The organism is Caulobacter sp. BK020, assembly GCF_004342605.1.
Lineage (GTDB): Bacteria > Pseudomonadota > Alphaproteobacteria > Caulobacterales > Caulobacteraceae > Caulobacter.
In genome coordinates this window covers 1-45,416 of sequence record NZ_SLZL01000028.1, presented here as the reverse complement: position 1 = coordinate 45,416, position 45,416 = coordinate 1, and the positions used below count along the sequence as shown (strand labels likewise).

Sequence of the window (45,416 nt, the reverse complement as noted above, 5' to 3'; positions counted from 1 at the left end):
TCTGCTCTTCCGTGAACCGTGATCGCTTCATTCGTCCGTCCTTTGATCGGGGCGGACTCTAGTTATTTCTGGAGGAGTTTCAGGGGGTCACGTCACCACGAACTCGTCGACCGTATCCCAGGGCGAGGTCGAGAAGGCAACGTGACCGTAGGTCAGGCAGGTGCCGACAGCGTGGGGGCGGCGCTTCCAGTCGAACTCCATGTTCAGGCGGCGACTGATCGCCTTGGTGACGAGGTCGGCGTCAAACTCGACCATGTCTCGCATGCCCGTGAAAATCTCTAACTGGATGACGTGGTCGGGAGCGCGATCGAAAAAACGTTGAACGACATGCTCGTTTCGCAAACGGACGCTGTCCATGTGCGAGGCCGTGTAAATCCCGCCCTTGGCAAGCACGATGTTGTAGTCGTCGCCATGATGGCTGTTTCCCTCGACAAGCGTGGCTTGGCCTCGCGTCCGCCAGCCAACTTCGTAAGAGCCGTCTCTCTCAACCCATACCCCACTTTTACTGAGGCCAGCCGAAGCCCGCTACCGCCCTGCCAACTGGCCCCGATCTGCTCTGCTGCCGCCTCACTAGAAGTTGCCACTCTCAACCCATACCCGACTTTTACTGAGGTGCGGTCGAGGTGCGCCCAGAATGCAGTTCCGGGGGCTACCCCTAGCCGGCAGACCGGCCCCAACCCAAGGGGTGGCTTTGGGCAGGATTCCGAAACCTCTTCCGACAGTTTAGTGCGATGCTCCGCGATCCGGTCACCATCCTTAGTCCTGCCGAAAGCTAGACCGGATCGAAAGGCGGACGAAAATCCCGATAGGGACCGGTAGAGCGATGGTCCGGCCGTAAAATTCGGCCAGTTAAACACATGATTTAAAAGGGTATTCTGAGCGTGTCGTCTCTTTCGTAATGAGGGGGTCACAGGTTCGAGTCCTGTAAGCGGCACCACCTTCCCAAGGCGCCTGGTGGGTCCCGATATCGGCTTCAAGGGGCGGAGGGGAGAGCCGCTTTCACGCTAGGCGCCAAGTCGCCCTAGGCCGGCAGCGCCGCCGCGGGAATTGCGATTGCGCCCATCCGCCCCGCGGGGCTATGCGAGGCGAATGAAGACGTTCGTCGTCAGTCGTTCCTGGCATCCCAGGTCCGTGAAATGATCGGGAGGAATCATTCCGGAATGAAGGGCATTGCTTGGGTAAACAACAATTCTGCCGCGGCGCCCGGTGATTTCGGCGGTCATTTCATATTCGTCATTTGATCCGCATATATAACTTTCGCGGGCCCCAAGATGCGCTATCGATGCCAAATAATATTGGAGCTTATCTTCGGTTATGCGCTCCAATCCGGTGGCGCGATGGCGGTAGAGGGCGGTGCCCATGGTAGGGGTCAGGTAGTGCAAAATGGCGATCATCTGGCCACTGGTGTCGTCGAAATGCGGGTGGCTCTGATACCTCGTGAGGTTTTCGGGGCGTGTCGTGACCTTTGACAGAGACGCCGATGTGGCCCCCAAAATGTCCGCGTCGAACGCATCGCTGATAATGGGCGCCAAGGTGTTCAGCATGGGACCGATGTAATCAGCCATCAGGCTGTCGCCCGGTGTAATGAAATGGCGCTCACCTGGGTATGGCCCTGGAGCTTGCGGGTAGGGAGACAGAGCGCGTGCGCGACCGACAATCGCGTCAAGGTCGGCGACATAATTGTCGACAATCAGGACCGGCACCTTTTCGTGTCCGACATGGAGCAGGTGTGGTTCGATTATCGTCCGCCTTTTTGAGCCTGTCCGCCCAGCCGTTCGCCGTCGGCCTCCAGATCAGTCCGCCGTCCCACAAGGACGGAGCCAAAACTATCCCGGACCGCCTATGGCCGTCGAGATGCAAAGTCAACCACCGGCCAGTGCTGTCGGCCTAACTGCAACTCGTCTCCGTTTGGCGGCAACAGGTGAGCGGAAACAATCAGGGCTTCCGGACGTGTTGTTGTCTGATGGATACTGCTGTCTGATCGACGCCGTCGGACCACCGTCAGTCCCAGCCCTTGATCTTCTTCTTCCTGCCCAGGGCGAACAGGCCGGGATAGGGGCCCTTGCCGGTGCGGTAGAGGCACCAGTCGTCGTCCTTCTTGCAGTCGCCGTCGAAGGCCGCCTTCTTGTCGGGGTCGATCGCCGCGTAAAGCGCCGGACCGTTCTTGTGCCTGGCCCCCAGGGCCTCGGCGCAGACGTCGCGTTCGGCCTTGGTCAGCTTGACGATATCGGCCTCCGTGCAGCCGCTCTGGCGCGCGGCCTGACGCAAGGCCTCGCCGCCGCCGGTCAGGGTTCCCCGGGCGGTGAAGCCGGGCGGGGCGACGATGCTCCCCGGCGCGCTGGGGGCGGCGGGCAAGGGCGAAGGCGCGATGGGCGATACGGACGGCGGGACGGGGCGCGGCGTCGGGACGTGCAGCGGCGCGGACGAGGCGGCGGGTCGCGTCGGTCGTGTCGCCGCATGGGGCCGGTCGGGCGTGAGGAGTTCGACCACCACGCTGCGCGGTTCGACCACGACGGGCGGCGCCGGCACGGCCTTGAGCAGCGCCCATCCCAGCAGGCCATGAAAGGCCAGCGAGGCCGCGCCGATCACCAGGCGACGTCGCGGTCGCCGGCCGGACGGCCTTGTCGCGGGCATGGCGGTCTCCCTGACGTCCCTCGGGATGAGCCCGGGCGACGAGGTCGATCCAGCCGGGTCGGTGGCGGGGCGCGTCAAGGATAGGCTCGATCTCACCCGATCAAGCCCTAGCGGCCCGGTGCGGCGGGACCATGGCCGCGAGAAGTCGAGCTTGAAACGAATGCGTCTCGGACGGCGCTCGTTCGCGGATGCTTGCTAGCTGTGCAGCTCTCAGGCGAAGGCGAACACCGGAGAATCCGTGACCAGATAGTGCGGGGACGGCGGCTGGGCGAGGCCGCCCGTGACCGACCGCACCGTCTTGAAGCGCGTCAGATCGACGTAGGCTTGCCGGCCGTCGAGACACCAGAAGACCTGACCGCGCCGGCCGTCGACCGAGGCGAACTCGACGCCGCGCAGGTCGTCCTGCGACCAGAGGGACGAGATCTGACCGCCCTCCAGCAGTCCGGCGAGATAGGTCAGGGCCTGACCGGCCGGCAGGACCCTGGCCTTGTTGGAGAAATCGATCAGCCGGAGGGCCGAGAAGGGCTTGTCCACCGCGTAGAAGTACTGGCGCGCCAGGCCGCAGGCGAACGACACCAGGTAGGAGCGCGCGATGTATGACGCCGCCTGGTCCTGCGCCATGACCGCGCCCGCGGCGGCGACCTTGGCGCCCGTCGCGGCGTCGGCGAAGCCGCCGGCTTGCGGCGCGTTCTTGATCCCGCCCCAGCCAAACTCGGTGGACCATAGGGGAAGGTCGAAGCCGGCGTCGTCGGCGACCCCGCGCAGGAGCTCGGCCAGGACGCCGATCTGCTCGGGCTGGCGCGGCATGACGTAGGTGTGAGCCGACACCACGTCGATCGCGTCGGCCCCGCCGGCGGCCTTCAACGCCCGCAGGTAGCGGCGCAGATAGTCTCCGCGGTCGCCGAAGGATTGCGGCGCCGCGCCCACCAGGACGACGCCGGGCCGGACGGCGCGCGCCGCGCGGGCCTGGGCGATGCTGATCTGCGCCAGTTGCTCGACGGTGCCGCTATAGAACTGGGCGCGCTTGTCAGGCTCGTTCCAGTGTTCCAGCCCGGTGATTTGCGGGTATCGGCGCAGGAGCGCGGTGACGAAATCGGCCGCGTCCTGGCTGTTGTTCGGCGCGTTCGGGTTCCACGAATCGTTGCCGCCGCGGCGGGGCGTCGAGGCCCAGTCCGGGGCCTGGCCCAGGCAGAACAGGATGTCGTCGAAGCCCTTGGTCCAGACCGCCATCTCGGCGTCCAGCCGCGACCAGTCAAAGTCGCCCTTGCCGCGTCCCTCGATACGCCGCCAGGTGGCCCCGGTGTCCCAGACCCGCACCGACCGGCAGCCGAAGGTGTTGAGCGGGGTGTTCCTGCCGGGGCCATTTCCCTGGTCCCACCCCGCGACCCCGACCAGATGCAGGCCGAACGCCTCGCGCGACACGGGATGCAGGGGCTGCCCCATTCGCGGCTGCACTGTCTGGCCCGCGGACGGGCTCAGGCTGACCAGTAGGCCCCCGCTGGCCGCCGCGCCGCGTTGCAGCATCCAGCGGCGCGACGGATTGTCGACGAGCGTAGACATGTTCTTCCACCGCTCCTGGTTCCCGGCCGTGATCGAACGCCTCGCGGCGCGGCTGGTTGTCGCTCAGAACACGTTGGCGCGCCAGCCTGCGCGCGGCAGCTTGGCGCCTTCGCATGAGCCGGTCTGGGATTGCGGGAAAGTTGGGCAGGACCGAGGCGGCGGCGCCTTTGGGTCGTTGCCGATGTCGTGAAAACACGAACCGACGTTCACGGCCAAGGGCGGCTTCGGCGGGATCCCGACGGCCAAATACGATCAGCGGCGGGCAGGCGGCGCACGGAAGGCGGTGGCGACTTTCGCGGCCGGGGGGCGGATTTCGGCTGGACCAGCCTCGACGAGACCGGGGCGTCCTTGCGCGGACGGGGCCAAGCCGGCGTGAGTTTCGGTTTGGCGAACCAAGCCGATCAGCCGCTCGCGGTGGCGATTAGGCGAGCAGTCGGACACCCGCGACAAGGCCGGCCCAGGCGGCGACGTTCAGCAAGACGAAGCCAATCCGAATCCAGTTCACCCGGACTTTCGGGGGCGGCGACATCGCGACCAGGTCATGGCCCGAAGTGATAGTCGTCATCTCAGTTATCCGTACTGTGATCTGGCCTGAGACCGATCAGTTTCAGGGCTCTACTGATTTCCCATGTCGAGATTAACGCCTGGACTATATCTAAGGTTTAAAAGTCATTAAGTATATTCTCGGTTCTTTGCGCCAATGTATGGTCTTAGGCGGTGGGCTCGTCGTCTGCGCCTGACGTTTCCAACGAAAGACACCGCCGGGTTGCGCACCCGGCGGTGTCATGGAACTTGCCTGACGGCCGCGCGCGCGGCTGGAACATCGCGCGGAAAATGGACGCCGGTTTTTCGTAAAAGATATGCTAAAACAAAAGCTTAAAGCAAATTGTGCGGTTCCTGATATCGCGCGATTTGCTCTAGGCTCGGCTACAGGATGAAGTCGGTGCTGTGCAGCGACGTCACCGAAAGCTGGATGGAGAAGTCCGTGAGACCGTCGCCGTCGACATCGGCCTGAACGATGACGCCGCCCGAGACCGACGCGTAGCGGAGTTCACCGGCGACGTGATGGAAGGTCTCTTGGCCGATATAGGTGAAGGGGTCGTCCACGCCGCCGGCCACCGCATCGATGGCCGACAGGTCCATGCGATCGCCCTGGCTCGTCGAGAAGTCGGTGATCCGGTCGGCGTCGCCGGCGTTGTACGGGCCAAAGACGAACAGATCGGCGCCGGCCCCGCCCGCCAGGACGTCGGACGCCGCCCCACCGGCCAGCTTGTCGGCGAAGGCGCTCCCGACCAGGGTGTTGGCGAACTCCGAGCCGGTCGCCGTGACGCCGGCGCTGGCGCCGGTGGCGTCGAGGTTCTCGAAGCCCGAGACGTAGGCCGAGCCGCTGGTGACCTGGTTGGTCGTGAACGTGCCGAGATCGACCGTGGCGCCGACCTTGAGGATCAGCGTGTCCCGCCCGGCGCCGCCGTTGATGACCGAATCGCTGGCGTCGTAGACGACCTTGTCGTCGCCGGCTCCGCCCTGGACCTTGTCCACGCCCGCCCCGCCGTCGAGAATGTCGTTGCCGTTGCCGCCGTCGAGGACGTCGTCGCCCGAGCGACCGCGCAGCGTATCGGCGCCGTCGCCGCCGGACAGGGTGTCGGCGTAGGCGCCGCCGGTCAGGAGGTTGTCGTCGGCAGCGCCGGTGAGCGAGACGGCGCCGGTCGCGGCCGAGGCGTCGACGTCCTCGAAGCCGGTCACGACGGCGCCGCCGACCATCTGGTCGGCCGTGGCCGACAGATCGACCGTGGCGGCGACGTGCAGCACCAGGGTGTCGTGGCCGTCGCCCCCTTGCACCGTCGAGGCTGTCCCGTCGTAGACGACGCTGTCGTCGCCTGAGATGTCGGGCTGCGGCGCGGGCTGTTCCGCGGGTTGCTCCGCGGGGGGTTGGGTGACGGTGGTGGTTACGTTGGATCCCTCCACGTGCATGGTGGTCAAGGCGCCGTCGACGCCCCGGGTCTGGACGTCGAGGTCCAGGTTGTTGATGGTCAGCGATCCGGCCCCGGACACCACTTCGGATCCCAGTTCGACCGAGGCGACATAGTCGCTGGAGGAGACGAGGTTCAGGCCTTTGAGGGTGGAGAGGATCCCGGCGATGTCGATCTGGCCCTTGGGCGTGTCCTGGTCGAGGACGACGGCGGTGTAGGTCCAGCTGCCGCTGGTGGAGGCGTAGATCTTGCCGGTGACCGAGCCGCTGGAATAGGTGCCCACCTGCGTGCCGAAGGCGTCGAAGTCGCCCTTGTGCACCCAGACCATGACCTCGGTGGTGACGGTGTCGGAACCGCCGTTGGGGGTGTCGGTCAGCCAGATGTCGAAGGCGACGTTGAAGCCGCCGGTGTTGCCCTTGTAGCTGACGTCGTAATCGGCGGTCAGGGCGGTCAGGCTGCTGACCTGGGCGGGCAGGACGGTGGTGATGTCGCTGGCCTTGTGACCGCCGCTCATCGGGGCCGGGCCGAAGATCACCTCGGGATAGGCGCGGATCGTGTGCGCCGAGTCGGTGGTGACCGGGAACGACCAGTTGAAGGTGGTCTTGGAGGTCATGTCGGCGGCGCTATAGGCGCTGTCGATCGTGTAGTCGGTCCCATAGACCAGGCTGCCGGGGTTCCAGACGTTGTTGAGCACGTACCAGCCGTGGGCGGTGTAGGCCGCCCCGGGACCCGTCAGCTGGGAATAGCCGGCCGGAATGGCGGCGGGATCGGCCTTGAGGCCGAAGTCGTAGGCGGTGAGGCTGGACAGGGCGGTGTCGCGGATCACCAGGCTCTCGCCGTTGGCGAAGCTGAGCTTGACGTCGGCGCCGCTCTGGGTGGCCAGGGTCTGGAGCTGGGCGAAGCTGGTGACGCCGTAGCCGCTCAGCTGGATGACGTCGCTGCCGGGCTTGAAGTTCAGGATGGCGTCGGAGCCGTTGCCGGCCGCCACCTTGAACAGGTCGCCCTGCGCGCCCCCGACCAGGACGTCGTCGCCGCCCAGGCCGTTCAGCGTCGCGCCAACCGTGCCGGCGATGATGATGTTGTTGAGGGCGTTGCCGGTCCCGGCGGTCGAACCCGCGGAGTTCAGCAGGAGATTCTCGACATTGGCCGCCAGGGTCACCGGACCCCAGAACCGGGCGTCGACGGTGTCGATACCCTGGCCGGCGTACTCGACCGCGGTCGAGCCCTTGTCCCACAGGTAATAGGTGTCGTCGCCCGCGCCGCCGATCAGCGTATCGCCGCCCGAGCCTTGGAAGACATCGTTGTTGGCGGTTCCGACTTGAGTTTCCTTGGCCGAGCTATGAGCTGGCCAACTGTTTGGCGCCGCCGAAAGGAAAAGTTCGACGCCCTTGGCTGTGAAGTAGCGAGTCATGTGTCTCTCCGTGGCGAGGAGAGATCAGCATTCATTGGTTAACGAGTGGTACAGTGGTGCTTCTTGGATAATGTAGGCTCAAGTATAAAAATTGGGCATTTTGCCATAACGGCGATTTATAAACATATAGTGCGACAAAACGTCCCATGTTACTTAAAAATGCAATCAATGATGGTGTATTTCGTCGACAAGAATTCCTGAGCGCCTACTCTCTTCTTGTCGCATCATCTGCTTGTGAGCGAAGCCTCCTTGAAGACACCGCAGTCAAGACGCTGTCAGTCGTTACATGCGACGGGAGGTGTCACAGACTAAAGCGCTTGTTTTTTGCGCTGCAGCAAACCTGATCCAATGATCTCCGGCTGCCGAGGATTGGATTTTGAGCCGGTGAACCCGCCGCTCTGCGGCGGACCCTGTCTTAAACGCCAACGTCCGGGCCCCGTCCTGGTGGATCGAGCATCCGCTGGAGGGGATCTTCCTGGAAGCAGGAAAATGTAAAGGTGTTGCAGGGAATAAAGCCCAGGTGGGACGATCTATGAATTCTCAATTGTTATACAATTATACGCCATAAGCATATCTTCAACTAAACGCGATAAAATTCTCGGATCAAGTCGTTGTATCCGGACCATAACGGCGATTTATAAGGCATCTATCCACATGTAGACTTAAATAAAAAGGGCTCGCCTTAATCGACGAGCCCTTTCCAAAGTGCGAAATCGGTAAGTGGGTTAGGCTGCGATCCGTTCCTTAGCGCCAAATCGACTGTAGAAGGTCTCGCCCTTGGCGGCCATGTCGCGCAGCAATTGTGGCGGCGAGAAGCGCGCGCCGTACTTCTGCGCCAAAGCGTCGCAGGCCTTAACAAATTCGGCCGCGCCCACGCCGTCGATCAGGCTGATCGGCCCGCCCGTCCAGGGCGCGAAGCCCCAGCCCAGGATCGCCCCGACGTCGGCCTCGCGCGGATCGGTGATCACGCCCTCCTCGAAGCAGCGGGCGGCTTCCACGGCCTGGCGATAGAGCAGCCGGGTGCGGATCTCCTCGATGCCGACCTTGTCGACCTCGGCGATCCTGACCGGCGCCAGGTCGGACAGGCCCTTCCACAGCACCTTGGGGCCGTTCTCCGGATAGTCGTAGAAGCCCTTGCCGTTCTTGCGGCCATAGCGACCCTCGCCTTCGACCATCTTTTCGATGATCGCGGTGAAAGGGCGCTCCTCGTACTTGTCGCCGAGGTCCTTCTTGGTCTGCTGGGCGATCTTGTAGGAAAGGTCCAGCGCGACGTCGTCGTGCATCTCCAGCGGACCGCGCGGCATGCCGGTGGCCCGGCCGACATTGTCGATGATGGCCGGGGCGTAGCCGTCGGACAGCAGCTCCATGCCCTCCTGCACGAAGGTCCCGAAGCAGCGCGACGTGTAGAAGCCGCGGCTGTCGTTGACGACGATCGGGGTCTTCTTGATCTTCAGGACATAGTCGATCGACTTGGCCAGGGCCTCCTGCGAGGTCTCCTCGCCCATGATGATCTCGACCAGGCCCATCTTGTCGACCGGCGAGAAGAAGTGGATGCCGATGAACGAGGCGGGGCGGACCGAGGCCTTGGCCAGGCCCGTGATCGGCAGGGTCGAGGTGTTGGAGCCGAAGATCGCGGTGTCGGCCAGCTGGGCCTCGGCCTTCCGGGTCACTTCGGCCTTGACGTCGCGGTTCTCGAACACGGCCTCGACGACCAGGTCGCTGCCCTTGACCTGCGCGTAGTCGGCGGTCGGATGGATCAGCGCCAGGATGGCGTCGCCCTTCTCCTGGGTCATCTTCCCGCGCGAGACGGCCTTCTTGACCAGGCCCTCGGCATAGCCCTTGCCCTTGTCGGCGGCTTCCTGGGTCTGGTCGATCAGCACGGTCTCGATGCCGGCCATGGCTTGGACGTAGGCGATGCCCGCGCCCATCATGCCGGCGCCCAGCACGGCCACCTTCTTGACGTCGTAGTGCGGCACGCCAGCGGGGCGGCCCGAGCCCTTGCCCAGCTCCTGCAGGCTGAGGAACAGGGTGCGGATCATGCCCTTGGCCTGGGGCGACATCAGCGTCTTGAGGAAGTAGCGGGTCTCGATGCGGATGGCCGCGTCGAACGGAACCTGCAGACCCTCGTAGACGGCCTTCATGATGTTCAGCTGGGCGGGATAGTTGCCATAGGTCTGCTTGCGCAGCATGGCGTTGCCCATGATAAACACTTGGCTGCCGCTGGCCGTGTAGGGGCCGCCGCCGGGGATCTTGAAGTCCTTCTTGTCCCACGGCGCGACCGGGTCGCCCTTGGTCTTGACCCAGGTCTTGGCCGCCTCGACCACCTGGTCGGCGGGGACCACCTCATGCACGACCTTGAAGCCCAGGGCCTCGGCCGGTTTCATCGACTTGCCTTCCAGCAGGAAGGGGGCCGCGGCCATCACGCCCATCAGGCGGGTCAGGCGCTGGGTGCCGCCGCCGCCGGGCAGCAGGCCGACCTTGGCCTCGGGCAGCGACAGCTGGATTTTCGGATTGTCGGCCACCACGCGGTAGTGGCAGGCCAGGGTCATTTCCAGGCCGCCGCCCATCGCCAGGCCGTTGATCGCGGCGGCGACCGGCTTGCCGCCGGTTTCGAGCGCGCGGAAGGCCTTGTTCAGGGCGAAGCCGGCGTCGAAGGCGGCCTTCAGGTCGCCGGCGAAGCCTTCGGAGCCGCCCAGTTCGCCCAGGTCGGCGCCGGCGCAGAAGCCGGTGGTCTTGCCCGAGGTGATCACCGCGCCCTTGATGGCGGTGTCGGACTTGATGGTTTCCACCACCTCGCCGATCTCGCGGATCACCGAGGCGGTCAGGGTGTTCATCGTGCGGCCGGGCACGTCGAAGGTGACCAGGGCGATGCCGTCGCCGTCGACCTCGATCTTGAAGTTTTCCATGATTCTTTTCCTCTAGGTCCTCCCCCTCTGGGGGAGGGGGACCGCGAAGCGGTGGAGGGGGCCGCAACCCCCTCAGCCGCTCCGCGACAGCTCCCCCAGAGGGGGAGCAGCTGTTGCGGTTAGACGCGTTCGATGACGGTGGCGGTGCCCATGCCGGCGCCGACGCACAGGGTAATCAGGGCGGTTTCCTTGTCCGAGCGTTCCAACTCGTCGACCATGGTCCCCAGGATCATCGCGCCGGTGGCGCCCAGCGGGTGGCCCATGGCGATGGCGCCGCCGTTGACGTTCATCTTGTCGTGCGGGATGTCCAGCGCCTGCATCATGCGCAGGACGACCGCGGCGAAGGCTTCGTTCAGTTCGTAGAGGTCGATGTCCTTGACCTCCATCTTCAGCTTCTTGAGCAGCTTCTCGGTGACCAGCGACGGTCCGGTCAGCATGATCGAGGGCTCGCTGCCGATCGACGCCGCGCCCTTGATCCGGGCGCGGGCTTTGAGGCCCAGGGCCTCGCCCATCTCCTTGGTGCCGATCAGCACGCCGGCGGCGCCGTCGACGATGCCCGAGCTGTTGCCGGCGTGGTGGACGTGGTTGACCCTTTCCACCTGCGGATAGCGCTGGGTGACCACCGCGTCGAAGGCCATGTCGCCCATGCCCTGGAACGACGGGTTCAGCGACGCCAGGGTTTGCATCGTGGTGTTCCCACGCACGGTCTCGTCGTGGTCCAGGATCGTCAGGCCCAGCTGGTCCTTCACGGCGATCACCGAGTTCTTGAAGCGGCCGTCGGCCCACGAGGCGGCGGCGCGCTTCTGGCTCTCGACCGCGTAGGCGTCGACGTCGTCGCGGCTGAAGCCGTACAGCGAGGCGATCAGGTCGGCGCTGACCCCTTGCGGGGCGAAATAGGTCTTGAAGGCCGAGGACGGGTCGGTGGGCCAGGCCCCGCCGTCGCTGCCCATGGGCACGCGGCTCATGCTCTCGACGCCGCCGCCGATGGCCAGCTGGGCTTCGCCGGAAGCGACCTTGGCCGCGGCCATGTTCACCGCTTCCAGGCCCGAGGCGCAGAAGCGGTTGATCTGCACGCCGGCCACGCTCTCGGCGTAGTCGGCGGTCAGCACCGCGGTGCGGGCGATGTCGCTGCCCTGCTCGCCGACCGGGGCGACGCAACCCAGGACGACGTCGTCGACCTTGGAGGTGTCCAGGCCGTTGCGGTCGCGCAGGCTTTCCAGAACCTGGGTCGCCAGCGACAGGGCGGTGATCTCGTGCAGAGACCCGTCCTTCTTGCCCTTGCCGCGCGGCGTGCGCACGGCGTCGAAGATGTAAGCGTCGGCCATTTAATGGCTCCTTCCTGTATAGGCTTGGAGGGTTCGTTAACCAAAAGAGCGTCTGATTCCGGGGGTTTGGAGATCAGGACGATGACGGCAGCCGAGCGCGCGACGGACGTGGCCCACCCGGCGGTGAGCGACTTCATCGCGCGCGGCTATCATGTGTTCGGCGGCGGCGTGGACCCTGCGGCGGCCAGCGCCCTGCTGGCCAAGATCCGCGCGCTGCGGACGTTCGACGCGGACCTCTTCCTGTCGGAAACCGAGTTCGACGCCGATCCGCAATATATCGGCGTCAACCCCGCCCCCGGCCGCAATCTGCTGGAGCGGTTCGAGGGCGACCTGGCCTTCGTCGAGAACGACCCGGCGATCGTCGCGGCTCTCACGGCCTTGCTGGGCGACGGCTACGAGATCCTGCTCAAGAAGCTGATCTGCGGCGTGCCGGCCAGCGTCGTGCCCGACTGGCTGAAGGCCCGCATCGCCGGCAATCCGGTCAACAACCTGGGCGCCTATGTGAAGGCCCCGTTCCGGGACATCACCTATTTCTACGGCATCGACTTCCACCAGGACCTGATCGACTACAAGGACCGGGAAGCCGATTTCATCACCCTGTACGTCTATCTGCACGACGTGGGGACGCACGACGCCCCGCTGTTCCTGCTGGAGGACAGCCACAAGCTGGGCGGGACGCTGTTCCCGCACGACCTGACCAAGAACCCCACGAGCGAAGGGGAAACCGGATGGCTGTACCGCGACGGACGCGGCCACGAGATCCAGACCCGCCAGCACCTGCTGACCGGCAAGACCGGCTACGCGGCCATGTGGCACGCCTGCACCCTGCATGGCACGCAGCCCGACGCCGCCGACAACGAGCGCCTCTCCTTGCGCTACCTGATCGCCCGCAAGCCCGGCGTCGCCGCGCCCGGCATGGACGCCGTCAACGCCACCCTGCTGGGGCCGCTCAGCCTGGAGGCCACGCGCCAGGACCTGGACGCGCGCGGCGCGGCCCAGATCAAGGCCAACAGCGTCAACAAGGCCTAGGGGCCGGATCACTTCCAGCTTCCGATCGGCGACTTGGCGATGGGCGCGCAGGCCAGGCCCCGGGCGGTGGCCTTGGCGCTGTAGGTCACGCGATAGCCGAACTCCGGCGGCGGCAGGGCGCAGGCCTTGAACCCCGGCGTGGTCACCGACAGGGTCCAGTCGGCCACCTTCGAGCGCAGCAGGGTGTTGCACTGGTCGGCATTGGCCTTCAGCGGCAGTTCGAAGTCTCCCGGTGGCTTGGAGCCGGGCCGCTTGGACACCAGCTTGCCGGTGAAGAACAGCGGGCGCGGGCCGGCGGCGCGAACGCAGACGACGGCCGAGCGGCTGTCGGCGGCGACCTGGGCGGGCGGCGAGGCGACGGCGATCAGCATCAGCGGGTCTCCTTGCAGGTCAGCCGGCCAAACAGGCTCTTGCGATAGATGAACCTCACTCGCTGGCCGGGCTGGGGCGGCGCGGTCGACCGGCAGAGGGCGTCGCCATGGCGGTCGGCGGGCAGGTCGCCGGCGGCCGCCGGCTGGCCCGACCAGATCACCATCTGCGGCTTGGCCAAGGCCAGCGTGTCGAAGGTGGCGCAGCCGGTCTGGCCGGCGGCGACGACGGGGAACGGCGTCTCCGCCACGGGTTCGCGATAGGTCAGGCTGGTCCCCGACAACTTGGCCGAGGTGGTCTTGAAGCGGCCGTCGTGCACCAGTCCGTGCGCGGCCGTGTCGGTCGCGTTGGTCAGGCACAGGACGACGGCGGCTTCAAGCAGCATGGCTAGAGCGTCCTCGCGATAGAGTCTTCGAGCCCGCCCATGGTCAGAAGGCCTCCGCCGGCAGGGCCATCAGCGTTTCCGAACCCGTCTTCAGCTTGGCCAGGTGCGCCCCCGCGTCGGGCAGGATGCGCTCGATGAAATACCGGGCCGTGACGACCTTGGTCGTGAAGAAGGGATCCGTCGAGCCGGCGGCGATCTTGGCGTTGGCCGCCTTGACCATCAGCGCCCACATGTAGGCCAGGCCCGTCAGGCCGAAGAGATGCATGTAGTCGGTCGAGGCCGCGCCGGCGTTGTCGGGGTTCTGCAGACCGTTCTGCATCAGCCACATCGTGCCTTCCTGGAGCTGGGCCTTCACCCCGGCGAGGGCCTCGATGAACGGCTTCAGCTCGACGTCGCCGTCGTTCTCGCCGACGAACTGGTCGATCTCCTGGAAGAAGGTCATCACGCCGCGACCGCCCTTGGCCGCCAGCTTGCGGCCGACCAGGTCCAGGGCCTGGACGCCGTTGGTGCCTTCGTAGATCAGGGCGATGCGGACGTCGCGCAGGTACTGGCTGGCCGGGAAGTGCTCGGTGAAGCCGCTGCCGCCGTGCACCTGCATGGCGTCCGAACAGATCTTGAAGCCCTTGTCGGTCAGGTAGCCTTTCAGCACCGGCGTCATCAGGCCCATATAGTCCTCGGCCTTGGCGCGCACGGCCTCGTCGGGGTGGTGGTGGGCCAGGTCGCCGTGCAGGGCGGTCCAGAACAGGAAGGCGCGGCCGCCTTCGATCAGGGCCTTGCTCTCCAGGAGCATGCGGCGCACGTCCGGGTGGACGATGATCGGGTCAGCCGGGCCGTCCGGGTTCTTGGGACCCGTCAGCGAACGGCCCTGCAGGCGGTCCTTGGCGAAGGCGACGGCGGCCTGGTAGGCGGCCTCGGCCTGGGCGATGCCTTGCAGGCCCACGCCCAGCCGGGCTTCGTTCATCATCACGAACATCAGCTTCAGGCCGCTGTTCTCCTCGCCGATCAGCCAGCCCTGGGCGTGGTCATACTGCATCACGCAGGTGGCGTTGCCGTGGATGCCCATCTTCTCTTCAAGGCCGACGCACTTGACGCCCTCGTTGCGCTCGCCGACCGAGCCGTCGGCCTTGGGCAGGAACTTCGGCACGATGAACAGGCTGATGCCCTTCACCCCGGCCGGCGCGCCCTCGATGCGGGCCAGCACCAGGTGGACGATGTTGTCCGACATGTCGTGCTCGCCGGCGCTGATCCAGATCTTCTGGCCGGTGATGCGATAGCTGCCGTCGGCCTGCGGAACCGCCTTGGTGCGCAGCAGGCCCAGGTCCGTGCCGCAATGCGGCTCGGTCAGGTTCATGGTGCCCGTCCACTCGCCCGAGATCATCTTGGGCAGGTAGGTCTGTTTCTGCTCGTCCGTGCCGCCGGTGTGGATGGCCGAATAGGCCCCGTGGGCCAGGCCCGGATACATCGAGAAGGCCATGTTGGCCGAGCTCGACATCTCGCTGAACGACAGGTTGACGACGTGGGGCAGGCCCTGACCGCCATAGGTGGGATCCGAGCCCAGGCCCGTCCAGCCGCCTTCGCACAGCTGCCTGTAGGCGTCCTTGAAGCCGTCCGGCGTCTTGACCGTGAAGTCCTGGTTCCAGACGCAGCCTTGCTTGTCGCCGACGTGGTTCAGCGGGGCCAGGACCTCGCCGGTGAACTGGGCGGCGGCTTCGAGAATCTGCTCGACGGTCTCGAACGGCGCGTCGGCGAAGCCGGGCAGGGCGCTGTGCTGGTCGATGTCGAGCACGTCGCGCAGGATGAAGGCGTGGTCGCGAACGGGCGGCTGGTAGGTCATGAAGCGGTCCTGGTCAGTCGGATCGGAATGGGGGGGAGGAAAGAAGTGACCTCCGCGCATTGTTTCGGTCTTGAAGGAACGGCGCGGAGCTTGGGTCTACTTGCCCAGCGCGGCGTCCTGGTGACCATCGAGCCGGGCGCGCAGCACCTGGTCGTAGTCGGCGGCGCGGGGCAGAAGGTCGGGGCGGATTTCGGCGAGGCGCTTTTCCAGGCGGGCGCAGGCTTCGCGCAGCTCGATCAAGGCGCCGTCGATGTCTTCGCGCTGCTGCTCCAGCGCGGCGGCGCGCTCGCGGAACTTCTTCAGCGACCGGGCCATCTGGGCCGCGCCGTCGTCGTTCTCGTCATAAAGGTCCAGCAGTTCGCGGATTTCCGACAGCGACAGGCCCACGCGCTTGCCGCGCAGGATCAGTTGCAGGCGGACGCGGTCCTTGTGGGAATAGACGCGGTTCAGGCCTTCGCGCGCGGGCGTCAGAAGACCCTTGTCCTCGTAAAAGCGCAGGGCGCGCGGCGTAGCTTTGAACTCGTTGCACAGCTGGCGGATTGTAAAGGTGCGCTCTGGGCGTCGCAGGTCGGCCAACATTCGAACCCTCCCTGGGCAGGCCCGACTTCTGCGGCCGAGCCGGTTGGTTATCGCCGATCACCATATGCCTGGGACAATCCGCCGTCAACGTTTACGTAAACGTCAACTTGATCGCGGGCGATTAGGTTTACTTTCCTAAGGCTGGGGCATATTTTCCGGGTCTACGGCCAGGATGCAGCCAGCCATGTCGTCTCTGTCGCACACCGAAATCTGGACCGCGATCGACGCCTTGGCCAAGCGGTTCGACATGAGCCCTTCGGCGATGGCCAAGATGGCGGGGCTGGATCCCACCAGCTTCAATCGCTCCAAGCGCGGCGAGGGCGAGTCGCGGCCGCGCTGGCCGTCGACGGAGAGCCTGGCCAAGGTGCTTGAGGCGACAGGGGTCGGGTTTTCGGAGTTCGCGGCCCTGACCGAGCGGGCCCCCAAACCCAATCCGCGGGCGGTGCCGCTGATCGGGTTCGCCCAGGCCACGGCCGAGGGTGTCTTCGACGAGACTGGCGCGCCGCTTGGGGCCGGTTGGGACGAAATCGATTTTCCGGGATTGGCCGACGAGGGCGTCTATGCCCTGGAGATCGCCGGCGACGCCTTGGCGCCCGTCTTTCGCGACGGCGACCGCATTCTGGTCTCGCCGTCGGTGGAGCCGCGGCGGGGCGACCGGGTGGTGGTGCGGACCACGGGCGGCGAACTGCTGGTCCAGGAACTGGCCCGGGTCACGGCCCGCAGCGTCGAGCTGGCTGCGCTGGACCGGACGGGCCGGGGCCGAACGCTGGATCTGGCCGAGGTGGTCTGGATCGCCCGCATCCTGTGGGCCAGCCAGTAGCTCGGATCAGGTGCGCGGACAGTCCGCGTGCTTGCTTTGCAGCCAGGCGGTCAGGTCGCCTTCCCAAGGCGCGTCGCACGAGATGTCGACACGGTAGGACGCCCAGTTGTCGTTGTGGGCGGCCTCGACGTGCGCGGTGGGGAACTGGGTGGCCAGTTCGCCGAGCAACGAATCGAATTCCGAGCGGTCCGAGGGACGGAGAGTGAAGCAAGCCATGAGACTAACCTTGGTTCTGATGAAACCAGACTAGACTCCAAAGTGCGGACAGACCCTTAACCGGCAATTTAGCTTTCGTTCATCTCCCGGGTCATGGTGTCGCAGGCGGCGGTCAGCCGGCCAGCGCGCCGGCGACCACCTTCCTGGCCTCGTCCTGGACTTCCTTCAGATGGTCCGGACCCAGGAACGACTCCGCATAGATCTTGTAGACGTCTTCGGTGCCCGAGGGGCGGGCGGCGAACCAGGCGTTCTTGGTCACCACCTTGAGGCCGCCGATCGCCTCGCCGTTGCCGGGCGCCGTGGTCAGGATCCGCTCGATCGGCTCGCCGGCCAGCGCGCCCGCCGTGACGTCGCTGGGGCTGAGGGAGGCAAGCCGCGCCTTTTCCTCGCGCGAAGCGGGAGCGTCGATGCGGGCATAGGCGGGGGCGCCATGCTCGACGGTCAGGTCGGCATAGAGCTGGCTGGGGCTGGCTCCGGTCGCGCCCTGGATCTCGGCGGCCAGCAGGCCCAGCAGCAGGCCGTCCTTGTCGGTGGTCCAGACGGTTCCGTCCTGGCGCAGGAAGGCGGCGCCGGCCGATTCCTCGCCGCCGAAGCCGACGCCGCCGTCCACTAGGCCGGGCACGAAATGCTTGAAGCCGACCGGAACCTCCAGCAGGCGGCGGCCCAGCTTGGCGACCACGCGGTCGATCATCGAGGACGAAACCAGGGTCTTGCCGACGGCGACATCGGCGCCCCACCGCGGACGATGGCTGAACAGATAGGCGATGGCCGCGGCCAGGTAGTGGTTGGGGTTCATCAGGCCGCCGTCGGGCGTGACGACGCCGTGGCGGTCGGCGTCGGCGTCGTTGCCGATCGCCACGTCGAACTTGGCCCCGCCTTGCATGGTGTGGATCAGGTTGGCCATGGCGCAGGCCGACGAGCAGTCCATGCGGATCTTGCCGTCGGTGTCGAGCGGCATGAACGCCCAGCGCGGGTCAACCTTGTCGTTGACGACGGTCAGGTCCAGCCCATGCCGGTCGGCGATCTCGCCCCAATAGGCGACCGCGGCCCCGCCCAGCGGATCGGCGCCGATTCGGACGCGAGCGCGCCGCACGGCGTCCAAGTCCAGCACGCTGGGCAGGTCGTCGATATAATGGGCCAGGAAGTCGTACTCGCCCGCCTCGGCCCGGGCCCGTTCGAACGGAATCCGCCGGACCTCGCCCAGCCCGTCCTTCAGCAGCTGGTTGGCGCGCGCGGCGATCGGCGTGGTGGCGTCCGAGCCGGCGGGACCGCCCGAGGGCGGATTGTACTTGAAGCCGCCGTCACGCGGCGGATTGTGCGACGGGGTGATCAGCACGCCGTCGGCCGACCCTGGCGCGAGGCGATTATGCTTGAGGATGGCGTGGGACACCGCCGGGGTCGGGGTGAAGCCGTCGCGCGAATCGACCATCACCGTGACGCCGTTGGCGACCAGCACCTCCAGCGCCGTGCGCCAGGCCGGCTCCGAAAGGCCGTGGGTGTCGCGGCCCAGGAACAGCGGTCCGGTGATTCCCGCGGCGGCGCGGTATTCGGCGATCGCCTGGCTGATGGCCAGGATGTGAGCCTGGTTGAAAGCGCCGTCCAGGCTGGAGCCGCGATGGCCGGAGGTGCCGAACGTCACCCGCTGGTCCACCCGCGAGATGTCCGGATGGATCTCGTCATAGGCCTTGAGCAAGGCGTTCAGGTCGACCAGGTCTTCGGGACGGGCCTGTTGGCCGGCGCGGCTATGCATGACAAAAACCCTATGGCTCGCCGCGGGAGGCGACAATGTCGCCCCCGGCGGGGGATCGGCGGAGGCGGTGTGTAGCCGCCAAATGCGTCAATGTTGATACGGTCGGCGGCGGCGAGACCAAGCTTCTGCCTCGGGAACGATCAGCGCTTGAGGTCCAGCGCGCCATTGGCGTGCCAGGCCCAGGCGTGCTCGATGATCGCGTCCAGATCATGGCGCGGCGTCCAGCCCAGCTGCTCGCGGGCCTTGCGGTTGTCAGCCACGAGGGTGGGAGCGTCGCCGGCCCGGCGCTCGGCCAGTTCCAGCGGGAACGGCCGGTTGGATCGCCGCTCGATGCCGCCGACCAGCTCGCGCACGGTAGTGCCCGTGCCGGTGCCCAGGTTGAAGGCCGCGCTGTCCTTGCCGTCCAGCAGCCACTTCAGGGCCAGCACGTGGGCGTCGGCCAGGTCCAGCACGTGGATGTAGTCGCGCACGCAGGTGCCGTCGCGGGTGTCGTAGTCGCCGCCGAACAGCATGAACTTGTCGCGCTCGCCCCGGGCGGCGGCGATCGCCAGCGGAATGGCGTGGGTTTCGGGCTCGTGCTTTTCGCCGATTCGGCCCTCCGGATCGGCGCCGGCGGCGTTGAAATAGCGCAGGGCCACCGAGCGGAAGCCCTTGTAGCGGCCCAGATCCTCAAGGATCTGCTCGACCATCAGCTTGCTGCGCCCGTAGGGGTTCAGCGGGGCCTGCGGATGCTTCTCGTCCATCGGCACATAGACCGGCGCCCCATAGGTGGCGCAGGTGGAGGAAAACACCAGCTTGTCGACACCAGCCCGGCAGGCCGCCTCGATCAGGGTCAATGTCCCGCCGACATTGTTCTCATAAAACGCGCCCGGCTCGGCGATCGAAAAGCCGACCTCGATGAAGGCCGCGAAATGAATGACGGCGACGGGCCTGTGTTTGGCGAAGACGGCGTCCAGCCGCGCGGCGTCGCGGATGTCGCCGATCTCCAGCGGACCCCACCGCACAAAGGACTCCCAGCCGTTCGACAGGTTGTCGTAGACGACAGGCGTGTATCCGGCCTCGGCCAGTCGAAGGCAGGTGTGCGCGCCGATATAGCCCGCGCCGCCCGCTACGAGGATGGTTTGACCCAAGATGCTCGCTCCGCGTCCGCCGCCATCTCCCGGGCGACGGATTTCAACTTCCTAGGCCAATGCCGGTCTAAGAGGAATATGACAAGGCATAGCTGTTCCACGGGCTCGACGTGGACCTTTTCGCCTCAGATCGGGTAGGGCGGGCGCAGCTTCCCTCATGCTATATTTCCACGGCTGAAGCTTGGCTTTATGAAAATACCACCAAATGCCGCAAGTTTCGCGGTCCTGTCACGGATTCTGAGGCGTGATTAGACAATTCAAGTCTCAAAATCCCTTCGTTCATGCCACCGCTTGACCCAATAACGCCGATGTTGCAATGCAATGCGGCGAACGGCGGCCAGGCGCCGTTGAGATATGGGACGAAAATATGACACTTGGCGTGTGTGTAGTTAAAACTCGTCGGTTCGAAGATGATCGAGGATGGTTTTCAGAGACCTACAACGCGCCGAAAATGATTTCCTTGGGCATCGATTCTACGTTCGTCCAGGACAATCAATCCTATTCGAAATATTCGGGAACTATCCGCGGCATCCATTTTCAGCGACCGCCTCGTGCTCAAGCCAAGCTCGTGCGCTGCGTCAAAGGTCGTATCCTCGACTACGCTATCGACTTGCGAAAAGGGTCCCCAACCTATGGTCATCATGTCTGTGCGGAGCTGACCGCCGATAACGGCCACCAGCTGTTCGTGCCGATTGGATTTGGCCACGCCTTTGTCACGCTCGAGGGCGATACCGAGGTGGCCTACAAGGTCTCGGACGTCTATTCCCCTGAACACGACGGCGGAATCGTCTGGAACGATCCCGCGCTGAACATCGATTGGCCGCTGCCTGCCCAGGGAGCGACGCTCTCGGCGAAGGATCAGGCGTTGCCGCTGCTTTCGGCCTTCGACAGTCCGTTCGAGTACGACGGCCATCCGTTGAATCTGGCTCAAGTCTGAGCTTACGACACGCAAGTGGAGACTGGTTAGTTGCGCATTCTAATCACCGGCGGCGCCGGCTTCATCGGTTCCGCCCTGGTGCGGCGGCTGATCGCCAGCAGCGATCATGAAGTCCTCGTCTTCGACAAGCTGACCTATGCGGGCGTGCTGGAGTCCCTGGACCCGGTCGCCGACAGTCCGCGCTACCGCTTCGTCCAGGCCGACATCGCTGATTCCGAGGCTGTCGCGGCGGCGCTGGCCTCGTTCCGCCCGCAGGTGATCGCCCACCTGGCGGCCGAAAGTCACGTCGACCGTTCGATCGACGGGCCCGGCGACTTCATCCAGACCAATATCGTCGGCACCTTCACCCTGCTTCAGCAGGCGCTCAAGTACTGGAACGGCCTGGAAGGGGGCGAAAAGGCCGCGTTCCGCTTCCATCACATTTCGACGGACGAGGTCTTCGGGTCGCTGGGCGAGGAAGGCTACTTCACCGAAACCACGCCCTACGATCCGCGTTCGCCCTATTCGGCGTCGAAGGCTTCGTCGGACCATCTGGTCCGCGCGTGGGGCCACACCTACGGCCTGCCGGTGCTGGTCACCAACTGCTCCAACAACTACGGTCCGTACCATTTCCCGGAAAAGCTGATCCCGCTGGTGATCATCAAGGCTTTGGCCGGCGAGCCCTTGCCGGTCTATGGCGACGGCTCCAACGTGCGCGACTGGCTGTTCGTCGAGGATCACGCCTCGGCGCTGCAGGCCGTCTTCGAGCAGGGGCAACCGCTGGAGACCTACAACATCGGCGGCAATTCCGAGCGCAAGAACCTGGACGTCGTCAAGGCGATCACCAGCACGCTGGACCGCCTGTCGCCGCGCGCCGACGGCAAGTCCTACGCCGAACAGATCACCTTCGTGAAGGACCGCCCCGGCCACGATCAGCGCTACGCCATCGATGCGAGCAAGATTCGGCGCGAACTGGGCTGGACGCCGTCGGTGACCTTCGAGCAGGGCATCGAGCGGACGATCGCCTGGTACCTGGCCAACCGCCCCTGGTGGCAGGCCATCCTCGACAAGCGGGACGCCACGGCCCGGCGCGGCCATGGCTGAGTCCGTCGCGATTCTCGTGACAGGCGGCGCCGGTCAGGTCGGCGCCGAGCTGCAGGCCTACGCCTGGCCCGCGGGGGTGAAGGTGCTCGCCCCGGCCCGGTCAGAGCTTGACCTGACGAACGCGGCCAGCGTCGCGGCCTGGTTTTCCGCCCATCCGGTGGCGGCCGTGATCAACCCGGCCGCCTATACCGCCGTCGATCGGGCCGAGACCGAGGTCGGCGCGGCGTTCGCCGCCAACGCCCTCGCGCCCGCTTTGCTGGCCGAGGCGACCAAGGCGGCGGGCGTGCCGCTGGTGCATGTTTCGACGGATTATGTTTTCGACGGCCAGGGCGACGGTTTCAACGCCGAGGACGCTCCTGTGGCGCCCCTGGGCGTCTATGGAGCCAGCAAGCTGGCGGGCGAGCTGGCCGTGCGTTCGGGCAACCCGCGCTCGGTCGTGGTCCGGACGGCCTGGGTGCTGAGCGTCCATCGGGCCAACTTTCTCAAGACGATGCTGCGCCTGGCCGGCGATCGGGACCGAATCTCGGTCGTGGCGGACCAGTTCGGCTGCCCGACCTCGGCGCGCGACATCGCGCGCGCTCTGGCGACGATAACGCTGCGGATGATCGCCGATCCCGCCGCGGCCACCGGTGTCTATCACTTCGTGAACGCCGGCGAGACCAGCTGGAGCGGTCTGGCTCAGGAGATCTTCGCCCAGAGCGCCCGCCATGGCGGCGCCTTCGCGGAAGTGACGCCGATCACGACGGCCGACTATCCTACGCCGGCCCGGCGGCCGGCCAATTCCCGACTTTCCACCACGAAGATCACGGCCGACTACGGCGTCGTACCCCGCCCCTGGCGGGACGCCGTCGCCGAGATCGTCGAAGAGCTTTCGAACAGGAGCGTTGCGCCATGAAGGGCATCATACTTGCCGGAGGTTCGGGCACGCGTCTGCACCCCATGACCCAGGTCACGTCCAAGCAGTTGATGCCGGTCTACGACAAGCCGATGATCTATTATCCGCTGTCGACGCTGATGTTGGCGGGGATCCGCGAGATCCTGATCATTTCGACGCCGCGGGATACGCCGTCCTTCCAGGCGCTGCTGGGCGACGGGTCTCAGTGGGGCTGCAGCATCGAGTACGCCGTCCAGCCCAATCCCGAAGGTCTGGCCCAGGCCTATATCATCGGCGCGGACTTCGTGGCGGGCTCGCCCTCGGCGCTGATCCTGGGCGACAACATCTTCTACGGCCACGGTTCGACCGACCTGTTCAACAGCGCGTCGGCGCGGGGCGCCGGCGCCACGGTGTTCGCCTATCACGTCACCGATCCCGAGCGTTATGGCGTGGTCGCCTTCGACGAGAAGATGCGCGCCCTGTCGATCGAGGAAAAGCCAGCCAGACCGCAGTCCAACTGGGCGGTCACCGGCCTCTATTTCTACGACGCCGACGTGGTCGACATCGCCGCCAACCTCAAGCCGTCCGCGCGGGGCGAACTGGAGATCACCGACGTCAACCGCACCTATCTGGAGCGCGGCAAGCTGTCGGTGGAGATCATGGGCCGGGGCTACGCCTGGCTCGACACCGGCACGCCTGACAGCCTGATCGAGGCCGCCGAGTTCGTGCGGACCCTGGAGAAGCGCCAGGGTTTCAAGATCGCCTGTCCCGAGGAGATCGCGTTCGTGAAGAACTTCATCGACGCCCGGCAGCTGGAAAAGCTGGCCGACAACCTCGGCAAGTCGACCTACGGCCAATATCTGCGCAATGTCCTGCGCCTGCATGGCGGATACACGCCGGCATGACCAGGGTTCGCAAGCTTTCCATCCTGGGCACCCGGGGCGTTCCTGCCGGCCACGGCGGCTTCGAGACGTTCGCCGAGCACTTCGCCTTGCACCTGGTCGCCAAGGGCTGGGAGGTGACGGTCTATTGTCAGGCCGACGACGGTCCGCCCGGACCGGTCGTCGACGAGTGGCGGGGGGTGCGCCGGGTGACCTATGTCGCCGACTCCGGCGCGACGGGGACGATGAAGTTCGACTGGATGTGCGTGATGCACGCCATGCGGTCCGAAGGCGTGATGCTGGTGCTGGGGTACAACACCGCGGTGTTCAGCGCATTGTTGCGCCTGAGCGGCCATCCCGTGCTGACCAACATGGACGGCATCGAATGGAAGCGCGCCAAGTGGCCATGGCATGGCCGGATCTGGCTCTACCTGAACGAATGGATCGGAGCGCTCACCTCCACCAAGCTGATCGCCGACCATCCGGAAATCGAGCGCCACCTGGCGCGGCGGCGCAGCAAGCGCGACATCGTGATGATCCCCTATGGGGCCGATGCGGTGACCGAGGCTTCCGAGGAGCCGGTCCGGGCGCGCGGCCTCAATCCGGGCCGTTATCTGATCTCGATCGGGCGGATCGAGCCCGAGAACAACATCCTGCCCATGATCGAAGCCTTCGCGGCCCGCGAGCGTGACCTGCAGTTCGTCTGCCTGGGCAAGCTCGAGCCCGAGAAGAACCCCTATCACGCCGCGGTCCTCAAGGCCGGCGAGGGCAGGGTGCTGTTCCCCGGCGCGATCTACGACGCCGCCGTGGTGCGGGCGTTGCGGTTCCACGCCGCCGCCTACTGTCATGGCCACAGCGTCGGCGGCACCAATCCTTCCCTCGTCGAGGCCTTGGGCGCGGGCAACGCGATCGTCGGCCATGACAATCCTTACAATCGATGGGTGGCTGGTCCCGATCAGTGGTACTTCCCCGACAAGGACGCCTGCGCCCGCTGCTTCGACGAGATCGAAGCCGGAGGCGAGCGTCTCCAGCAGGCTCAGGCCGCCGCGCGCCACCGTTTCGAAACGGCCTTTCTTTGGTCGGACATCCTGTCGGAATATGAGGCCCTGTGCTTCGCCGCCACGGAACCCGCGCGATGACCGACGCAACGTCCCCGACACCGGAAACCATACCCTCCGCTTCCGAGACGCCCATCCGGCGGCGCGAAGGACCTCGGCCGCCGGCCCCGGGGCAATCGTCGGCCGACCTGAATCCGGCCGGCGCCTGGCGCTATGGCGTCATCGTCTGCGCGCTGATCATCGCCATGCCGATGTTCTCGGCCGTACGTGGCGTCTCCCAGCCGCTCGGCCGCGCCCTGATGGGCGGGACCGACATGATCATGCTGGCCATGTTCTTGTGGTCGCTGTTCAAGCCGGGGCTGAGGACGCTCAAGTTCCTGATCCTGGGCCTCCTGGCCCTGTCGGTCCTGAACATCGCGTTCTGGACGCACGATGTACCGCTCACGGCCACCTACCAGGGTTTCCGAAAGTCGATTCTCTGGCTGTTGGCGATCTGTATCGGCTACAGCGTGCGTCGTCGTGACCGGAACGTCGTGCTCTGGATCATCACCGGCGTTTGCGTGGTCGTGGCGATCTACGCGGTCAAGCAGTGGCTCTTCGGCTTCACGGCCTTCGACAAGCAGATGCTCGACGCCCAGTCCGCGCAGGAATACGCCAACAAGATCGGCGACTATCAGCGCGCGATCTCCATTCTGTCCTCGGGCTTCCATGTCGGCATGACCGGCACCCTGCTGATCCTCATCGCCCTGACGATCAAGCAGGCGTCCAACCCGCTGGCCTGGGCGCGCTCGGCGATCCTGATCGCCATCGGCGCCCTGGGCATCTACGCATCCTTCACGCGTACGTTCATGATCATCGCCGCGGCGTTGGCCTGCGTGCAGATTTCCAGGTCGGGCAAGCACCCGCTGATCCGCGTGGGCGTCCTCACCGCCGGGGCGGCGATCATGGCTGTCGGCATCTTCGCGGGCTATTTCTCGCAGCTCGAGCAGGCGATCTTCAGCGACTATCGTTTCACCTCGCGCTCGATCAGCTACGAAGCCATGGGGACGCTGTTCAGCACCTATCCGATCGGTCTGTTCTCCGGCTATGGCCTGGGCAGCGCGGGCAGCACCCTGGGCGAACCCTTCGCCGTGGGCGGGGCCCACTGGGTCGAGCCTCATAACGTCCTGCTCAAGTACGTCGTCGAGTTCGGCGCGCCGCTCAGCCTGTGGCTCTACTGGGAGATCGCCAAGGTGGTCCGCGCCGCCAAGCCGGATCCCATGCTGGGCTTCGACAGCAGCCTCTCCATGCTAGGCGTGTTCCTGCTCATCGGCGCGGGCCTGACGATCACCTCGGTCGAAACCTGGCCGATCAGCCTCTACATCGGGTTCATCATCGGCATGTTCGCCGTCCCGCCCGCCCGCGTCGTCCGGAGAGCGCCAGCATGACCAGGGTTTCGGTTGTCTGCTGCTTCTACAATCGCCCGCACGCCGTGCGGCCGACCCTGCAGGGTCTGAAGAACCAGACCCTCCAGGACTTCGAGGCGATCATCGCCGACGACGGCTCGAGCGACGAGACCGCGGCGGTGCTGCGCGAGGTCTTGGCCGAGATGGACGATCCACGTTTCCGCCTGGTGACGCGCGAGAAGAACATCGGCTTGACCCGCGGGCTGATCGAGGGCGTCCGCCAGGCCAAGAGCCCGTATGTCGCCATCCACGACGCCGGTGACGTTTCGCTGCCGCGGCGGCTGGAGGCCCAGGCGGCCCTGATGGACGCCGAGCCCGAGGTGGTCGTGGTGGGCAGCCACTACGTCAACTACATCGAGGCGATGAACCTCTATCGCGTCCGGACGCCCGACGCCGGTTCAAAATCGCCCGAGGACCTGATCGATGACACGACCTTCACCCATGGCGAGGTGATGTTCCGGCGTGCGGCCTATGAAAAAGCGGGAGGCTATCGTCCCGAGTTCCGCATGTCGCAGGACAACGACCTGTGGCTGCGCATGCGGCATCTGGGCCGGTTCGCGACGGTGCCCGAGCCGCTCTATATCCGTGCGGTCGACTTCGGCGGCATCTCTTTCAACCCGGCCACCGTGGCGCGCCAGAGCGCCTATTATATGCTGGGCAAGAAGATCGCCCGAGGCGCGGTCGACGAAGACAAGGTGCTCTCGCGCCTGGCAGCCGGCGAGGCCGTCACCGATGTGCTGCCGATCGACGACCCGGACGTGCAGAAGCAACTGAGCAAGGTGGCGATCCGCAGCGCCCTGTTCGGCTCGCCCGAGGCCGGCCGCCAGATCGCCCGAGACTATCTGGTCCCTTCGCCCCGCAACCGGATGATCCGAACCGGACTGGGCCTGTTGGCCGCGCCCTGGGGCGGCCCGGCGCTGGCTCAGCTGCGTAAGGCCATGGGGGTGAAGTCGGGCCGCCCCGAAGGCTGGCCTGAGGCGAGCGTCGCGCCGTGAGCCTGGGAGGGGCCATCCGGGCCGATCTTGCCCGCATCACCGACAGCCGAAAGCCCTACACGCCGCTGGTGAAGTGGCTGTTCACGCCGGCGTTCAAGACCATGGTCCTGGCGCGTCTGGCCGCATGGCTGGCCAAGCAGGGCAAGCCTGGCAAGGGCCTGGGGCGCCTCGTCTGGCGCTGGAACGTCGCCTCCAGCGCCTGCTACATCTCGTTCGACGCTGAGATCGGCGACGGTCTGCTGCTGCCGCATCCTACCGGCATCGTCATCGGCGACGAGGTGCGGATCGGCGAAGGCGTGACGATCTACCAGAACGTCACCCTGGGGCGAGCCGACGCCGGGCAATCATCCTATCCGGTGATTGGCGACGGCGTGACCATCTACGCCGGCGCGGTGATCATCGGTCCGGTGACTGTAGGCGCCGGCGCCGTCGTGGCGGCCAACGCCGTCGTCAACCGCGACGTGCCGCCCGGCAGCGTCGTGGGAGGCGTGCCAGCGAAGGTGCTAGTTCGCCGCTGACGTCGCCGTCCGGTTCGAGTTGAGGTGACGCCAGGCCAGGAACGCCGCGAACCCGAAGATGAACAGCTCCGAAAGCAGGCGCGAGGCGGCCATGCCCACGCCGCCGAAGCTGTGGCTGAGGAGGAAGGCGGAGGCCAGGCTTACGGCGGCCCCGGCCAGCACGACCTGGGCGATCTTCTTGTCGAGGCGAAGGGCCACCATCAGCTGATTGACGACGATGGTGTTCAAGGCGGCGGCCGGCATCACGAAGGCCAGCACGGCGAGAACCGGAGCGCCGCCCGCGAATCCCGCGCCGAAGATCAGCTTGAACAGGATCGGCGCGGCCAGGCACACCACCAGGGCGCCGATCAGATAGAGCGCGCCGGTCGCCACGCAGATCAGTCCCGCCGTCCTGGCGGCCTTTCTGGGGTCCTCGCTGGCCTGAGCCGAAAGGCGGGGCAGCAGGATCGTCGACATCGGTCGCAGCAGGGCGGCGGCGGGGGCGATGACCCGCTCGGCCGCGCCGTACCACGCCGCGTGCGTGGCCGAACTGGTCAGGCCCAGCACGAACACGCCGGCCGTGCCGTAGATCACCACGGCCGACCGGCTGATGAAGATCGGAAAGCCGGTGACAAGGGCGTCCATCGCCTCCTGGATCCTCGCCCTGGGGCGGTCCGGATACTGGCGCAGCATGATGACGACGCCGCCGAGCGAGGTGATGGCGATGGCGCCGGCCTGGATCGACAGCGCCAGGATCGTGTCCTTCGGATGCTGGACCAGCAGGAACGTGGAGGCCAGGCCGATGACCTGGCCCGAGACCTCGAGCGACACCGCCAGGAAGATCCGGCGCATGCCCTGGAAATACCAGAAGGCCGATAGGCCCAGGGCGCAGCCGATGGCGATCGAAGCCAGGGTGACGGCGGGGTCGCCTCCGATCACCGGATTGGTCGCGCCCAGCACGAAGCCGATCGCCACGGCGGGCAGGCAGAGCAGCGCCTTGGCGAACGAGATGCGACCGACGATCTGGCCCCGCTGTTCGTCGTCAGCGGCGGTGGCGACATCGCGCGTGCCGCTGAGGTTGAAGCCGTACTCCACGACGATCGAGGTCAACAGCGCGATCGAATAGGCCGTGGCGTAGACGGAGAACCCGTCCACCCCCAGCCGCCGCGTCAGAAGCGGATACAGCAGCAGCGGCGAGACGAAGCGGAAACAGTAGGCGAAATAGACGAGCACCGCGTCGCGGAAGCCCTTGCTGGTCAGAACCTTACCCGCGAGCGCACGCGGGTTGACGGGCAATTTCATCGAGTTTGGTCTCCGCCGGCGGGGCGCCGGCCCCGCGCGGTGATGGCGTCAGCGGCCGTAGTACTGGTCCCACCAGGCCACGAAGTTCTCGAGCCCCTGTTTCAACTTCACCTTTGGCTTGTAGCCGGTGAGGGCGTTGAGCTTGGCGATGTCGGCGTAGGTGCAGGTGACATCGCCCGGCTGCATCGGGCGCATGATCTTGACCGCCTCGCGACCGAGCGCCGTCTCCAGAGTCGAGATCATGTCCATCAGGCCGACGGGATCGTTGTCGCCGATGTTGTAGATCTCGTGCCGGCCCTGGGCGGGCGGATGGTCCAGGACGCCGACCACGCCGTCGACGATGTCGTCGATATAGGTGAAGTCACGGGCCATCTTGCCCTCGCCGTACACCTCGATCGACTGGCCGCTCAGGATCTTCTGAGTGAAGCCGAAATAGGCCATGTCGGGGCGGCCCCACGGGCCGTAGACGGTGAAGAACCGCAGGGCCGACATCGGGAAGCCGTAGAGCTTGGCGTAGCTGATGCTCATCAGCTCGTCGGCGCGCTTGGTGGCGGCGTACAGCGACACTGGCGCGTCGACGGGGTCGGTTTCCTTGAAGCCGGCGCCTTCGCCGCCGTCCAGCGACTGGGGCCGATCGCCGTAGACGCTGCTCGACGAGGCATACACCAGATGGACGGCCTCGATGCGACGCGCGGCCTCCAGGACAGACAGGTGGCCGGCCAGGTTCGAGCGCTGATAGGCGAACGGGTTCTCGATCGAGTAGCGCACGCCGGCCTGGGCGGCCAGGTGAACGATGCGCTTGGCGCCGCTGTCGCGCACCAGGGCCTCGAACGCCTCGGCGTCGGCGACGTCCATGCGGACCATCGTGAAGCCCGCGCGGCCTTCCAGCCGGGCTGCTCGCGCGGCCTTGAGGGCCGGGTCGTAATAGTCGTTGAAGACATCGACGCCGATCACCGTCTCGCCGCGGGCGAGCAGACGCTCGGCCACGTGCATGCCGATGAAGCCCGCGGCCCCCGTGACGATCACCGCGGCCATGGTCAGCCTCGACCGATCGAGGCGTAGGTGAAGCCGTTCCGGACCATCTCGGCCGGCTTGTAGACATTGCGCAGATCGACCACGACCGGAGCCTTCAGCAGGCTCTTGATGCGATCAAGATCCAGGGCCCGGAACTGGTCCCATTCGGTCAGAATCAGCAGGACGTCGGCGCCGTCGGCCGCCTCGTAAGGGCCGTTGGCGAAGATCACGCCCGGCAACAGCTTTTCGGCCTCGTGGCGACCTTCGGGGTCAAAGGCGCGCACCATGGCGCCCTTGGCCTGCAGCGCGGGGAGGATGTCCAGGCTGGGCGCGTCGCGCATGTCGTCGGTGTTGGGCTTGAAGGTCACGCCGAGCACGCCGACCGTCTTGCCGGCCAGGTCTTCCAGGCCCATGGCCGCGGCCACCTTGTCGGCCATGGCCTTCTTGCGGGCGTCGTTGACCGCCACCGTGGTCTCGATCAGCCGGGTCGGCGCGCCGTAGTCGTTGGCCGTGCGCACCAGGGCGATCGTGTCCTTGGGGAAGCACGAGCCGCCATAGCCCGGGCCGGCGTTGAGGAACTTCGACCCGATGCGCTTGTCCAGGCCGATGCCCTTGGCCACCTGCTGGACGTCGGCGCCGACCTTTTCGCACAGGTCGGCCATCTCGTTGATGAAGGTGATCTTCATCGCCAGGAAGGCGTTGGCCGCATACTTGATCAGCTCGCTGGTGCGGCGGCCGGTGAAGACGATCGGCGTCTCGTTCAGGCTCAGCGGGCGGTAGAGCTCGCGCATCACCGCCTGGGCGCGCTCGTCCTCGGTGCCGACCACCACGCGGTCGGGACGCTTGAAGTCCTCGATCGCCGCGCCTTCGCGCAGGAACTCCGGGTTGGAGACCACGGCGAACTGGGCGTCCGGGCGGACTCGCTTGATGATCGTCTCGACCTCGTCCCCCGTGCCCACGGGCACGGTCGACTTGGTGACCACCACCGTGAAGTCCTCGATCAGGCCGGCGATCTCCTCGGCGGCGGCGTAGACGTAGCTGAGATCGGCGTGACCGTCGCCGCGACGGGTCGGCGTGCCCACCGCGATGAACACAGCGTCGGCCGCCTTGATCGCCTCGGCGCCGTCGAGGGTGAAGAACAGGCGGCCTTCACGAACGTTTCGCGCCACCAGGTCATCCAGGCCAGGCTCAAAGATCGGGATTTCACCGCGCTCGAGGCGTTCGATCTTGCTCGGATCCTTGTCGATGCACGTTACGACGTGACCGAAGTCAGCGAAGCAGGCCCCAGACACCAGGCCCACATAACCGGTGCCGATCATCGCAACGCGCATGAAGTCCCCATCTGCGAAAGCCACCAAATTGGCGGTGATAAGAGTAAAGTGTGACTAGCACCGGTCGTTCGTGTGGAGCAACCGCTTACCGTGAAAGTCGCGCAGGAAAGTCAAATACAGTCGGGACCTGCAAAATTTCAGCGCAACTGCAATTGCGTGACGCATTTCCGCCATCGAATGCCTGTTCGAAATCAAGGGGCGGGCGACGGTTGATTGTTGCATCTGATACAATCGGCCGAATTATGAAGCTTCTGTTGCTCGCGGCGGCCGGCTTCTTCCCATTGAAGGAATGGCTGTGCTTTGCGGCCGTCTTCTTCAGCTCAGCTTTCCCTCGATCAACGCCATCGTCCTGTCCAGGCCGAAGATCGCCGCGAACGAGCCGAAGCGCGGGCCCTGGCTCTGGCCCAGCAGCACTTCATACAGCGCCTGGAACCAGGCCCTCAGCGGGTCGAAGCCGTGGTCCTTGCCGACCGCGAACACCTCGTTCTGGATCAGCTCGGCGTCCTGGCAGTCGGCCGGCAGGGCCTTCAGGCGGGCCAGCAGGTCGAGGATCGCCGCGCGCTCCTTGTCGTCCGGCGCGCGGAAGGCCTTCGTCGGTTTGACGAAGTCGTCGTAATAGTTGATCGCGTAGCCGGCCAGGCGGTCCAGCAGCGGCTGGCTTTCCGGCGTCGCCCCGGGGATGTAGCGCGACAGGAAGCCCCACAGGATCGCCTTGTCCGAGGCGTTGGCCGCCGAGACCAGGTTCAGCATCAGGCTGAACGACACCGGCGAGCCATACTGCGGCGGGCGGCCCGAGTGGACGTGCCAGACCGGGTTGTCCAGCTGCTTGGCCGGTTCCTGCCTCGGATAGGCGTCCAGCTGTTGCAGGTACTCGTCGGTCGCCTTGGGGATGACGTCGAAATAGAGCTTCTTGGCGCTCTTCGGACTCTGGAACATGTAGTACGACAGGCTTTCCGGCGCGCCGTAGCGCAGCCAGTCCTCCATCGACAGGCCGTTGCCTTTCGACTTGGAGATCTTCTGAGAGTTTTCGTCGAGGAACAGCTCGTAGTTGAAGCCTTCGGGCGGGACCCCGCCCAGCGCCTTGCAGATCTGGGCCGAGGCCTTGACCGAGTCGATCAGGTCCTTGCCGCTCATCTCGTAGTCGACGCCCAGGGCCGTCCAGCGCATGGCCCAGTCGGGCTTCCACTGCATCTTCACATGGCCGCCGGTCACCGGGACCTCGACCTTGGATCCGTCCTCGTCCTGGAAGACGATCGTGCCCTTGTCGACGTCGCGCTCCAAGGTCGGGACCTGCAGCACCTTGCCGGTGGAGGGGCTGATCGGCAGGAACGGCGAATAGGAGGCGCGGCGCTCCTCGCCCAGGGTCGGCAGCATGACCTTCTGGATCGCGTCGAAACGCTCAAGCGCGGTCAGCAGGGTCTCGTCGAACCGCCCGCCCTTGTAGCACTCGGTCGAGGAGACGAACTCGTAGTCGAAGCCGAAGCCGTCGAGGAAGGCGCGCAGGCGGGCGTTGTTGTGGGCGCCGAAGCTGTCGTGGGTGCCGAACGGGTCGCGGACCACGGTCAGCGGCTTGCCCAGGTCCTCAATCAGCGGCTGCTTGTTCTCGATGTTGTCGGGAACCTTGCGCAGGCCGTCCATGTCGTCGCTGAAGGCGATCAGGCGCGTGGGAATGGCGTCGTCGGTCAGGGCGCGAAAGGCGCTGCGCACCATGGTCGTGCGCGCCACCTCGCCGAAGGTGCCCAGGTGCGGCAGGCCCGAGGGGCCGTAGCCAGTCTCCAGGATCACGGGTTTGGCCAGGGCCGGGAAGGTCCTCACCGCTTCGTCGGCCTTGCCCGAATGGATCAGGACCGAGGCCAGGTCGCGCTCGGCGTCGGATAGGCGCAGGCGCAGGATGCGGGCGAGCAGGGCGCGCGCCTGCTCGAACGGCCAAGAGCGAGCGTCGCGGGCGAGGGGGGAGAGGCCTTCAAACATGCCGCGGGGTATAAGCGGTGTAGGCCGCCTAGGCTAGGTTTCCGGTGCGGGTCGGCGCCCGCTTTTGGTCCGGAACGGGTGTGAGCGGACGCCAAGGTGGTCTTCGGCGCTCGCTCAAGTGAGCGCTGGGGCTTGCGGTCCCGCCAGTCTGGCGATCGTCTCGATGAGCTCGCCGGCGACGATCGGCTTGGTCAGGAAGGCGTCGGCCCCCGCGCCCAGGCCGGCGGTCTCGTGTTCCGGCAAGGCGTTGGCGGTCAACATCACGATCGGCGTCGCGACCGCGCCGACCTCACGTTCGGCCTCCCGAATGTGGCTTATGGCTTCCAGGCCGCCCATATTGGGCATCTGCATGTCCATGAGCACCAGGTCGTAGCCGCCGGGTCGGAAGCGCGAGACCGCTTCTCGCCCGTCGACCGCCATGGTCAGATCCACGTCCAGGCCGTCGAGCATCAGGCTCACCACCCGGCGATTGATGTCGTGGTCCTCGGCCAACAGGATCTTCAGCGTTCGCCCCGCCGCCAGGATCGGTTCGGCGAGATCCTGAGGCGACGGCGCGTGATCATCTCCCGCCGCCACGGCCAGGGTCAGGCGCACGGTGAAGCGCGACCCTTCCCCGGGCGCCGAAGCCGCCTCGATCTCGCCGTTCATCAGCCGCGTCAGGGCCTGCGAGATCGACAGGCCAAGGCCCGTGCCGCCGAACCTTCGGGTGATCGAGCCATCGGCCTGAGCGAAGCGCGCGAAGAGGCGTCGCCCGGTCTCCGCATCGAAACCGATGCCGGTGTCGGTGATCGTCAGGCTGAGCGCCTGAGTCCCGTCGACCTCGGCCTCCGCTTCGACGCTCAACTCGACGCGACCCCGATCGGTGAACTTGATGGCGTTGGACACCAGATTGCCGAGGATCTGCTTCAGACGGGCGGCGTCGCCGATGTGCCGATCGGCCACGACCGGCGCGATCCGCAGCTCCAGGGCCAGGCCCTTCTCCTCGGCCTTGGCCCGGAACAGGTCGACGATGGCGCCGCAGGTCGCTCGAAGATCGAAGCTTTCGGCGTGAATGGCCAGTTCCCCGGCCTCGACCCGCGCCAGATCCAGGACGTCGTTGAGCAGGACCTGCAGGGAATCGGCGCTGGTCTCGACCAGTTGCACCATTTCCCGCTGGCGCGGGCCCAGCTCGGTCCGGGCCAGGGCCCCGACGACGCCGATAATGCCGTTCATCGGGGTCCGGATTTCATGGCTCATATTGGCCAGGAATTCCGACTTGGAGCGGCTGGCCGCTTCGGCCTTCTCCTTGGCCTTGCGCACCGCCGCATAGGCGCGTTCCAGCCGCTGGGCGCTGCGGTTGCGCACGCCGAGGGCGGCGGTGGCCGGGACAGCGGCGGCGAAGGCGGAGGCGATGAACAGCTGGATCATGTACTGCTGGCGATAGGGATCGGTGGGGGCCATGAAGGCGACCGGCCCGTATCCGTTGGCTGTCAGCGCCATGGCGATGACGCCGGCGGTCAGCACGGACGCATAGACCCAGCCCGGCCCGGCCCGGAAGGCTGTCAGCACCAGGGCCGGCATGACCAGCGTCAGGGCGATGAACTGGTCGCTGATGAAGGCGACGATCGTCAGGATGACGGTGAGCGCCAGCAGCAGGAAGCGCTCAAGGGACGGAGCGGCGGCGGCGTGGAACAGTCGCTCCTGCCTGAACGGCAGCAGCGCCGCCGGTGTCGCGATCAGCAGGCCAAGGCCGTCCTCCAGCGTCCATTGCAGCCAGGCATGGGCGAAATCGGCGAACGAGCCGTCGATCAGGCCGACCAGGACCTGGCCGATCAACGCCTCCAGCCCAGCCGCGACGCCGGCGATCAAGGTGAAGATGAACAGGCGCCGGGCCCGCGAGAGGTCCAGCGCCGCGCCGCAGAAGCTGCGCGTCAGCATCGCGCCGCCGAAGGCCAGCGCCTGGTTCAGGCCGCTGAACAACAGCGCGTGCGTCAGGTCGATCCGACCGATCCAGTTGTGGGTGATGTCGACCGCGAAACAGGCGAGGCAAAAGCCCAGGCCGAGCCGCGGCGACAGCACCAGGATCGCGGCCAGCAGGACGCCATTGGAGGGGAAGAAGGCGACGGCGTCGCTGATATCGCGGCAGAACAGCCAGATGCAGAGTTCGACGGCGACATAGGCCAGGAACAGCGCCGCCGCGGTCGGCAGGCCTCGCGGCGGATCGGCCGGCCGATAGAGGCGAAGGCGCACGGCCATTGCGGAGGGCTCCTTTCGGCCCGAAGGCGCGGCTTCCTCCGGCCGGGTCTCATGCCGCAGGAGAGCGGTGGCAAGGTCAAGGAACGGTAAAGCCCGATGGCGCGGTTTGTCGCACCAGCGCGACGCGATCATGCTCTGATCGAAGGTCGGCGCGGCGCGAAATCGAGGCTCGACGCGACGACTGCGAAGCGCGCACAGTCTGGCCGCCAGCGCGCCGGGCCCTCGTTGGCCCCTGCCGATGACATTCAGTCTCCGTTGGAGGTTTTCATGCGCCAGGGTTGGTCGCTCGCCTTGGTTTCCGCCCTCTCGGGCGTGATTCTGTTCGTGGGCGCGACGGAGACGTCCGCCCAGGCGCCCGAGGCCGACCATCCGGTTCGCGCGCTGCCGATCAAGTCCATCGAGGCCATCGACCGGGTCTGGTCGGGTCACAAGGTGGGCTTCGCCCTGGCCGCCGGGCCCAGGCGGATTTATGTCGGCTACTATGACGCCGACCGGCGGCTGACGATCGCCCAGCGCGACCGGGCCGGAAGCGCCTGGACCTATGTCAAGCTCGACACCTGGCTGGGGTGGGACAGCCACAACTACGTCGCCATGGCGATCGATCCGGCCGGACAGCTGCACGTCATGGCCAACATGCATTCCGAGCCGCTGATCTATTTCCGCACGAGCGGAACGGACGACGCCCGGGATCTGCGGCGGCGGCCGAACATGATCGCCCCCGACGACGAGGCGCGCGTCACCTACCCGGTCTTCCTGCATGACGCTGACGGGCGGCTGGTCGTCAAGTACCGCTCGGGGCGAAGCGGGTCCGGCGACGAGATCTACAATCTGTTCGACCCCGGGGCCGATACCTGGCGACGCCTGCTCGATGCGCCGCTGGCCAGCGGCGAAGGCCAGCGCAACGCCTATTTCGTCGGGCCGGTGCTTGGGCCCGACAAGATGTTCCACATCGTCTGGGTGTGGCGCGACTCGCCCGACGCCGCGACGAACCACGACCTGAGCTATGCGCGCAGTCGCGACCTGATCCATTGGGAACGGTCCGACGGCGCCCCTCTGGCCCTGCCCATCACCTTGGGCCAGGCCGAGATCGTCGACCCCGTGCCCGTGCGGGGCGGGATGATCAACAACAACACGGTGCTGGGTTTCGATTCCGCGGGGCGGCCGATCGTCACCTACCACAGGTTCGACGCCGCTGGAGACACGCAGATCTATCTGGCCCGCCGCGAGGCCGCGGGTTGGCGGACCGTGCAGGTCAGCCGCTGGAAGGGCTTTCGATGGGACTTCGGCGGCCCCGGCAGTCTGGCGGGTCGGGTTCAGGTCGGCGCCGTCCGGCCCTTGGCCGGCGGACGGCTGGTCGTTCCGGTGATCCGCGACGGGCGGTCGCTCGAACTGGTGGTCGACGAGGCTTCGCTGGCCTTCGTCGAGGAACGCCCCGTGGCGGGCCTGGCGGACCAGATGGCGGCCAGGTATCCGCCATCGGCAGACATGCGGTTCAACGTGCTGCCGCTCTCGATCGGACCGACCGAAAACTACGCGCTGGCCTGGGCCACCCGCCCTCCGAACCGTGACCGTCCCACCGAGGACATCCCGGCGCCGACCACGCTGCGCCTGGTGGAGCTCCAGTCTCCGCGGCCCTGACCCGATCCTGGAGAGCGTCGGGTGGTTTGCGGTTTCGACGATAATGTTTCAAAATTATCGAGCAGAATGTCGCAAATCGAAACGATATTTGTTTCTCTGCCTGGACCTGTGGGCGGAAAAGGTGATGTGCATTCGCTGCTGAAATTCGCTGGGTGAAACCGTCCGTTCCGATTTGTGGGCTTGCGTTTCAAAAATCTATTTGTCAGATAAATGCAGAACGCCGCATGGAGCGAGGGGAGGCCATGGACCATATCGCAAGTGGCGCTCCTCGCACCGCCGGCCAGGGCGACCAGGCCCGGGGCTTCAGGCTTTGACGTACGACAAGGTTTTCTACGCCACCCATCCGGCGATGATGGCGGGCGCGAGCAACCAGGATCTTCGCGACCGGTATCTGATCGAGGGCCTGTTCGTCGACGGCGCCGTCAAGCTCAACTATCTGCATCAGGAGCGGCTGATCATCGGCGGCGCCGCACCTCTGGAGACGGCGATCGTCCTACCAGCCCAGGCCGAGCCCCCATCGCAGGCCGGGCAGCCGTTTCTGGCGGCGCGGGAGATGGGTGTCGTCAATGTCGGCCAGGGCGCCGGTCGGGTCACCGTGGACGGGCAGGTCTTTCTCCTGGAGCCGCTCGACGCCCTCTATGTCACTCGCGGCGCGGTCGATGTCCGATTCGAGAGTCTCGACGCCGCCTGTTCCGCCCGCTTCTACCTGGCCTCGACCCCCGCCCACGTCGCCTTCGAGACCAAGCGGCTGTCGACGGCGGCGGCGATCCCTCTCGAGCGCGGAGCGCACGAGACCGCCAACCATCGGATCATCTACCAGCTGGTGGTGCCCGGTGTCTGCGCTTCGGCCCAGTTGCTGCTGGGCCTGACGATCCTGCAGCCGGGCAGCGTCTGGAACACCATGCCGCCGCATCTGCACGACCGTCGTTCCGAGGCCTATTTCTATTTCCGTCTCGGCGCGGAGGATCGGGCGCTTCATTTCATGGGCGAGCCCCAGGCCACGCGGCATCTCGTCGTCGCCAACGAGCAGGCGGTGATCTGCCCGCCCTGGTCAGTTCACAGCGGGGTCGGAACCGGCTGCTACGCCTTCATCTGGGCCATGGGCGGGGAAAACCTCGACTATGACGACATGAACGTGCTCGACATCTGCCAGCTTCAGTGACCACGGCGCTTCGCGGCGGGACGAAACACCAAGGGGGCCGGACGAACTCGGCCTGGACGGAGGAAGCGATGAAGTCTGTTTTCCGCGCGGTCGGGATCGCGGCCCTGCTGGCGACCGGCGCGCCGCTGGCCGCGGCGGCCGCCCAGGCGCCCCCGGCGTCCTCCCAGGTCGGGCCCGTTCCCTATGCCCGCGCCGACGTGCTGCGCCTGGCCGAGAAGGTGGCGGACTACCAATTGGCCACCATGGCGGCCGGCTATATTCCGCCCAACACCTCGCGCGACACCGCCGACCTGAAGGGATGGGTGCAGGGCGCCCTGTTCGTCGGGCTGCGAGACCTGGCCGATCGCTCCGACAACCCCGCCTATCGCCAGGCGATCCTGGCGCGGGGCCTGGCCAACCAGTGGGAACTGGGCAAGCGCTTCTACCATGCCGACGACCACGTGATCGGTCAGGCCTATCTCTGGGCGTCGCGCCATGGCGCCGGCGATGCGGCGATCGGGCCGCTGCGCCAGCGGTTCGACGCCATCCTGGCCTATCCCCCGAAGGTGGGGCTGGAGCACGCCGAATATACCGATCCGCGCGGCGTCGACTGTGATCAGCGCTGGTGCTGGAGCGACGCGCTGTTCATGGCCCCGGCCACCTGGTTCGAGCTGAGCACGGTCACCGGCGATCCGCGTTACGCGGCCTATGCCCGCAAGGAGTTCGCGGCCGTCACCGACTTCCTCTACGACAAGGACGAGCACCTCTATTACCGGGACTCGCGGTTCTTCACCCGCCGCGGCCCGAACGGCGAGAAGGTGTTCTGGAGTCGGGGCGACGGCTGGGTGTTCGCCGGCCTCGCCCGCATCATCCCGCTCCTGCCGCCGGGCGATCCCGACCGCGCGCGGATGGAGACGGTGTTCAAGGAAATGGCCGGCAAGCTGAAGGCGATCCAGAAGCCCGACGGCTACTGGTCGCCGTCCCTGCTGTCCGACCCCGCCAAGTCGCCGCCGGAATCCAGCGGCACCGCTTTCTTCACCTATGGCATGGCCTGGGGGGTCAAGGCCGGGCTGCTCGACCGCGCCGGCTACGAGCCCGTCGCCCGGAAGGGCTGGGCCGCCCTGACGCGCGCGGTGCATCCGGACGGCAAGTTCGGCTACGTCCAGCCGGTTTCCGACCGCCCGGAAAGTGTCAGCTACGACGACACCCAGTTCTACGGCGTCGGCGCCTTCCTGCTGGCGGCGACGGCGATGGCCGATCTTGACCTCAAGCCAGCGCGATAGGGGCGACCATGCACAAGCGTGATTTCATGAAGGCCGCCGTCGTCGGCGCCGCCACCCTCGGGAGCGGCGCCGCCAGCGCGGCCAAGCCGGCCGCCGCGCCGGTCGACGACCGCGCCTACATGGCCGGACTGCTGGAGAAGATCGCCAGCCCGGTGCTGTCGGCGATGTCCAGGGGCGAGCTGAAGAAGGCCTTCCCGCTGGAGCTCAGCCCAACCTGGGACGGGCGGGAACCGGGCGTCGCCTACCTGGAATGCTTCGGCCGGATGATCTCGGGCCTGTCGCCCTGGCTGGCCCTGCCCGAGGACGCCACCGCCGAGGGCAAGGTCCGCAAGCGGCTGACGGAGCAGGCCCTGCAGAGCTATGTCCACGCCGTGGACCCGGCCAGCCCGGACTACCTGCTGTGGCGCGGCCATGGCCAGGCCCTGGTGGATTCGGCCTATTTCACCCAGGCCCTGCTGCGCGCCCCCAAGACCCTGTGGGAGCCGCTGGACACGACGACCAAGAAGCGGATCGTCGAGGAGATCAAGGGCCTGCGCCGGGTCAATCCGCCGTTCATCAACTGGCTGCTGTTCGCGGCGATGAACGAGGCGTTCCTGCTGCAGATCGGCGAGGAGGCCGACCCGATGCGGCTCAACACGGCCGTGCGCATGATCGACGAATGGTACATCGGCGACGGCTGGATCAAGGACGGGGCGACCTTCCACTTCGACTATTACGGCTCGTTCGTGATGCACCCGATGATGATCCAGGTGCTGGAGGTCATGGAGGCCCACAAGGCCCCGTTCTGGAAGGACGACCTGACCAAGTGGCGCGAGTTGGCCGTCAAGCGCGCCCAGCGCTACAGCGAGCACCTGGAGCGGTTCGTCTCGCCCGAGGGAACCTTCCCGCCGTTCGGCCGGTCGCTGACCTATCGCACGGCCGTGTTCCAGCCGCTGGCCTTGCTGGCCTTGCGCAAGCAGCTACCGGCCAAGCTGTCTGAGGGACAGGTGCGCTCGGCCCTGGTCGCCGCGCACAAGGCGGTGTTCGGCCAGGCCAGCAACTTCACCAAGGACGGCTTCCTGACCATCGGCTTCGCCGGGCGCAACCCCGCCCTGGGCGACTGGTATTCAAACAATGGCAGCATGTATATCACCACGGAGGGCTTCCTGGCCCTGGGGCTTCCAGCGTCGGACAGCTTCTGGGCGGCGCCGGCCCAGGCCTGGACCCAGAAGCTGGCCTTCGCTGGTCAGCCGTTCCAGAAAGACTATGCGGTCGACTACTGAATCGGGACGGCGGCGCCGGGGCGGCCATTGCATTTTGGCCCCGGAGCCGTATCACTATCCGGTACGGCGCGGGGCGACGTCGCCGCCGAGCCTGCGGGATGATTGAGATGGTCGACAGCCCTTCGATGGATGTGGAGGAGGCGTCCTCGGCGCGCACCAGCGCCGGCGCCCAAACCCTGTTCAAGGGGCTGGAAGTGCTCAGCCGGGTCGCCAAGGGCGACACGACCCTGGGCAAGATGGCCAAGTCCCTGGACCTGAACAAGACGACGGTCCATCGCCTGGCCTCGACCCTGGTCGAGGCGGGCTTCCTGTCCTTCTCGCCTCGCGAAGGCTACGCCCTGGGGACCAAGCTGCTGGAACTGGGCTACGCCGCCTCCCAGCAGATCACCCTGACCCGGGTGAGCCACGACCACCTGCGCCAGCTGTCGCTCGACACCGGCGACACGGTCAATCTAGGTGTCCTGGACCGCGACCAGGTGCACTATATCGACAAGATTCCCGGCACCCGGCGCATCGAGGTGCGCTGCGTCATCGGCGAGCGCCAACCCCTGCGCCACACGGGCCTGGGCAAGGCGCTGCTGATGGACGAGGGCGAGGACGTCCTGCGTGAGGTGTTCCTGCGCGAGGCCGCCGCCTTCCCCCGCTACCGCTACGACCTTCGCCAGTGGCTGGAGGTGATGGCTCGCTACCGCGCTCAAGGCTACGCCCTCGATCTCGACGAGAACGAGGACCACATCCGCTGCGTGGCGGCCCCGATCCGCGACATGGGCGGCAAGATCATCGCCGCCGTCTCCGTGTCCTCGATCGCCCAGTACATGGACGACGCCCGGATCGAGACGGTCGCGACCTACGTCAAGGAAACCACCCAGAAGATCAGCGCCGAATTCGGCTACCGCTGAGGCCGAGCCTGATCCGTCCCGCCGTCGCTGCGTTCCGTAACGGCGTGGTTCGGCGCGCCCGGGACCGGATTCATGTTGCTGTCACGCAACAACGGTCGCTGAAACGTGCCGCGCCCCGAAAAATCATACAAATGGCGTTCCCATATATGTTGTCCTTCTTCGCTATGTGTTACGCCTAAAGTCAGAAGCGAAAAGCTCGACCGTGAGGAAACATGTCAGGACAGGTGATGCGGACCTCGACCGCCTAGGCGCCTGAACGGCGTCAGTCTCGATTTTTGAAATGCACCGCCCGCGGGCGTGCGGCCCCCTCGACGTGTCGGGTGGGGATGGGATCTGCGCGGCCGAGAGCGCCGCGAGGGGAGGGGAACCATGAAGAAGCAACTGCTGCTGACGACGATCCTGGCCGTGGGCATGGGGGCCGCCACGGCCGCCTGGGCCCAGGATGCGGCCACGGCGAACGATACGGCGACCAACAGCGATGCGGCCCATGACACGGCGCGTGACACCGTCGACGAGGTGGTCGTCACCGGCTTCCGGTCGTCGCTGCAGAAGTCGCTGAACCTGAAGAAGGACGCGATCGTGGTCCGCGACTCGATCGTCGCCGAGGACATCGGCAAGTTCCCCGAGGCCAACGTCGCCGAGGCCCTGCAACGCATTCCGGGCGTCTATCTGAGCCGTGACGGCGCCTCCAACGAGGGCCAGCGGATCTCGATCCGCGGCCTGGGCTCGGACTACAACGTCACCACCATCAACGGCGCGCCGGTGCGCACGACCTCGTCCAGCAACGTCGGCGGTTCGTCGCGCGACTTCAACTACGACGTCTTCGCTTCGGAACTGTTCGGTCGCGTGGACTTCTACAAGACGCCGTTGGCCGAGCTGGAAGAGGGCGGGATCGGTGGCGTGGTCGACCTGCAGACGCCGCGTCCGTTCGACCATCCGGGCCGTGCGATCCGATATCAGGTGGTGGGATCCTACAACGACAAGTCCAAGCATCTGGACCCGGCCGGCTTCGCGCTGTTCTCCAACACCTGGGGCAATTTCGGCGCGCTGCTGGCGGTGGCGCATTCCGAGAGCGTCAACAACCGTTCCGGCTTCGAGGCCACCGGCGGCTACAACAGCCACGCCCTGGGCAGCCAGTCGCCCAACAAGGGCCCGTTCGCAGTCACGCTGGACTTCGCCGACCCGCGCTACAATCCCGGCGGCCTGACCCGCGCCCAGATCGAAAACGGCTATCTGCCGCGCTTCTACCGCTACTATGGCGGCGAAAACACCCGCAAGCGCGACGGCGCGGTCGGGTCGCTGCAGTATCAGAACGAAAAGCTGAGCGTCAGCCTCGACGGCCTCTATTCGAAGCTGACGGACTCGCTGGACGAGTACACCTTCGGCCTGCCGATCCGGAACTCCAAGACCACCAACACCGCCGCCCAGCCGGGCGCGCCGGGCCATAACGGCCTGGTGCCGATCAATGTCATGCTAGATTCGGAATCGAACCTGCTGGAAGGCACGTTCGGCAACACGTCCTATCTGGGCGAGAGCTATTTCTACAACGCCGAGACCAAGTTCAAGATGGTCTCGTTCAACGCCAGCTACCAGCTAATGGACAAGCTGAAGGTGACGGCCCAGGGCAGCCTCAGCAAGAGCGACGCCTTCTTCACCGGCAACCGCCTGGTCTCCAACCTTTACGGCGTGACCTCGACGATCGACTATACCGACGACCACGTCTATCCGGCTCTCTCGGCGCCCGGTGTCGATTTCACCAACCCCAACAACTATCAGGACTTCGGTGTCGGCTTCGACTGGCGGCGCGAGATCGACAGGGAAAAGACCGCCAAGATCTTCGCCGACTACGACTACGGCCTGTTCGGCGTCGAAGGCCACCTGAAGGGCGGCGTCTCCTACGTCTCGACCCAGAAGGACACCAGCAAGCGCAACGCCACGGCCGCCGGCACCGCCAAGGTCAATGCGATCGGCGCCGCCGGGCTGCGCTCGCAGATGCTGCACGAGGTTCCGCTCGACAACCTGGTGATCGGGTCGGGCTATCCCCAGGAATGGGCGACCTTCAGCCGCGACTACATGATGAACACCTTCGATCCGATCGGCACGGCCCGGGCCACGCCGATCGACTTCAACGCCAGCTTCGGGGCCGAGGAAGAGGTCAAGACCGCGTTCCTGCAGACCGACCTCAAGGGTCAGGTCTTCGATCGCGATCTGCGGGTCAACGCCGGCGTGCGCTATTCCGAGACCAGCACCCACATCGACAACTATCTGCGCCAGACGAACGGGTCGGTGACGACCTACGTTCCCAACAAGGCCGACGGTTCGTACGAGAACACCCTGCCGTCGGCCAGCTTCGCCTACGACCTGACCGACAAGCTGATCTGGCGCGGGTCATGGGGCAAGACGATCACCCGCGCGTCGCTGTCGATCATCGCCGCCAACACGGTCATCCCGAACATCTACGACACCCGCGCCACCTCGGGGAACCCGGACCTGCTGCCGCAGACCTCGACCAACTACGACACCGGCCTGGAATGGTATTTCGGGCGGGGCGGGATCCTGAGCGCCGGGTTCTTCTGGAAGGAGCTGAAGGACACCACGGTCTCGACCACCACCACCGTGCCGTTCTCGTCGCTGGGCCTGCCCGACACCGCCCTGGCGCCGATCTTCCAGGACCCGGCGACCGGCAAGGTCGATCCGAACCTGCCGATCACCCTGGCCACCTACTACAACCAGGGTTCGATCAAGCTGGACGGTTACGAGCTGGCCTACCAGCAGTCGTTCGACTTCCTGCCCGGCTTCTGGAGCGGCCTGGGCGCCCTGGCCAGCTTCACCCACGTCAACACCAGCGGCTACAACTATACGACCACGGCCGGCAAGATCCTCAACGTCAACACCGTGCCGAAGTACTCGTACAGCCTGACGGGCTATTACGAGAAGGGCCCGTTCGGTGTTCGCCTGTCCTACAATTACAAGGCCAAGAACATCATCGAGACCACCAACAACGGGTCGGACCTGCAGCGCTGGCATGCCGGATCCGGCTTCCTCGACGGCAATATCAGCTACAAGATCAACGACAGCATCGAGGTGCGCCTGGATGCGCTGAACCTCACCAACGCCCTGACCTACGACTATTTCGACGACGTCAGCGGTCGCTACGGCGACGGCCGCAAGACGCGGATGGACTACGCCAAGTTCAATGGCCGGACGATCAAGTTCGGCGTCCGCGGCAAGTTCTAGTCCGGATCCGGCGGGCCCCGGCCTTCCCGCCGCCCCGAGCATCGCGCGGAAAAGTGTGCGCCGGTTTTCCGCAAAAGCGATGCGAAAACAAAAACTAGAGCAAATCGTGCAATTCCCATGTCGCGCGATTTGCTCTAGTTCGAATCCGACGAGAAGGCCCCGGCCTTCCCGTCGCCCAGGCGCCGCTCAGTCGACGATCGCGGCCGGCGTGTCCAGCCGGGCGCTCAGGCATCGGGTGACCTCCGTCAGGGCCTGAACCCTGGTGGGGCCTGACGTGACCCCCTGAAACTCCTCCAGAAATAACTAGAGTCCGCCCACCAAAAGGACGGACGAATGAAGCGATCACGGTTCACGGAAGAGCAGATTATCGGGATCCTGCGCGAGCAGGAGGCCGGCGTGCCGGTGGCGGACCTGT

General features: G+C 66.1%; 36 protein-coding genes. 17 read left to right on the top strand and 19 right to left on the bottom strand.

Annotated features, from left to right (window positions below; genetic code table 11):
• Positions 1 to 87: 87 nt before the first annotated feature.
• The 7 genes from EV278_RS24130 to EV278_RS22345 all read right to left on the bottom strand — a co-directional run bounded on the left by EV278_RS24130 (position 88) and on the right by EV278_RS22345 (position 11,806).
• Positions 88 to 255, bottom strand: coding sequence for a hypothetical protein (locus EV278_RS24130; protein ID WP_165916746.1), 168 nt, complete (start codon positions 253 to 255; stop codon positions 88 to 90).
• 821 nt (positions 256 to 1,076) lie between these two features.
• Entirely contained in the window at positions 1,077 to 1,703 is a 627-nt protein-coding gene (locus tag EV278_RS22370) for a DUF6445 family protein (RefSeq protein WP_207905546.1), read from the bottom strand.
• A gap of 298 nt (positions 1,704 to 2,001) precedes the next feature.
• A complete protein-coding gene (locus EV278_RS22365; protein ID WP_132096202.1) occupies positions 2,002 to 2,634 on the bottom strand; it encodes a hypothetical protein in 633 nt (210 codons plus the stop codon).
• Between the two features lie 210 nt (positions 2,635 to 2,844).
• A complete protein-coding gene (locus tag EV278_RS22360) occupies positions 2,845 to 4,194 on the bottom strand; it encodes a glycosyl hydrolase (protein ID WP_132096200.1) in 1,350 nt (449 codons plus the stop codon).
• A 927-nt stretch (positions 4,195 to 5,121) separates the two neighbouring features.
• Positions 5,122 to 7,575 carry a hypothetical protein gene (locus EV278_RS22355; protein WP_132096198.1) on the bottom strand — a complete coding sequence of 818 codons (2,454 nt, stop codon included), beginning with the start codon at positions 7,573 to 7,575 and terminating at the stop codon, positions 5,122 to 5,124.
• A gap of 725 nt (positions 7,576 to 8,300) precedes the next feature.
• Positions 8,301 to 10,481 (bottom strand): 3-hydroxyacyl-CoA dehydrogenase NAD-binding domain-containing protein, encoded by a 2,181-nt coding sequence (locus EV278_RS22350; protein ID WP_132096196.1) that lies wholly within the window; start codon positions 10,479 to 10,481, stop codon positions 8,301 to 8,303.
• A gap of 119 nt (positions 10,482 to 10,600) precedes the next feature.
• The gene (locus EV278_RS22345) at positions 10,601 to 11,806 is read right to left on the bottom strand and encodes an acetyl-CoA C-acetyltransferase (RefSeq protein WP_132096194.1); all 1,206 of its coding nucleotides are present in this window, start codon (positions 11,804 to 11,806) and stop codon (positions 10,601 to 10,603) included.
• An 81-nt stretch (positions 11,807 to 11,887) separates the two neighbouring features.
• Between EV278_RS22345 and EV278_RS22340 the strand changes: the two genes are divergently transcribed.
• The gene (locus EV278_RS22340) at positions 11,888 to 12,835 is read left to right on the top strand and encodes a phytanoyl-CoA dioxygenase family protein (RefSeq protein ID WP_132096192.1); all 948 of its coding nucleotides are present in this window, start codon (positions 11,888 to 11,890) and stop codon (positions 12,833 to 12,835) included.
• A gap of 8 nt (positions 12,836 to 12,843) precedes the next feature.
• Here EV278_RS22340 and EV278_RS22335 read toward each other — a convergent pair whose 3' ends face one another.
• From EV278_RS22335 to EV278_RS22320, 4 genes are all read right to left on the bottom strand, one after another.
• Positions 12,844 to 13,206, bottom strand: a complete 363-nt coding sequence (locus EV278_RS22335) for a hypothetical protein (protein ID WP_132096190.1) — start codon at positions 13,204 to 13,206, stop codon at positions 12,844 to 12,846.
• Entirely contained in the window at positions 13,206 to 13,589 is a 384-nt protein-coding gene (locus tag EV278_RS22330) for a hypothetical protein (protein WP_132096188.1), read from the bottom strand. Before EV278_RS22330 ends, EV278_RS22335 begins: the two co-directional genes overlap by 1 nt.
• Positions 13,590 to 13,632: 43 nt before the next feature.
• Positions 13,633 to 15,423 (bottom strand): acyl-CoA dehydrogenase C-terminal domain-containing protein, encoded by a 1,791-nt coding sequence (locus EV278_RS22325; RefSeq protein ID WP_132096186.1) that lies wholly within the window; start codon positions 15,421 to 15,423, stop codon positions 13,633 to 13,635.
• Positions 15,424 to 15,519: 96 nt separating this feature from the next.
• Complete coding sequence (locus EV278_RS22320) at positions 15,520 to 15,999, bottom strand: MerR family DNA-binding transcriptional regulator (protein WP_132096208.1); 480 nt, start codon at positions 15,997 to 15,999, stop codon at positions 15,520 to 15,522.
• Positions 16,000 to 16,186: 187 nt separating this feature from the next.
• Between EV278_RS22320 and EV278_RS22315 the strand changes: the two genes are divergently transcribed.
• Entirely contained in the window at positions 16,187 to 16,822 is a 636-nt protein-coding gene (locus EV278_RS22315) for a helix-turn-helix transcriptional regulator (RefSeq protein WP_132096184.1), read from the top strand.
• 6 nt (positions 16,823 to 16,828) lie between these two features.
• Here the strand turns inward: EV278_RS22315 and EV278_RS22310 are convergent, their stop codons facing one another.
• From EV278_RS22310 to galE, 3 genes are all read right to left on the bottom strand, one after another.
• Positions 16,829 to 17,038 carry a hypothetical protein gene (locus EV278_RS22310; RefSeq protein ID WP_056760923.1) on the bottom strand — a complete coding sequence of 70 codons (210 nt, stop codon included), beginning with the start codon at positions 17,036 to 17,038 and terminating at the stop codon, positions 16,829 to 16,831.
• Positions 17,039 to 17,150: 112 nt separating this feature from the next.
• The gene (gene pgm, locus EV278_RS22305; protein WP_132096182.1) at positions 17,151 to 18,788 is read right to left on the bottom strand and encodes a phosphoglucomutase (alpha-D-glucose-1,6-bisphosphate-dependent); all 1,638 of its coding nucleotides are present in this window, start codon (positions 18,786 to 18,788) and stop codon (positions 17,151 to 17,153) included.
• A gap of 140 nt (positions 18,789 to 18,928) precedes the next feature.
• Positions 18,929 to 19,918, bottom strand: coding sequence for a UDP-glucose 4-epimerase GalE (gene galE, locus EV278_RS22300; protein WP_132096180.1), 990 nt, complete (start codon positions 19,916 to 19,918; stop codon positions 18,929 to 18,931).
• Between the two features lie 367 nt (positions 19,919 to 20,285).
• Between galE and rfbC the strand changes: the two genes are divergently transcribed.
• Genes rfbC through EV278_RS22260 form a run of 8 tightly spaced genes read left to right on the top strand, consistent with a single transcriptional unit; the run spans position 20,286 to position 27,709 of the window.
• Positions 20,286 to 20,855 (top strand): dTDP-4-dehydrorhamnose 3,5-epimerase, encoded by a 570-nt coding sequence (gene rfbC, locus EV278_RS22295; protein WP_132096178.1) that lies wholly within the window; start codon positions 20,286 to 20,288, stop codon positions 20,853 to 20,855.
• 30 nt (positions 20,856 to 20,885) lie between these two features.
• Positions 20,886 to 21,938 (top strand): dTDP-glucose 4,6-dehydratase, encoded by a 1,053-nt coding sequence (gene rfbB, locus EV278_RS22290; RefSeq protein WP_132096176.1) that lies wholly within the window; start codon positions 20,886 to 20,888, stop codon positions 21,936 to 21,938.
• A complete protein-coding gene (gene rfbD, locus EV278_RS22285) occupies positions 21,931 to 22,833 on the top strand; it encodes a dTDP-4-dehydrorhamnose reductase (protein ID WP_132096174.1) in 903 nt (300 codons plus the stop codon). Before rfbB ends, rfbD begins: the two co-directional genes overlap by 8 nt.
• Positions 22,830 to 23,717 carry a glucose-1-phosphate thymidylyltransferase RfbA gene (gene rfbA / locus EV278_RS22280; protein ID WP_132096172.1) on the top strand — a complete coding sequence of 296 codons (888 nt, stop codon included), beginning with the start codon at positions 22,830 to 22,832 and terminating at the stop codon, positions 23,715 to 23,717. The genes rfbD and rfbA overlap by 4 nt, the downstream gene beginning before the upstream one ends.
• Positions 23,714 to 24,832, top strand: coding sequence for a DUF1972 domain-containing protein (locus tag EV278_RS22275; protein WP_132096170.1), 1,119 nt, complete (start codon positions 23,714 to 23,716; stop codon positions 24,830 to 24,832). Before rfbA ends, EV278_RS22275 begins: the two co-directional genes overlap by 4 nt.
• Complete coding sequence (locus EV278_RS22270; RefSeq protein ID WP_132096167.1) at positions 24,829 to 26,178, top strand: hypothetical protein; 1,350 nt, start codon at positions 24,829 to 24,831, stop codon at positions 26,176 to 26,178. The genes EV278_RS22275 and EV278_RS22270 overlap by 4 nt, the downstream gene beginning before the upstream one ends.
• Complete coding sequence (locus tag EV278_RS22265; RefSeq protein ID WP_132096165.1) at positions 26,175 to 27,191, top strand: glycosyltransferase family 2 protein; 1,017 nt, start codon at positions 26,175 to 26,177, stop codon at positions 27,189 to 27,191. The genes EV278_RS22270 and EV278_RS22265 overlap by 4 nt, the downstream gene beginning before the upstream one ends.
• Positions 27,188 to 27,709, top strand: coding sequence for a hypothetical protein (locus tag EV278_RS22260; RefSeq protein WP_132096163.1), 522 nt, complete (start codon positions 27,188 to 27,190; stop codon positions 27,707 to 27,709). The genes EV278_RS22265 and EV278_RS22260 overlap by 4 nt, the downstream gene beginning before the upstream one ends.
• Here the strand turns inward: EV278_RS22260 and EV278_RS22255 are convergent.
• The 5 genes from EV278_RS22255 to EV278_RS22235 all read right to left on the bottom strand — a co-directional run bounded on the left by EV278_RS22255 (position 27,695) and on the right by EV278_RS22235 (position 35,541).
• Complete coding sequence (locus EV278_RS22255) at positions 27,695 to 28,990, bottom strand: oligosaccharide flippase family protein (RefSeq protein ID WP_132096161.1); 1,296 nt, start codon at positions 28,988 to 28,990, stop codon at positions 27,695 to 27,697. The two genes, EV278_RS22260 and EV278_RS22255, sit on opposite strands and share 15 nt — an antisense overlap.
• A gap of 48 nt (positions 28,991 to 29,038) precedes the next feature.
• Positions 29,039 to 30,031, bottom strand: coding sequence for an SDR family NAD(P)-dependent oxidoreductase (locus tag EV278_RS22250; RefSeq protein WP_132096159.1), 993 nt, complete (start codon positions 30,029 to 30,031; stop codon positions 29,039 to 29,041).
• Complete coding sequence (locus EV278_RS22245) at positions 30,028 to 31,335, bottom strand: UDP-glucose/GDP-mannose dehydrogenase family protein (protein ID WP_132096157.1); 1,308 nt, start codon at positions 31,333 to 31,335, stop codon at positions 30,028 to 30,030. The genes EV278_RS22250 and EV278_RS22245 overlap by 4 nt, the downstream gene beginning before the upstream one ends.
• A 315-nt stretch (positions 31,336 to 31,650) precedes the next feature.
• Entirely contained in the window at positions 31,651 to 33,306 is a 1,656-nt protein-coding gene (locus EV278_RS22240) for a lysine--tRNA ligase (RefSeq protein WP_132096155.1), read from the bottom strand.
• 114 nt (positions 33,307 to 33,420) lie between these two features.
• Positions 33,421 to 35,541 (bottom strand): ATP-binding protein, encoded by a 2,121-nt coding sequence (locus EV278_RS22235; RefSeq protein ID WP_132096153.1) that lies wholly within the window; start codon positions 35,539 to 35,541, stop codon positions 33,421 to 33,423.
• 267 nt (positions 35,542 to 35,808) lie between these two features.
• Here EV278_RS22235 and EV278_RS22230 point away from each other — a divergent pair, with 267 nt between their 5' ends.
• The 7 genes from EV278_RS22230 to EV278_RS24685 form a co-directional block, all read left to right on the top strand.
• On the top strand, positions 35,809 to 37,179 hold the full coding sequence (locus EV278_RS22230) for a BNR repeat-containing protein (protein ID WP_165916745.1): 1,371 nt from the start codon (positions 35,809 to 35,811) through the stop codon (positions 37,177 to 37,179).
• A gap of 310 nt (positions 37,180 to 37,489) precedes the next feature.
• Entirely contained in the window at positions 37,490 to 38,341 is an 852-nt protein-coding gene (gene kduI / locus EV278_RS22225; RefSeq protein ID WP_132096149.1) for a 5-dehydro-4-deoxy-D-glucuronate isomerase, read from the top strand.
• Positions 38,342 to 38,409: 68 nt separating this feature from the next.
• Entirely contained in the window at positions 38,410 to 39,603 is a 1,194-nt protein-coding gene (locus tag EV278_RS22220) for a glycoside hydrolase family 88 protein (protein WP_132096147.1), read from the top strand.
• A gap of 8 nt (positions 39,604 to 39,611) precedes the next feature.
• Complete coding sequence (locus EV278_RS22215) at positions 39,612 to 40,865, top strand: DUF2264 domain-containing protein (RefSeq protein WP_132096146.1); 1,254 nt, start codon at positions 39,612 to 39,614, stop codon at positions 40,863 to 40,865.
• A 107-nt stretch (positions 40,866 to 40,972) separates the two neighbouring features.
• Complete coding sequence (locus EV278_RS22210; RefSeq protein WP_132096145.1) at positions 40,973 to 41,764, top strand: IclR family transcriptional regulator; 792 nt, start codon at positions 40,973 to 40,975, stop codon at positions 41,762 to 41,764.
• Positions 41,765 to 42,133: 369 nt separating this feature from the next.
• On the top strand, positions 42,134 to 45,001 hold the full coding sequence (locus EV278_RS22205) for a TonB-dependent receptor (RefSeq protein ID WP_132096143.1): 2,868 nt from the start codon (positions 42,134 to 42,136) through the stop codon (positions 44,999 to 45,001).
• A gap of 333 nt (positions 45,002 to 45,334) precedes the next feature.
• Positions 45,335 to 45,416: transposase (locus tag EV278_RS24685; protein ID WP_347812836.1), on the top strand; the 82-nt coding region annotated here is incomplete at its 3' end.

Excerpts from the sequence above, each read along its gene's own strand:
- EV278_RS22325 (WP_132096186.1), bottom strand. The coding sequence starts at position 15,423 with ATGACCTACCAGCCGCCCGTTCGCGACCACGCCTTCATCCTGCGCGAC.
- EV278_RS22220 (WP_132096147.1), top strand. The coding sequence starts at position 38,410 with ATGAAGTCTGTTTTCCGCGCGGTCGGGATCGCGGCCCTGCTGGCGACC.
- rfbC (WP_132096178.1), top strand. The coding sequence starts at position 20,286 with ATGACACTTGGCGTGTGTGTAGTTAAAACTCGTCGGTTCGAAGATGAT.
- EV278_RS22235 (WP_132096153.1), bottom strand. The coding sequence starts at position 35,541 with ATGGCCGTGCGCCTTCGCCTCTATCGGCCGGCCGATCCGCCGCGAGGC.
- pgm (WP_132096182.1), bottom strand. The coding sequence starts at position 18,788 with ATGCATAGCCGCGCCGGCCAACAGGCCCGTCCCGAAGACCTGGTCGAC.
- EV278_RS22240 (WP_132096155.1), bottom strand. The coding sequence starts at position 33,306 with ATGTTTGAAGGCCTCTCCCCCCTCGCCCGCGACGCTCGCTCTTGGCCG.
- EV278_RS22330 (WP_132096188.1), bottom strand. The coding sequence starts at position 13,589 with ATGCTGCTTGAAGCCGCCGTCGTCCTGTGCCTGACCAACGCGACCGAC.
- EV278_RS22350 (WP_132096196.1), bottom strand. The coding sequence starts at position 10,481 with ATGGAAAACTTCAAGATCGAGGTCGACGGCGACGGCATCGCCCTGGTC.
- rfbD (WP_132096174.1), top strand. The coding sequence starts at position 21,931 with ATGGCTGAGTCCGTCGCGATTCTCGTGACAGGCGGCGCCGGTCAGGTC.
- EV278_RS22270 (WP_132096167.1), top strand. The coding sequence starts at position 24,829 with ATGACCGACGCAACGTCCCCGACACCGGAAACCATACCCTCCGCTTCC.
- EV278_RS22275 (WP_132096170.1), top strand. The coding sequence starts at position 23,714 with ATGACCAGGGTTCGCAAGCTTTCCATCCTGGGCACCCGGGGCGTTCCT.
- EV278_RS22335 (WP_132096190.1), bottom strand. The coding sequence starts at position 13,206 with ATGCTGATCGCCGTCGCCTCGCCGCCCGCCCAGGTCGCCGCCGACAGC.
- EV278_RS22365 (WP_132096202.1), bottom strand. The coding sequence starts at position 2,634 with ATGCCCGCGACAAGGCCGTCCGGCCGGCGACCGCGACGTCGCCTGGTG.
- EV278_RS22205 (WP_132096143.1), top strand. The coding sequence starts at position 42,134 with ATGAAGAAGCAACTGCTGCTGACGACGATCCTGGCCGTGGGCATGGGG.
- EV278_RS22245 (WP_132096157.1), bottom strand. The coding sequence starts at position 31,335 with ATGCGCGTTGCGATGATCGGCACCGGTTATGTGGGCCTGGTGTCTGGG.
- EV278_RS22355 (WP_132096198.1), bottom strand. The coding sequence starts at position 7,575 with ATGACTCGCTACTTCACAGCCAAGGGCGTCGAACTTTTCCTTTCGGCG.
- EV278_RS22315 (WP_132096184.1), top strand. The coding sequence starts at position 16,187 with ATGTCGTCTCTGTCGCACACCGAAATCTGGACCGCGATCGACGCCTTG.
- rfbA (WP_132096172.1), top strand. The coding sequence starts at position 22,830 with ATGAAGGGCATCATACTTGCCGGAGGTTCGGGCACGCGTCTGCACCCC.
- EV278_RS22340 (WP_132096192.1), top strand. The coding sequence starts at position 11,888 with ATGACGGCAGCCGAGCGCGCGACGGACGTGGCCCACCCGGCGGTGAGC.
- EV278_RS22360 (WP_132096200.1), bottom strand. The coding sequence starts at position 4,194 with ATGTCTACGCTCGTCGACAATCCGTCGCGCCGCTGGATGCTGCAACGC.
- EV278_RS24130 (WP_165916746.1), bottom strand. The coding sequence starts at position 255 with ATGGTCGAGTTTGACGCCGACCTCGTCACCAAGGCGATCAGTCGCCGC.
- EV278_RS22345 (WP_132096194.1), bottom strand. The coding sequence starts at position 11,806 with ATGGCCGACGCTTACATCTTCGACGCCGTGCGCACGCCGCGCGGCAAG.
- EV278_RS22230 (WP_165916745.1), top strand. The coding sequence starts at position 35,809 with ATGCGCCAGGGTTGGTCGCTCGCCTTGGTTTCCGCCCTCTCGGGCGTG.
- EV278_RS22265 (WP_132096165.1), top strand. The coding sequence starts at position 26,175 with ATGACCAGGGTTTCGGTTGTCTGCTGCTTCTACAATCGCCCGCACGCC.
- EV278_RS22215 (WP_132096146.1), top strand. The coding sequence starts at position 39,612 with ATGCACAAGCGTGATTTCATGAAGGCCGCCGTCGTCGGCGCCGCCACC.
- EV278_RS22310 (WP_056760923.1), bottom strand. The coding sequence starts at position 17,038 with ATGGCTTGCTTCACTCTCCGTCCCTCGGACCGCTCGGAATTCGATTCG.
- EV278_RS22210 (WP_132096145.1), top strand. The coding sequence starts at position 40,973 with ATGGTCGACAGCCCTTCGATGGATGTGGAGGAGGCGTCCTCGGCGCGC.
- EV278_RS22255 (WP_132096161.1), bottom strand. The coding sequence starts at position 28,990 with ATGAAATTGCCCGTCAACCCGCGTGCGCTCGCGGGTAAGGTTCTGACC.